The 44,223-nt window shown below is 68.7% G+C and carries 25 protein-coding genes; 12 read left to right on the forward strand and 13 right to left on the reverse strand.

Going from position 1 to position 44,223, the window contains the following annotated elements; all coding sequences use genetic code 11:
- Positions 1–34: 34 nt before the first annotated feature.
- The 5 genes from mdoH to ABDW61_RS11775 form a co-directional block, all read right to left on the reverse strand.
- Complete coding sequence (mdoH, locus tag ABDW61_RS11755) at positions 35–2,209, reverse strand: glucans biosynthesis glucosyltransferase MdoH (protein WP_343638815.1); 2,175 nt, start codon at positions 2,207–2,209, stop codon at positions 35–37.
- An 11-nt stretch (positions 2,210–2,220) separates the two neighbouring features.
- Positions 2,221–3,717, reverse strand: coding sequence for a glucan biosynthesis protein G (locus ABDW61_RS11760; RefSeq protein ID WP_343638817.1), 1,497 nt, complete (start codon positions 3,715–3,717; stop codon positions 2,221–2,223).
- A 257-nt stretch (positions 3,718–3,974) separates the two neighbouring features.
- Complete coding sequence (locus ABDW61_RS11765) at positions 3,975–5,336, reverse strand: sigma 54-interacting transcriptional regulator (protein ID WP_343638818.1); 1,362 nt, start codon at positions 5,334–5,336, stop codon at positions 3,975–3,977.
- Between the two features lie 76 nt (positions 5,337–5,412).
- Positions 5,413–6,009, reverse strand: a complete 597-nt coding sequence (locus ABDW61_RS11770) for a hypothetical protein (RefSeq protein WP_343638819.1) — start codon at positions 6,007–6,009, stop codon at positions 5,413–5,415.
- Positions 5,967–7,424, reverse strand: coding sequence for a HAMP domain-containing sensor histidine kinase (locus ABDW61_RS11775; RefSeq protein WP_343638821.1), 1,458 nt, complete (start codon positions 7,422–7,424; stop codon positions 5,967–5,969). The genes ABDW61_RS11770 and ABDW61_RS11775 overlap by 43 nt, the downstream gene beginning before the upstream one ends.
- Positions 7,425–7,637: 213 nt before the next feature.
- On the opposite strand from ABDW61_RS11775, the gene ABDW61_RS11780 reads away from it, so the two are divergent.
- Positions 7,638–8,843 (forward strand): CaiB/BaiF CoA-transferase family protein, encoded by a 1,206-nt coding sequence (locus ABDW61_RS11780; RefSeq protein WP_343638822.1) that lies wholly within the window; start codon positions 7,638–7,640, stop codon positions 8,841–8,843.
- A gap of 45 nt (positions 8,844–8,888) precedes the next feature.
- Here the strand turns inward: ABDW61_RS11780 and ABDW61_RS11785 are convergent, their stop codons facing one another.
- The 6 genes from ABDW61_RS11785 to urtA all read right to left on the reverse strand — a co-directional run bounded on the left by ABDW61_RS11785 (position 8,889) and on the right by urtA (position 30,787).
- A complete protein-coding gene (locus ABDW61_RS11785) occupies positions 8,889–24,752 on the reverse strand; it encodes a C80 family cysteine peptidase (protein ID WP_343638824.1) in 15,864 nt (5,287 codons plus the stop codon).
- 112 nt (positions 24,753–24,864) lie between these two features.
- The gene (gene urtE / locus ABDW61_RS11790; protein ID WP_343638868.1) at positions 24,865–25,569 is read right to left on the reverse strand and encodes an urea ABC transporter ATP-binding subunit UrtE; all 705 of its coding nucleotides are present in this window, start codon (positions 25,567–25,569) and stop codon (positions 24,865–24,867) included.
- Positions 25,570–25,609: 40 nt separating this feature from the next.
- Positions 25,610–26,446 (reverse strand): urea ABC transporter ATP-binding protein UrtD, encoded by an 837-nt coding sequence (gene urtD / locus ABDW61_RS11795; protein WP_343638826.1) that lies wholly within the window; start codon positions 26,444–26,446, stop codon positions 25,610–25,612.
- Positions 26,443–27,579, reverse strand: a complete 1,137-nt coding sequence (gene urtC, locus ABDW61_RS11800; RefSeq protein WP_343638827.1) for an urea ABC transporter permease subunit UrtC — start codon at positions 27,577–27,579, stop codon at positions 26,443–26,445. The genes urtD and urtC overlap by 4 nt, the downstream gene beginning before the upstream one ends.
- 84 nt (positions 27,580–27,663) lie before the next feature.
- Positions 27,664–29,271 carry an urea ABC transporter permease subunit UrtB gene (urtB, locus tag ABDW61_RS11805; RefSeq protein WP_343638829.1) on the reverse strand — a complete coding sequence of 536 codons (1,608 nt, stop codon included), beginning with the start codon at positions 29,269–29,271 and terminating at the stop codon, positions 27,664–27,666.
- A gap of 226 nt (positions 29,272–29,497) precedes the next feature.
- Entirely contained in the window at positions 29,498–30,787 is a 1,290-nt protein-coding gene (gene urtA / locus ABDW61_RS11810) for an urea ABC transporter substrate-binding protein (protein ID WP_343638830.1), read from the reverse strand.
- A gap of 282 nt (positions 30,788–31,069) precedes the next feature.
- Here urtA and ABDW61_RS11815 point away from each other — a divergent pair, with 282 nt between their 5' ends.
- From ABDW61_RS11815 to ABDW61_RS11825, 3 genes are all read left to right on the forward strand, one after another.
- Entirely contained in the window at positions 31,070–32,098 is a 1,029-nt protein-coding gene (locus ABDW61_RS11815) for a hypothetical protein (RefSeq protein ID WP_343638831.1), read from the forward strand.
- A gap of 141 nt (positions 32,099–32,239) precedes the next feature.
- Positions 32,240–32,584, forward strand: a complete 345-nt coding sequence (locus ABDW61_RS11820) for a hypothetical protein (protein ID WP_343638832.1) — start codon at positions 32,240–32,242, stop codon at positions 32,582–32,584.
- Between the two features lie 2 nt (positions 32,585–32,586).
- Complete coding sequence (locus ABDW61_RS11825) at positions 32,587–33,369, forward strand: hypothetical protein (protein WP_343638833.1); 783 nt, start codon at positions 32,587–32,589, stop codon at positions 33,367–33,369.
- A gap of 14 nt (positions 33,370–33,383) precedes the next feature.
- Here the strand turns inward: ABDW61_RS11825 and ABDW61_RS11830 are convergent, their stop codons facing one another.
- Positions 33,384–34,412, reverse strand: coding sequence for a response regulator (locus tag ABDW61_RS11830; RefSeq protein ID WP_343638835.1), 1,029 nt, complete (start codon positions 34,410–34,412; stop codon positions 33,384–33,386).
- Between the two features lie 23 nt (positions 34,413–34,435).
- A complete protein-coding gene (locus tag ABDW61_RS11835; protein ID WP_343638837.1) occupies positions 34,436–37,498 on the reverse strand; it encodes an ATP-binding protein in 3,063 nt (1,020 codons plus the stop codon).
- A 108-nt stretch (positions 37,499–37,606) separates the two neighbouring features.
- On the opposite strand from ABDW61_RS11835, the gene ABDW61_RS11840 reads away from it, so the two are divergent.
- The 8 genes from ABDW61_RS11840 to ABDW61_RS11875 all read left to right on the forward strand — a co-directional run bounded on the left by ABDW61_RS11840 (position 37,607) and on the right by ABDW61_RS11875 (position 44,085).
- Positions 37,607–37,909, forward strand: coding sequence for an urease subunit gamma (locus ABDW61_RS11840; protein WP_067283776.1), 303 nt, complete (start codon positions 37,607–37,609; stop codon positions 37,907–37,909).
- Between the two features lie 9 nt (positions 37,910–37,918).
- Positions 37,919–38,509: a HupE/UreJ family protein gene (locus ABDW61_RS11845; protein WP_343638838.1), complete on the forward strand. Its 591-nt coding sequence runs from the start codon at positions 37,919–37,921 to the stop codon at positions 38,507–38,509.
- On the forward strand, positions 38,506–38,823 hold the full coding sequence (locus ABDW61_RS11850; protein WP_343638840.1) for an urease subunit beta: 318 nt from the start codon (positions 38,506–38,508) through the stop codon (positions 38,821–38,823). Before ABDW61_RS11845 ends, ABDW61_RS11850 begins: the two co-directional genes overlap by 4 nt.
- Positions 38,823–40,541, forward strand: coding sequence for an urease subunit alpha (gene ureC, locus ABDW61_RS11855; RefSeq protein ID WP_343638841.1), 1,719 nt, complete (start codon positions 38,823–38,825; stop codon positions 40,539–40,541). The genes ABDW61_RS11850 and ureC overlap by 1 nt, the downstream gene beginning before the upstream one ends.
- Positions 40,542–41,195 carry an urease accessory protein UreE gene (gene ureE, locus ABDW61_RS11860; RefSeq protein ID WP_343638842.1) on the forward strand — a complete coding sequence of 218 codons (654 nt, stop codon included), beginning with the start codon at positions 40,542–40,544 and terminating at the stop codon, positions 41,193–41,195. It begins immediately after the preceding gene.
- A complete protein-coding gene (locus ABDW61_RS11865) occupies positions 41,179–41,880 on the forward strand; it encodes an urease accessory UreF family protein (RefSeq protein WP_343638843.1) in 702 nt (233 codons plus the stop codon). The genes ureE and ABDW61_RS11865 overlap by 17 nt, the downstream gene beginning before the upstream one ends.
- Entirely contained in the window at positions 41,877–42,542 is a 666-nt protein-coding gene (gene ureG / locus ABDW61_RS11870; protein ID WP_343638844.1) for an urease accessory protein UreG, read from the forward strand. The genes ABDW61_RS11865 and ureG overlap by 4 nt, the downstream gene beginning before the upstream one ends.
- 73 nt (positions 42,543–42,615) lie before the next feature.
- On the forward strand, positions 42,616–44,085 hold the full coding sequence (locus tag ABDW61_RS11875; protein WP_343638845.1) for a hypothetical protein: 1,470 nt from the start codon (positions 42,616–42,618) through the stop codon (positions 44,083–44,085).
- The last annotated feature ends 138 nt before the right edge of the window (positions 44,086–44,223 follow it).

Raw genomic sequence — 44,223 nt, forward strand, 5'->3', positions numbered from 1 at the left:
CGCCCTCGCCCCTTCGGGCGAGGGGCGCGAGCGCTCAAGCCGCCAGCCGCAGTGCCGGACGCGCGTCCTGCGCGGCCGGTTGCTGCGGACGGGCCAGCATCAGCAGGTGGTCCGGCTCGCTCAGGAAGCGCATGCGCTCGGCGTTGGACAGACCATCGAGCGCGCCCGGCTGCGCCGCCAGCTGACGCAGCCGGCGGCCGCGCACCTGCGCGCGCACGCCGTGGCCCAGGTCGCGGCGGCCCATGGCCTCGGCCGCGAGCGCCGTCAGACGGCGGCTGGCCAGCAGCTCGCTGAAGCCGGGGAGGCGGCGCTCCTGGCGGCCATAGGCCCAGGCATTGCTCAGCACCGTCGGCGTCTGGCTTTCTTCGGGAATCACCAGCAGCCCGGCGCGGCGCATCTTCTCGCCCAGCCGCGAGCGGCTCGACAGCACCGTGATCGGCGCGGCCAGCAGCAGCGGCAGCGCGATCGGCGCGACCCAGATCAGCGTCGACGGGCTCAGCGCGCCGATCACCGCGGCCAGCACCGCCGTCACCGCACTGATCCGGCCATAGGCGGCGAAAGCCTCGCGCCAGGACACGTCCTCGGCGGCCCGCGGCGGCGACTTCCAATCCAGCGAGATCCCCGTCAGCGCGACCACGCAGAAGATCGAGTGCGCCACCATCCGCAGCGGCGCCTGCAGCAGCGACATGCCGGCCTCGGTGGCGCAGGACGCCACCAGCTTCAGCGAGCCGCCATACTGCGACTGCTCCCCGCGCAGGATCAGCGCGGCCACCGACAGCAGACGCGGCAGCACCAGCATGCCGATCGTGCCCAGCCACAGCGCGGCCACGCCCGGCGCCAGCGAGCCGTCTTCCATGAACGGGCGGAAGCTTTCGCTGCCGCCGACATTCCACAGCAGCACGCCCAGGCCCACGTACAGCAGCCACAGCGGCGCGGCCAGGTAGGACAGCGCCCCGGTGACCAGCATCGCGCGGTGCACGCCGTGCAGGCCCGGCTCGGCGATCAGGCCGGCGTTCTGGATGTTGCCCTGGCACCAGCGGCGGTCGCGCTGCAGTTCGGCCAGCAGGTGCGGCGGCTGCTGTTCATACGAGCCCGGCAGGTCCGCCACCAGCCACACCTGGTAGCCGGCGCGGCGCATCAGCGCGGCCTCGACGAAGTCGTGCGACATGATCTCCTTGCCGCGCAGCGGCGCCAGCGCGCAGTGCTTCATGAAGGGCTCGACGCGGATGATCGCGTTGTGGCCCCAGTAATGCGCCTCGCCCAGCTGCCAGAACTGCATGCCGGCGGCGAACAGGCGCCCCGTCACGCGGCTCGCGAACTGCTGCGCGCGGGCATGCGGCGTGTCGTGGCCGCAGACCTGGTTGGCGGCCTGCAGGATGCCGGCGCGCGGATGCTTTTCCATCAGGCGCACCAGGCCCAGCAGGCAGTCGCCGCTCATGACGCTGTCGGCGTCCAGCACCACCATGTAGCGGTAGTTGCGGCCCCAGCGGCGGCAGAAGTCGGCGACGTTGCCCGCCTTCTTCTTCACGCGGCGCTGGCGCCAGCGGTAGTGGATGCGGCCCCGGCCGGCGAATTGCGCGCGCAGCTCGGCCCAGGCGGCCAGCTCTTGCGTGCGGCATTCCGGATCGGAGCTGTCGGACAGGATGTAGACGTCGAACAGCCGCAGCGCGCCGGCCGCCGCGAGCGACTCGCAGCTGGCGCGCAGGCCGGCGAAGACGGTGGTGACGTCCTCGTTGCAGATCGGCATGACCAGCGCGGTGCGGGCGTCCGCGCCCAGCGGCTCGTTGCCGGCGTCCTTGATGGAGATGGCGTGGCGGTCGCCGCGCAGCATCACCCAGAAGCCCATCACTGCGGTGACGCAGCCGGCGCTGACCCAGGCGAACAGCAGCGCGAACAGCGCCAGGTGCACGCATTGCAGCGCGAAGGCCCAGGGGTTGTCGGCCCAGCCGTTGTGGGTCTGCCAGAGCACGCCGGTGGCCAGCGCGGTGGCCGCGGCGATCGAGAGCTTGAGCGCATTGCGGCGGTTGCGGGCCGCGGTCTCCCAGGGCTGGGGCGGCTCGGCGGCGGGCAGCGCCTCGATGGGCGGGGTGCGCAGGCCCCAGGGGCGGGGCACCATCGCGCCGCGCTTGATGGCCGGGGCGCTGGGACCCACCGGGCCCGGCGTGGACGCGGCCGGGTGCAGGGGGCTGGCGTGGAAGGATTCGGTCATGTCGGGCTCCTTCACTGGGGAGGAAGAATCAGGCTCCAGGTCTCGGTCAGGACCTGCTGCTTCGTCTGGAGGAAGCCGCGCAGCTCGGTCGACTGCCCGGGGCGGAGTTGCTTGATGCGCACGGCCATGCGCCAGCCGCCGGTCACCGGATTCGGATAGGCGTTGACCTCGGTGATCTCGCCGTTGGCGTTGGTGCTGGCGACGGCCTTGACGTCGGTGCCGGGCTGCAGCGCGGCGAGGGAGGGACCCTCGAAATCGACGATGAACTGCTGCTCGTTCTTGTCCAGCTTGGCGTAGCTGTAGCCGGTGCGGGTCTGCACCGCCCAGGCGCCGGGCGGGCGCTGTTGCTGCTCGCCCTGCAGGTGCAGGCGGTACGAGTAGTCCAGCGGCTGGCCTGGCGCCGGCTGCTTCGCCGGGACCCAGTAGGCGACGATGTTGTCGTGGGTCTCGTCGGGCGTGTGCAGCGACATCAGTTCAACCCGGCCCGGCCCCCAGTCGCTGGTGGGCTCGACCCAGGCGGAGGGCCGCATCTCGTAGCGCGCTTCGGTGTCCTCGTAGCTCGAGAAGCGGCGGTCGCGCTGCATCAGGCCGAAGCCCTTCACGCCCGGCAGCGTGAACGAGGTCGTCAGTGTGCCATTCGGATTGATCAGCGGACGCCAGATCCATTCGCCGCTGCTGCTGGCCACCATCAGGCCGTCGCTGTCATGGACCTCGGGCCGGAAGTCGCCCTTCTGCGGCTGGTTCTCGCCGAACAGGTACATCGAGGTCAGCGGCGCCAGCGCCAGCGTCGCCACCGGCGCGCGCAGGAACAGCCGCGCGCGGGTCTCGACCACGGTCTCGGCGCCGGGCTTGATGACGAAGGTGTAGGCGCCGGACGCGCGCTGCGAGTCCATCAGCGCATGCACCGTCAGCGTGGTGGCCTTGGGATCGGGGCGCTCGATCCAGAACTCGCTGAAGCGCGGGAATTCCTCGCCCTTGCCGCCGACCGTGTCGATCGCCAGGCCGCGGGCCGACAGCCCGTAATGCTGGTTGCCGCCCAGCACGCGGAAGTAGCTCGCGCCCAGGAAGACGGCCAGCTCGTCCTTGTATTTGTCGTTGTTGAGGTGGTAGTGCGCGCGGAAGCCCGCGAAGCCGACATCGCCCCACTTCTGCGGCGACAGCTGGCTGTTCTTGCCGTAGTCGAAGTCCTCGCGCTTGAAGGGGACAGGCCTTGCCTGGCCGCCGACGATCTCGTTGATGCGCACGGCCTGGGTCTGGTAGTGGCCCAGGTGGAAGAACATCAGCTCGAAGGGGAGCTGCTGGTCGCGCCACAGCGCGCGGGCCGGCTTGAACCGGATGTCGCGCATCTGGTCGTAGTTGAGGTTTTTCAACTCGGCCGGCAGCGTGTCCGGCGGCGCGGCATAGGGCTTGGCGGCGAGCGCCTTGGCGCGCTCGGCGACCTCGTCGAAGCCGAAGGCGTGCGCCGACGCCGCCGCGGCCAGCAGCGCCGCGCCGGTGGCCAGGGCCATGAACGATCCGATCCACCGACGCTGGTCGGCCGTGCGGCGAACGCTGGTCGCCGGGAATCGAGCCTGGAGGGAGGGGGTGTGAATAGTTCGCATGTGACCGGACCTTTTGCAAGGCCCGTGCCATATGCGATTTCCCAGTCAAATCAAGGACTTGCGGACTTTGTGCGCTGCCGCACAGCGTCATTTCTGTCGCCGGGCGGCGACGCGTCTGGCGCCATTTGCTGCAAGTCCTTGATTCGCAAGGACTTTTCTTGTCGCTAATCGGCGACAGGCCCCTCGGAGCGGAACATCGACGGCTCCAGTCCGTTGCGCTGCAGCAAGCGGTAGAACTCGGTCCGGTTGCGGTCGGCAAGGCGCGCGGCATCGGCCACGTTGCCGTCGGTGAGCTTGAGCAGACCCACCAGATAGTCGCGCTCGAAGCGCTGTCGCGCTTCCGCGTAAGGAAGTACTTCGACGCTGGGCGAGCGCAGCGCGCGCTGCACCAGCGCCAGGGGAATCAGCGGCGAGGTGGCCAGCGCGCTGACCTGTTCGACGACGTTGTGCAGCTGACGGACGTTGCCGGGCCAGGTGGCCATCGACAGCGCCTTGAGCGCGTCCGGCGCGAAGCCGTTCAGGCGCTTGTCGTACTTGAGCGCGAGCCGCTGCAGGAAGTGCTGCGCCATCAGCGGGATGTCCTCGCGGCGCTCGGCCAGGCTGGGCAGGGTCAGGCTGACGACGTTGAGGCGGTAGTAGAGGTCCTCGCGGAACTGGCCCTGGGCGAGCGCGGCCTCCAGGTCGCGGTGGGTGGCGGAGAGGATGCGCACGTCGACCGGCACCGCCTCGCTGGCGCCGACGGGGCGCACCTGGTGCTCCTGCAGCACGCGCAGCAGCTTGACCTGCAGCGGCAGCGGCATGTCGCCGATCTCGTCGAGCAGCAGCGTGCCGCCGTCGGCGGCCTGGAACAGGCCGCGGTGATTCGCCAGCGCGCCGGTGAAGGCGCCCTTGACGTGGCCGAACAGTTCGGACTCGAGCAGCGGCTCCGGGATGGCGCCGCAGTTGACCGCGACGAAGGGCCGGCCGGCGCGCGGGCTGGCGGCGTGGATGGCGCGGGCCAGCAGCTCCTTGCCGGTGCCGCTCTCGCCGCGGATCAGCACGGGGGCCTGCGAGGCCGCGACCAGGCGCGCCTCGGCCAGCACCTCGGCCATCACGTTGGAGCGGCTGACGATGGACTCGCGCCAGGCCTGGTCGGTGCTGTCGTCCTGGCGCGCGGCGGTGAGGGTCAGGGCTTGCGCGATGGTCTCGAGCAGCGCGCGGCCGTCGAAGGGCTTGGTCAGGTAGGTGTAGACGCCCTGGGCGGTGGCGGCGACGGCGTCGGGGATGGTGCCGTGCGCGGTCAGCAGGATCACCGGCAGCGCGGGATGGCGCTCGCGGATCACGTTGAACAGCGCCAGGCCGTCCATGCCGGGCAATTGGACGTCGCTGAGCACCAGCGCGGGGCGCTGCACGTCCAGCTGCGCCAGCGCCGCTTCGGCGCTGGCGACGGCGGTGACCTCGTAGCCGGCGGCCTCCAGCCGCATCGAGAGCAGCTTCAGCAGGTCGGCATCGTCGTCGACGATGAGAAGCCGCGTACCACTGCTCATGTGAGCCCCTCGTCCACGTGCCGTGGCCGGTCCCCCGGGGGGACGTGAGCTTGCTTGGGGCGGCCCTGCGCGGCGCTCATGGCTTATCCAAAGCCGAACGCGGTCCACCGAGGCTGCGTTCAATCGCCTTCAGCGCCTCGAGCTTGCGGTTGGCGTCGTCGAGGCGGCGCTGCAGGTCGTCGCGGGCCTGGCGGGTCTTGTCGAGTTCGGTCTCCATGCGGCGCTGCTCGGCGACGCGGTCGACCAGCAACTGCGCCATCGGGCGCCATTCATTGGCCTCGGGCCGGGTGTCGCGCAGCACCTGGTCGAGCAGGGTCTGGGCGCGGAAGGTCTCGCCGTTGTTGTGGCTGAACATGAGCGCCAGCGCCAGCTGCACGGCGTTGCCGGGGGGCAGGGCGGCGTCGTCGCGCGGCGCGACCTCCTGGGCCAGCTCGAGCGGGCTGAGCTGCCGGATGCGGTCGTTGGCGTTCAGGATGATGCGGGCGGCGTTGTCGGTCGGGGCGACGACGGGCACCTGCACCGGCACTTCGACGCGGACCTCCTTGACGATGACCTTGGGGGGCTGCTGGGCGCAGCCGGTGGCGAGAAGGACCGCGAGCAGGGCGGCGTGAGTCCGGGCCGGGATCGGGATCAGGCGTCGGCGGACTTCGGGGACCGGGGCGTGTGGGCGCATGGCAGCGTGACTCTGAAATGGGCGCCCTGGGTGGCGGGCAGCAGGTCGATGTGACCGCCGTGGGCGGCGATGTATTCCTTGACGATGGACAGGCCGATGCCGGTGCCCTTGAGGGCGTCGTCGGGCTGGCGTTCGCCGCGATAGAAGGGCTCGAAGATGCGGGCCTGGTCCGCCGGCGCGACGCCCGGGCCGTCGTCGCGCAGGTCGATGATGAGCTGGCCGTCCTGGCGCGCGAGCGTGATGTCCACGCGGCCACCGGGCGGGGCGAAGCGTATCGCATTGGAGAGCAGGTTGCCGAACGCGGCCGCGATCTTGGCCGGGTCGACGTCGGCCTCGAGCGGTCCGCCGGACAGGTTGACCTGCAAGCCGCGTGCCTGCCACTGCAGGCGCTGGTGATCGATCGTGCCCTGGATCAGGGACATCAGCTCGGTGCGGCGCGGCTTGAGGTCGCGGGCCTCGAAGGCGGCGGCGTTGAAGCGCAGCAGGTCCTCGATCTGGCGCTGCAGCACGGCGGTGTTGTCGCGCAGGATGCGGGCGACCTCCTTCTGCTTGCCGTTGAGGGGGCCGGCGACTTCGTCCTCGAGCAGCGCGGTGCCCTCGCGCAGCGCGGCCAGCGGGGTCTTGAGCTCATGCGAGACATGGCGCAGGAAGCGCGCCTTGTCGGCGTCGAGTTCGGCCAGCCGCAGCCGCAGCCAGTCCAGGCGCTGGCCGATGGAGCGCAGGTCGGCGGGGCCGGGGATCTCGATGCGGTCGTCCAGGCGGTTCTCGCCCAGGCCGGCGATGGCGCGCTCCAGGCGCCGCAGCGGCCGGGTGAGGAAGATGCCGAAGACCAGCGACAGCAGCGCGGCGAGCGCGATCGCGCCCAGCACCTGCTGGCCGAGCAGCACGCGGCCGTTCTCGAGCTTGTCCTGCAGCACGCGGTTGCTGGTTTCGGCATGGCGGCGGACCTCCTCGGCGAGCGTGCCGGTCTGGGCGCCGAGCTCGCGGAAGCGGGCGAGCAGGTCGGTCTCGCGTTTGCGCGCGGCCAGGGGGTTGGGCGCGCGCGGCGTGTCCATCAGCGCGCGGACTTCGGCGAGCTTGCGCTTCCAGGCGTCCAGCGGCGGGGCGGCCAGGCCCTGCGCGCGCAGCTGGCCGATCAGGTGCTCGGCGTCGTCGGCGTCCTCTTCGAAGCGCTGGCGCAGCGCGTGGTCCTCGAGCACGGCGTACTGGCGCGCGGCGCGCTCCATGCTGACGCCGCGGTCGCCGAGCTGCTGGACTTCGCTGCTCATGCGGGCGGCGCGCACGACGGCCTCGCGGCTTTGCACGGTCAGGCGCTCGAGCGTCAGCAGCCCGCCCAGCGAGGCGGCCGCGAGCAGGCCGGCGATCGACAGGAAGCCGATCAGCAGCATCTGGCGGAAGGAGATGCGGTTCAACATCGGGCGGCATGTTAGCCGCGGCGGCGCTCGCTCCTCTTACCTCTTCGCCCGCTTGCGGGAGAGGGCGGGAGGGCCAGCTGCGGTGGAAGTGCCGATCCTCGCGGGTGAACCCTCCCCGGCTTTCGCGAACGGTGAAAGCAGTCCCCGCCACTCCCGCATTCCGTTTTCGCGCCGGGCTTCCCAGAATCCGTCCTCGACAAGGAGACATTCACCATGGAAGCTGCGCAAGGGCTGCAGGCGTTGCAAGGACTGCGCGTCGTCGAGATGGGCCAGCTGATCGCCGGGCCGTTCGCCGGCAAGACGCTGGGCGACTTCGGCGCGGACGTGATCAAGATCGAGGCTCCCGGCAGCGGTGACCCGCTGCGCAACTGGCGGATGATCCAGGACGGCACCTCGGTGTGGTGGCAGGTCCAGTCGCGCAACAAGCGCTCGATCGCGCTGGACCTGCGCCAGCAGGAGGGCCAGGACATCGCCCGCGCGCTGATCGCCGAAGCCGACGTGCTGGTCGAGAACTTCCGTCCCGGCACGCTCGAGGGCTGGGGCATGTCCTACGAAGAACTGTCCAAGGCGAATCCCGGCCTGATCATGCTGCGCATCAGCGGCTACGGCCAGACCGGCCCGTACCGCGACCTGCCCGGCTTCGGCATGATCGGCGAGGCCATGGGCGGCCTGCGCCACCTCACCGGCGAGCCCGGCCGCGTGCCGGTGCGCTGCGGCATCTCGATCGGCGACACCCTCGCCGCGCTGCACGGCACCATCGGCGTGCTGACCGCGCTCTATCACCGCGAGGTCAACGGCGGCCGCGGCCAGGTCATCGACGTGGCGCTGACGGAGGCCGTGCTCAACGTGATGGAGAGCCTGATCCCCGAGTACAGCGCCTTCGGCGCCGTGCGCGGCCCCGCGGGCTCGGCGCTGCCGGGCATCGCGCCGTCCAACGCCTATCCCTGCGCCGACGGCGTCGTGCTGATCGCGGGCAATGGCGATTCGATCTTCAAGCGCCTGATGCAGGTGATCGGCCGCGACGACCTCGCCAGCGATGCGTCACTCGCCGACAACGCCGGCCGCGTCGCCCGCGTCGACGAGATCGATGCCGCCATCGGCGCCTGGTCCGCGGCGCGCAGCGTCGAGCAGGTGCTCGCGCGGCTGGCCGAGGCCAGCGTGCCGGCGGGCCGCGTCTACACCGCCAAGGACATCGTCGAGGACCCGCACTTCCGTGCCCGCGACATGATCCTGCGGCAGCAGACCCGCGACGGGCATGAGCTCGACGTGCCCGGCATCGTCCCCAAGCTGATGGGCACGCCGGGCGCGGTGCGCCGCGCCGCGCCACGGCTGGGCGGCGACACCGACGAGGTGCTGCGCGAGATCGGCCTCACCGCCGCGCAGATCGCCGCACTGCGCGAGCGCAAGATCGTTTCCTGAGGTCCGCGATAACCGCCTTCCGCTCAACGCCGTGCGCCGCGCTCCTCAGGGCGTGGTGGCCAGCAACGGTGGCGAAGGCGGCCGCACCGGTGGCGCGAAGCTGGAGATGCCCGCGCTGCCGGCGTCCGGCTGGCCGGCGATCCCCTGCTTGAGCAGCTCGGCTGCCCGCTGGATTGAGCCGGCTTCCGTGACAGGTTCGGCAGGAGCCTCGGCGGCCGCGGGCTCGCTCACGAACCCGGGGCCGGCCTGGGGCTCGTTCACGGAGTGGGACTCGGTCTCGGTCTCTGCGCCGCCGGTGCTGAAGCTGACGTCCAGCAGCTTCAGCTGCTGGGCCCGCTCCAGCGCCGGACGCAACCCGGCGAGCAGGGCGCGCACGCGCACCGCTTCGGTTGAGGCGCCTTGCGGTTCTTGAAGATCGAGGCGCATGCCCGTGACGGAGGCGCGCAGCGCCTCCAGCTTCAGGTACAGCGGGTCCATGGCTTGCGCCACTTCGTCGCTGCCGTGACCCTTCTTGAGGAGCTCGGCTTCAAGCGTGTCGTAGAAGCGCTTGACGACCCTCAGCATGACGTAGGCGGCCCCGTCCGGCTTGGACACCTTCGCCCCGCCTTCGCCCGGGATCAGGCTGACGGATGGGCCAAGTCGCACTGGCACCCAATCACTCGATTCAATGGATGACGAATCGTCGTGAACGAAGGCGCTGTGATTTCCGTAGGCAAGGGCATTGGTCAGTGCATTGGGCCCGAAGATCCAATGCGCGCTCGCCATCCTGACGAGCGAGCGGGAGATGGTGCGCACCGAAAATGGGTTGGTGGCGAACTCCCTCAGCCATCCAATGACCTGCTCGCGGAACGTGAACAGGAAGTCGTCGTGGAGCAGCGGGGACCCCGTGGAATCCCATAGTTGAGCGCTCAGGATGGAGACTCGCAGCGTGCCGGGCAGGCGTGCGTCGTCCCCGGCCTCAAGACTTTGCTGGATGTCCTCTGCGCTTGTCAGGCCTCGCCCGGCCAGACGCTCGATCTGCTCGATCCCTGCCGAGATGGCGGGGTTGTGGACCATCTTCACAACGGCGTCCAGTGGCAGATCGCCAAACAGATCGCGCAGTTGAATGACCCGTTCGACCTGTTTCAGCGTCGTGATGCCGCCGAAGAACAGCGCCTCGGCTTCATCCCAGCCGATTCCGGCATTCCTTAGGCGTTTGATCGGCTGGCCCGCTCGTCCTTCGGCATAGGCGACTGTCAGCGGCGTTCCAGCGGGTGCGATGTACAAGGTTTTGCCGTTCACCTGACGCGTCGTCCAGGGCTTCGCCGCAGAGGCGGGAGGAATCGTTGAGGACAAGACGGCGTCCAGCAATCCGAGAGCCATTTCCTGCTGCAGCAAGGGAAGCTTTTGTTCGATGTCGCGGTTCAGGACGACCGATTGCCGCGTGGTGTCCTGCGTGGGTTTGACGTGGATGTCGTACCCGTAGGCCGCTGCGGCAAGCACCGCCAACTGGAAGCGCGTCGTGGACATGTTGGCCAGGTCGAGGCCGTGTCTGCCGTCCTCGCCCAGTTGAGCGTCCCTGGCGTCCAGGATGCGCCGCGCGAGGTCCAGGACCATTCGGATCTCTGCGCCGACAACCGGATCATTCGCTGGTCCCTCCTTCGGGACCAGGGCGAGCTGGTCCTGCAACCAGGCTGGCACCCACGCCGAGGCATCGACCTGGGTGATGCTCGCGGGGAGTGGCGCCAGTTTCCCCTTCATTCCGCCAAAGGCGGGGGTCAGCCAGTTGCCCTGACGCATCGTCGCGTTGATGACGTCGTCGGCGATCTTTTCGATCAGGTCCTTGTCTCTGACCTTTTCCGCAGGGTCCCACGCATCGGTCAACCACGAAGCCACCTGCGCCCACAGCGAGGGAGGCACCGGCGTCCAGGTCCGATAGAACTCGACCCTGTTGTCGACGAGCTGCACGAGGTGGTGACCCGAACGATGGCGGACGGCGTCAAGGTACTCCTGGTGACGCCATCGGTCCGCCATGTTGACGCGGATGAAGTCAAGCAGGTCGAGATTCGTCTTGTCGAGGCGCGGATGGGTCTGGACATCGTGCGCGATCAGGTCCCATGGCAACCCGCCATGGCGGCGCAGCTCGCCCGCACGCGCGATCTGCTCATCGGATTGAATGCCGCGCAAGGCCAGCGACCGGGATTCCTCGCCGGTGAAGCCGGCCTTCTGCAAGCGGTCGATCAGCGTGCCGGCGCCGGCTTCCGCCGTGGTGAATCGAACTTCGTCGAACCAGACATACGGAAAGTTGCCGCTGACGCCGACGATCTCGTATTCGGAGTAGGGGACGCCGTTCGTGCTGATCGCAATTGACTTGGTGTAAGCACCATTGGCCGTCTCAAATGTCTCGGAAACGTCGACCCGCGTCTTGTCCTTCCGAATGGCCTGCACCTTCCAGCGCGCGACCGGTACGGACGCCGGCCCGGCTCTCCGCGCGGCTTCCAGCCATTGCGTCATCGGAGCGTCCGTGCTGACGCTCAGCTCCAGGGACGCCAGGGCGACCGGGTGTAGGAACTTGAAGCTGATCGATTTGTCCGGAGTCACGGACGGCTGTAGACCTTGAGTGGCGGCGGGCCGCCAGGAGGAAACCTCCTCCGGCAAAGTGTCCCCCGCGAGACCGTGGCCATCGACGAGGTTCTCAGGAAGGGAGCGCTTCTCCCATGCGCCTGGGACCGTGACGGGCTCATGGCTCAGCAGCCCTTGTTGCCAGAGGGCCACGACAGCGGGAAGGGGGAAGTTCCCTCCCTGCTCTGTATTCGCATTCTTGACGTCAGCAATGGGCGAGCTGTTCTCTACGCTGCTGTAGTAACTGTTGTTGGCCTTCTTCTTTGCTCGTTCGGCGTAGTACTCCGCACGTTTCCTATTGCGTTCCTCGATATGTGGGCGGGGAGCTCCCGGCGACTGCCCGTCTGAATTGAGCACCTGACCAGGCTCGATGTCGTAATCGATTCCGGGCTGGCGTGTCTCGTGCTTCAGTGCGAACTCGGCGCCCGTCTCATCGAGCTTCATGTAGAGCTTGGACACGTACTGGTGATTCGTCGTGTCCGGGCTCTTGAATGTCGGTGCCTCAACGGTGATCCACGCCGACCGATCCCCTTCTTCGTAGGATTGTCGGTTGGCGTTGCTCAGTACGATGTCCTGCGCCAAGATCCCCGCGTTCCACAGGCGCGCCAGGACGGTGTACTCGTACACCCCCGCCAGATGCATATCGGCGATCCAGGCGTCATCCTTGATACCAAGGACCATCATGGTTCGCGCCAGACGTTCCGCTGCCGGTGCCGAACGTCCTTTCAACTGCAGGACCGCGACCAGCATGGCGGATGACGTGCCCTTGGAAGGAGCCTGTTTGCCATCCAGGAGGTTGATGAACTCGGTCAGCCGCTTGGTGGCTTCTCGCCAGTCTGACAGTCCGATGCCGCCGAGATGATCTGCAGCCCAGGACTCATAAGCTTGGAGCTCGGTCATCGACAAGGCTCGGCGCAAGACCTGCTCGTTGTAGGCCCAAGGCATGTGCCGCCATCCAGATTCCTGAGAATCTCTCTCCATCACGAAATCCAAGGTCCGCGATGCGAGGTGGCGCAGCAGCGCCGCCTGACCAGGAGACACCTTGATGTCACTTGCAGCAAAGCTGTCGATGAATGAAGCCGGCAATTGCCAACTGCCACCGTCCGCGACGATGGCGAGCAACTCGTGGATTCGCTGCAACTGCTGAAAGGTTCTGCTGCGAATGCCCAGGGTGATTTCCATCGGCATTCCTCTCATGCGCAGGTAGCCGTTCACGTCCCTTGTCGTGTAGGCGTCATCGCCGCTCTGTCTGCCGTTCTTGAGGTCGGCGGCGATTCGATTCGCTCCTTCGCTGACCGGCTTGGCGGGTGGCGTCACGGCATCGCCGGACTCATGACTCACGAGTTCCCAAGCTTCGGGTGCACGGTGATAGTCCGGCAGCGTAACGACGGACGGCCTGTCCCCCGAGATCTGTGCTTCCAGCGCGTGACCATGCGAGCGGAAGGCGCGTTGCCGGCCCATCCAGACCTTTCGCGCCTTGGCCGTGAGGTCCCAGGGCGCAGCGGGCTTGGACATGACGATATGTGAGCCCGGTGCGGTGGCAAGAATGTCTCCCTCGTCGGTGGACGGCAGATGCACCATGCAGCCGTTCTCAAAGACTGGAAGCGCGAAGCGCTGACCATCGACTTCCACCGACAGGCGGCGCGCCTGAGGTGCCGTGGCATCGCCGAGGATCGTGATCTTGCCGCCCGAGAGTTCGAGCACGAGATCGGCGTCCGAGCCCGACAGACCTATTCCATCCAGGAATTCCTTCTTGCTGATGCCCTCCAGTTTGAGCACGTCCAGCGCCCCGTCTCTCGCAAGGCTGTTGATCACAAGCGATTGCCCGGCCCTGATCAGATAGACGTCCGCCCCCTTTCCGCCCGAGAGGACCGACCCATCGACAAGATTCCGCGCGTCGATCTGATCGTCCTTGTCGGAACCTTGGCCAGGATCCTGCTTCGCCACATCCTGTGTGGAGGGGGGATCGGAAGGCGCATCCTTGGCGTCAGTGCTCGCGATCTGGAAGGGAGGCTCGGAACGAATGGGCCCTTCAGCTGGATCATCATGTCCGGGCATGACGAGGATGACGGGTTTCCGTTCCTTGTCGTTCGCCCACACCCTCGGCTCATCAGGTGCGTCCTTTGTCGAGGCAAGCCTATGTCCGGATAAACGCAACCGCAGCGGCGTGAAGGCCTCTGCGGCGTCCGCGGGCGCAGTCTCGACGATGAGCACGTCGTTGCCATCGACGACATGACGAAGGCGATCGACCGGAATGTCGAGCGAGATCTCGATGGGCGTTGACATCACCGGATCGACGCGGAACTCACCGGATCCCGAGGACAGGTGATACCGGACATACGCCCGGCCTGCCGACAATGTCCGCCGCGAGTTGGGGGTGGCCTTGCCGTGCATGACATGCTTGTCCAGCAGAAGGGAAGTCACGCTTGCGTCCTTGATCACCGAAGGTGTGATCAGAATGACGGCGGTTCCTACCGCATCGACGAGAGTGAGCGGATTTGTAGGTGTCGTGACGCCTTCGGTTGCCGGAGCGACTCGGTCGAAGTAGCGCTCCAGCGTCAAGGAGTCCTTGTCGACGCTGAGGATCAGGTGCTGGCCTTGTCGGCGATAGCTGACGGCCTCGTGCAGTACATCGAGACTCAGCAGCAGCTTGGACGAGGCGTCGCCGACATCGACGACGGCGCCGCTGATCCCACGCAGCCAGATGGCCATATCGGTCGAGGTGCTGAAGATCCGATTGCCGTTGCGAATCGTGTAGGTGTTGTTTCCGCCATGGCCTCGGATCTCCGCGGACTTGGACAGGATGTCGAATTGCTCGTCATCCTCGTGACCGAGAACTTTGACGTTGCCGGCATTGCGGATACTGATCCGATGCATCCCATAGGCGAGCGAGTCTCCAAGTCCTGGCAATTGGATCAGATGGGTGTGCTCCCGGCCGTCCCGGGTCTTGTCGCCCGTGATCGCCACGTCAGAACCGTCCGCATCGATCTGGACTTCGTCCTTGGCAGGGTTTCCTTGACCTCGTTCGGGGTGACCCCACAGTGTGATCGAGTCAGGCTTTGTTACTTGAAAAATGTCTTCGTGGATGCTCCCGTAGAGGGCGTTGTTGCTCAGGCGTCCCCCTTGAAACAACTGTCGCTTTGGCTCGCGGAGGCCAAACACGAAGCCGAACTCCCCTTGAGGGGGTGTGTCAAGCGCGAGCCACGCGGTCGCAGAAGACGAGTCGGCGGAGGGGCGCCTGTATTCAGGGAAGGACCTTGCAACGGACCTCTTGGCCTGCATGACGAAGTTGTAGTACTGCGTCGTCGTGACGTCGCGAAAGACGGTGCTTTTGACGGGAGTCTCGACGTCAGGAACAAAGAACCTGCCAAAGCCCTGCTTTGCGAGACGCTTCATCTCGAAATGCATGGCGTCCTTGAACTGTTCCGTGAGATTCCTTGAGAGTGCCTCCTGCGCGGTAACGGCTGCCTTCGCCACCTCGGCTCTCGCCGCCGCCTTCGTCTGAAGACCAATGGACTTCGCATAGAGGGCCTCAACCTGCTCCCAAAAGGTGGTCGATTCGTGGAAGTAGTCGCCGTACTCACCATGCCACAGCAATGTCCCCGCCAGCAGGCCGGCGGAGATCAGGATCACCGCGAAGGGCCCCGACGCGGCGCCCATGAAGGCTGCCGCGCTGGCGAGGGCGGTCTTGGCGGCGAGGGCCGCCCCCGCCAGAAACACCTTGATTCCGATGACGGTGCCTGCAACGGCCATCCCGACAGCGGCCCCGGTCATCACGGTGTTGGCGATGAGACTCTTGAAAGCGTAGCTGTCCGTGCTCTGCCCGCTCTTGACGAAGGCGTCCCATTCCGCGATGCACGCGGCCAAGCCGACGCCGGCCATCAAGACATTGCCGACGCCACCTGCCAGGCCGGCGCTCAGTCCGCGGAGCAGCTTGAAGCGTGCGACGACGCTGAGCGTGCTCAGCTTCTTGCCCAGCAGCATGAACAAGGGAGACGCCACGACGCTGCTCAACTGGATCGTGGTGAGTCCGACTGCAGCAGAGGTCATTTCCCGCCCATGCGTCAGCAACTGGAAGATGCCCATCACGGTGTCGATGAGGTCGACCGTTCCGTCCATCTGTCTCATCAGCTTGGGCGGCGGCTTGGGTTGATTTCGACTCCTGTGCATGAAGGTCCGCACGTCATCCGATGCCGACTTCCAAAGCGATCGATACACCCCCTTGGGCAGCTTGCGCAGCGCCCGGTCCGCGTAGGCCAGCTTCACGCCCGGCTCGCCATCCATGAGCACTTTCAGGCGCTCACTATCGAGCGTCACGCCCTGTCCATCGACCTTCACCAGCCCGATCTCCCGAAGACTGGCCAGCGCATTGGTCTTGTTCACGCCCTGGATCTTCTCGAAGTCGATGTCCAGGTCCTCGCCTTGCGCCGCCCGCCGGCCGATCTCCGCGATCGTTTTCTCGACCGGATCCAGGGCCGCCTGACCAGGTGAGGAGGGGGCCATCTTCAGCAGGTCATCGGCCTCGATGCCCGCGCGCGCCATCCACGCCTCGAATCCCGCGCGCGTCGTCTCGTCGAGCTTGCTGAAGATCTCCCCGAACAGGCTCGACGGCCTGGCGTCCTCGCCCCGCAGCGCCTTGAGCATGCCGGCATCGTTGGACTTGGCGTCCTCTGCCGCCGCGGCCGTCAACCGGGCCGTGAGGGCCTCGACCGCCTCGGGCGCTTCGCCGATGAACACGGAGCCTGCGCCGTCATGCGTCTTGCGCTGCGCCAGCCACTGGCCCAGCGCGCGAGCCCGCGCCGCGACGCCGGCGTCGACCTTCTCCGGCACCAGCTTCGCCCATTGCTCGAAGAGCTCCGGATCGATCTTGAGCCCCAGCGCCGGATCGCTCGGATCGTCGGCGATCGATCGCAGCAGGTCGCCGGTGATGGGCTTCCCATCGATCTCCCCGCCCAGCGACGCCAGGAACTCGGCCGGCACGTCGTGGCCGGCCAGGCGCACGGCGTGACTCGAGAGCGAATCGGCCGGGGAATCCGGATCGGGCAGCGCCGGCAACGGCCTTGCGTCGTCGACCTTCACATCGGCCGGCGTCTGCAACTGCTCGATCCGCTGCTTGCGGCGGGGCAGCAGCGTCGACAGCAGGTCGCCGCGATGCACCAGGCTGCCATCCGGATACTTCTGCCACCCCGACGTCCCCTCAGGCGCGGTATCGGCCAGATAGACCGGCGCGGGCAAGATCCCCTTGCGAGCCAGTTGCACCGCCGCACCGTGGACGACGTCCAGCACACGCAGCACCGCATGCTCGAGGCCGCCGGCCTCGATGGACCGGGCGATCTTCGTCACCGCGTCCGCATCGATGGTGAACGGCCGGCCGCTCAGCGCCGCCTGCACCAGCGCCAGCGTCTGGCGAGCCAGCGCCCCCCGGACCGGGTTCCGCGCGGCCTGCCCCGGCAGCGCCTCCATCGCGCGCACCGCGGACTCCATGCCGCACAGCAGGGCCACGTCGGCGAGCGGCATGTCGGCGGCCTTCAGATGCTTCCACAGCAGCTTGCCGGGAAGCCGGACCTTGTCGATCAGCCCCATGGGGAGATCGCTCCAGGTCACGCGCGCGACCATCGGGCCGCGCTCGCCATACAGACGGGAAAGGGTCAGAGTGGCTTCGCGCAGTTTGGCCGGATCGCGCGACCACAGGCCATCCGCGAGCGACCTGGCGGCGCTGGCCAGCAGGTCCGCGTCCACCTCGACCTGGTCGCCGTACATCGACGCCAGGCGCTGCTTGACGGCCTCGAACACCTCATCGGGTGCCTGTCCCTCGAGCGTCGCAATGCCGGCCCTGGCCTGCGTCTCCTCCAGCGCGGCCCACAGCTCGGAGAGCTTGCCGGCCTGACCCGGCCGGAGATGGCCGGCCTCTTCCCGAGAGACCGCCTTGAGGGCGGTCAGCCCGTATCCATCGGCGTCCGCGAGCGGGTACCTGTCGAGCAGGACCGCAGGCGAGGGATCTCCGCGGCCGCTGGAGCTCGCGCCATCGGCAGGCAGCAGGGCGTCCAGACCGTCGTCCGCCGTCGTCGCCTCGGCAGACGCGTCGTCCGTGCGAAGCCGCTCGATCGTTTCCTTTCGGTCGGACAGCAAGGTCGGGAGCAGATCGCCCCGATGAACCAGGATGCCGTCCTCATGGAGCTCCCATCCCGCGCCCGATCGTTTCGTGTCCCGGGTCAGGTAGATCGGCGCCGCCATCACACCGTGTTCCGAGCGCTGTTTCACCGTGCCGTGCACGGCTTCCAGCACGTCGAGTCCGGCGCGTCCCGCCGGCGTGTCTCTGGACAGCTGGTCGAGGCTCTCCAATTCGACCACGTACGGCCGGCCGCTCAACTCCGCCTTCAGCAGCGCCAGTGTCTGACGGCCCAGCGCCGGCCGGGTCGCGGCCGGCCCCATGTCGGGCGACAGCCGCTCCAGGACCGGCAAGCCGGCCTCCAGCCCCTGCATCAGGGCGCCTTCGGTCCGTGAGATCAACAAGCTGTCCGGTTGCTGCGCGATCAAGTCCTTGGGCAGGTTCGTGTCGCCGACCAGTCCCATGGCGCGCTCCAGCGCCAGGGGCCATTGCCAGCTGCGCTCGCTCCGCCCGAGAGGGATCCGGTCGAGCGCTCGCAGGCTCTCCTGGAATTTGCGCGGGTGCTGGCGCCAGAGACCCTCGGCGATCAGGCGCGAGGCCTCGCCCAGGACGCTCGCGTGCTCATCGCCGATGCCCGGATACAGCGTCTTCAGGCGCGTGTGCACGGCGTCCACGAGCTCCGCGGGGGCCGGATCCGTCAGCGGATTGATGCCGGCCTTGACCAGGGTCTTCCCGAGAGCGAGCACGGTGTTGCGCAGCCGGCCGGGCGGGTACTTGTCTTCAACGGTGATCGCTCCCGAGACCTTGTCGCGTTTGAAGATCACGGTCACGTTCGGCGCGTGTATCCGGCGCGGCGCGGTACGGTGCCGTTGTGTGTGGCGAAATGCTCTCGATCTGGTTCTGGTCCAGAGCACATGCCTGAATGTCGTGACCTCGCCCGAGTCGGTGACCAGTCCTTCGTCATGGGCGGTCTGCAGGAAGGGCCTGCCGAAGCTCTTGCCTGCGAAGCCCGATTCCAACTCGCATCCCGACAGCACGACCTTGTCCACGAGTTGGGGGATGCCATATGTGCGCAGGGCATCCTTTGCCATGCTGGCCAGACTCTTCGCGTCGTAGCCTTCCTGCACCGTCATACCGCCACCATTCCACAGCCGTCGTCCATGGCCATGAATGGTCAGCTTGATCTCGGTGCCCGGGCCAATGCGCTTCTCCAGGCCGGCGCCGTGAACGACGCGCGAGGCCCCTTCCTGGTCCAATTGGATCCAGATGCTCTTGTCCGGGTTCTTCGCGACCCACGCTTCAGTGATCTCCTGGATGGCCCCATCGCCGCCGATCTGGAGGTTGATGAGCACACGGTCCAGCGGGTCGGTCGTCGATGCCGCCGTCGCCATCGATCTGCTGGGCTTGGACCAGTTCTTCAACGGCAGGTAGGTCACGCTCGCCCAACTGGCCTTGGAGTCGTTGGAGGTTTGAAGGATGGCGTCCAAATGAAACCTCCATGCGCCGGAGGAGGTCCGTTCGGCCAACACGACGTCTCCTGCCTCGATCTGGCCTGCATCGAGGCGCAGCTCGTGGGGAAGTTCGCGCATGCCCCGGAAGTGGGAGACGCAGAATTCCTCGAGGAATCGCAGGCTGGCGTCCTGTTGCCGCAGCGCCGCCTCGCCGTCATCCGGCTTCCATGGCTGGAATCTGACCGTCTTGCTGAAGGACTCCTGGCCTTGGATCGTCGTGAGCGTGAGCGTCCCGGCCGCGCGGTCCAGTGTCTGGACGAAGTTCTCGCCCTCGAACTCGAGAAACTTCCAGGGCCCGCTGTCGTCAAGGTCGGGCGCAGGCGCAAGCGAGGGGCGCCCCGGCACGTCGGTCAGTACGTCGTCCTGGCTGGGGATGGTCCATCCATCCCACCCCCAGGTGATCACGGGGGGGGCGAGCGCCGCGCCATCGGCCATCTGGCGCAGGTCCGGATAGAGCTTCCAGAACGCAGCCAGCCGGGCCTGGTCGGCCGGGTCCGCGGAAGCGGCCAATGCCCGGATGAAGTCCGCGTTGATCTTCAGCGGGTTTCTCATCAACACGGATCGCAGGACCTCCTCGATCTGATGGGAGAGTTGCCCCTTCATGCCCGGGCTGACGATGTCGTCGGTGATCGTCCCATCCGCCTTCATGGCCGCGATGCGCCGGTTGATCGCGCGTATCCCTTCGAGCAGCAAGACGTTGGCGCGGCCCACCATGCGCTCGGTGTCGGGCGCGCTCAGCATGTGGCGGGAGCGATCACTGGCGCTCGCTCCCGGGCGCGCGCCGATGGCATACAGATCGCGCCATGTGGACCCTAGCGCCTGGGCGATCTTCGTGAGCGAGAGCTCGATGAGCAGGGGCTCGCCCCCCCACATGCCGTCCGCCAGATGCTTCGCGGCGATGTCCAGGGCCTCGGCGTCCTTTGCATCATCGGCGCTCATCTGCGCCTCGAACGCTTGCCTGGCCGCCGTGATGAGGTCGTCGGGGACGGGCGAGGGGGAAACTTGCGAGGACTCGGACGCCCAGGACCGCGCCCATCGCAACAACAGCGGCGACAAAGGGCCGTAGCCGAAGAAGTCGGGCTCGAAACTGTCGGGTTGTCTCACAAACCGGTTGCTGCCGTCCGGAAGGCCATCCCAGTCGGTGGCCAGGACACGCGGCGGCGCGGCCCATTGGTCGCCCGCCCGCTTGGCGATCACGAAGCGGCCGAGCTTGAGTTCGTCCCCTTCATAGGTCAGCACGTCGGGCATGAACTTGTGCGGCGAATCGGCCGGCTCATGCAGGAAGTTGGCGACGATGAAGTCGTCCATCGCCTGGATCGCCTTGTTCTGTTCGCCGCGCTCGTTCGACAGGGGATCGGCGTCGGATGGCATGAACTTCAGCAGCGAGTCGCTCCGCGCCCCACCCGGCTCGGCGGGCCAGACGATCTTGATCGTCCCCGCTTTGCGGTCGAGGTTCTGCGTCGCGCCCGGCATGAATCTGGCGAGGCTGAGCAGCGGACTGGCGTCGTTGAACCTGGTGTCCAGCGGTGTGCCCAGCCGCTCGATCGTCTCGCGATGCCTGGGCCGCAGTTCCGGAAGGAGATCGCCGCGATGGAGTTGGAGGCCCTCCTCGTGCGTCTCCCATTTGGGGTCTGGGCGCCTTGCGTTGCTGGACAGGTAGATCGGCGCCTCCATCAACTGCCTGCGATGCAGTTGCATCGCCGTGCCGTGCGTGATCGCGAGGACGCTCAGCGCCGCATGGTCGTGCGGGCTGTGGGATCCGGCCATGCGTTCCACGGCATCCACATCGACGGCGAACGGCCTGCCAGTCAACGCCGCTTGCACGAGCGCCAAGGTCTGACGGGCTCGCGCCAGATCGTCCGGACCCGAGCCGGCGCCGGCCGGCAGCTTGTGCATGGCCCCGACCGCTTCCTCCGCGCTGTCCACCAACGCCGCTTCGGCGATCGGCATGTCGAGCTCAGCGGGATACTTCTTCCGCTCCTCGAGCGGCAGCCGTGCCTTGCCGATCAACCCCATCGGCAGATCGCGCCACGTGGTGAACGCCACGAGGTCGCCTGCTGGGCGGTAGTGCCGGACGAGTGCATTGAACGCCTCGCCAAGCTCCGCGGGCGCGTTGCGCCACACTGCGTTCGCGATCGATGCGGCGATGCGCCCCAAGTCGCCATTCAGCTTGAGCGTGGTGTCGTAGGACGTGAGAACTTTCATCACCGCGTCGATGACCCCACCGGGTGCTGCGGCCGCGCGCGCCTTGATGCCGCACCGCTCCAGCGTCGTCTTCAGCGTCGACACCAGTTCTGACAGCGCACCCGCCCGGCCGGGACGGGGACTTGGCAACTGCGAGCGAGGGCCTATCGCGACCGTGGCCAACCGGTTGACATCGGCGAGGCCCGGCTCTTCGAGCGGGGCCGAAACGGTCGGCCTGCGAGTGGCGGCGTCCTTGCCGGAGTCCGCGCCTTGCGTGCGAGGCCTCGAAGGCGCCTCCTTTTCGCCGCTCATCCAAGCCGTCGGACGCTTCGCGGACTGTTCCGCGAGCTCTTCCGCAGACCCGGTCGCGTCAGCCGCATTGTCGGGATGCTTGCGCTTCTGCGCGCCCGTCGGCTGCTGTGGATCGGACGTCTGCGGCGCCGGGCCCTCGCCGGAAAGCCATTCGGCGCTGCGGCGATGCGCTTCGGAGACCGTCAGAGCGCGGGGTATCAGTCCCTCCGCGACGAGCTGTGAATGCACCTGGCGAATCGTTTCCAGTCCGTCAGTCTGCCCGGTGGTCGATGGCCCCCGCCATTGCCCGTCCGCCAACGCGCTGTCCTCGACCACGAAGGGCGTCGACAGGATTCCGGACTGGAAGAACATCGCATGCGCGAAGGCCATCAAGACCCGGTCCGGCTGGCGAAGGCGATATTTCAGATGGAGCTGTGCAGTCACCGTCCGCATCGCGGCGATGAAGGCGGCATCCGCCAGCGCCAGCGGCTTTGCATAGGTGGGGGCCGGGGATCCCGGTGTCTGCCCTGGCCGATACCAGCCGGGCAGGTCGCCACGCACCGTCACGACCGGGAGCATCAGGCCGCGTCTGGCCAAGTCGAAGCCCTGGGAGATATTCGTGTAGGCGTCGAACAGTTTCTTTGGATCGCTGTTTCCCAGCCCCGCGAGCAGTTGGCTTGCCGCCGCCGTGAGCAGCCTTTGGATCTGCCCGACCAGTGCCGGGGTCAGTCTGGCCTCGACTGCCCGCTGAGCCGCACGCCGGGCCTGCTCGGGCGAGGCCGTTGCCGGCGTGTCGACGTCCCATGCCAAGAGTTGCCAGAGTGTCGCCAACACGAACGGATCTCGCAGGCGGACCGGTGACTGGTCCAGGCTTGATGCGAACGAAGGGCGGCTCAGGTGAAGCGCTTCGGCGAGTCGCTTGATGCGGTCCTGAGCAGACCGGAGCTGCAGGAGGGCGGTGACTTGATTGGACGCCCTCTCGAAGATCGGCCGATTCATGGGATCCCGCCGTTGCCGTGGCGCGCGCCACCATTGGGGATGCTTGTCCCGGCGCTCGACAGCACTCGTCTCACTGTTGAACGTATGGACGAAGGTCGTGTGGGGGTGGTGGTACTCGAAGTCGTTCCCGCGCATCAGCCGGGTGAACCGCCCTCCCGCCGCGGAGATCGCAACCCCAGCGGCGAAGGCCGTCATTTCCGCGTCCTGCGAGATCAGGTCCGCGTGGCGGGCCGCGGCGTGGAACTCGTCAGGGAAGTTGCGGCTCAGGACCGGTGAATCGAGGTGGCAGGAGAACAGGGTCACTCTCCTGGCCCGGCGCCCGGGAAGCACCGTGTCGAGCGCCTCCCGTACCCTGGACGCCAGCGCGACCGCCGAGTAGTCCTGCAGTGTCATCTCGTCGGTCGAGTCGATGCGTGCACCATGGCCGAGGATCTCCAGCTTGACTTCTGTGTCACTGGTGACCTGCGTCAGCAGCCCACGCCCCGCAACGATCGTCACCGGCCCACTTTCCGGGACCTGGATCCAGACCGTTTCATCGAGACGATTTTCCTGAAGACCCCTGGCGGTCGTCGTCGAGGAATCGTCCGATCCCATCTGGAGGAGGAGACGTATCCTCGCCAGCGGCCCCTGGACCCTGGGCTCCACCGCGGTGGTGGTCTCGGTGAAGCGACGTGATCCTGGCGACCGGATGGTCAGGACGTTCAGTGCGACGTTCACCGCGCTGCTCGAGTAAACCCAGCGGTCCCCTTGTTGCGTCGCCACGCGCCAGCTGCCCACCACGATGTCTCCATCGCGCAGACCGATCGTCGGTGGCAAGCTGTTGTACGCAAGGTCCACGCGGGTGATGAAATGCGCGAGGAGAAAGTCGTCGAGCAGCCGGATCTGGCGGTTCTGGTCCTGAATCTGCGCCTGTGTCGCGTTGTCGGGGACGGGGTCGAACGACACCGTCATCCGCGCCCCCTTGCTGCCATCCCGCCACGTCAGCACGACGGAACCGAGCCTCCGATCGAGCACTTGCGTCACACGCGGCAGCAAGTCCGCGATGTGTTGCAGCGGCGCTGTCTCGACGACCTGCAGATCCCTCGGATCCTCCGCCGAGGGGCGCTTCCCGGCGGCGGGAGGCCGCGCGGCAGGCAGATCGACATGGTCGATTTTGTTGCGGCCGGCGCGCCAGTCCGCATGGCGGTCCTTGGCCTGCGAGGAGGACTGGATGGGCGGCAGCAGTCCTCGGCTCGAGAGCCGCGAATGCACGGAGGTGATCACTTCAAGAACAGAGTGGTCGATCTGACGCGAAGGATCGGACTTCGCTTCCTTCGTCATCAACGCGTCCACGTCCATGACGAAGGGAATCGACAGGATCACCGATTCGAAGAGCTGTTGATGAGCCAGCGCCAGACGGGCCGGAAGGTCGTCGCCGAACTGGGTGGCGATCTGATTCACGGCGTCCGACATCGCGGCCAGGAAGGCGGCATCCGCCCTGCGCAGCGGTTTGTCGTAGCTCAGGCCGCCGGTCTTGCGCGGATCATTGCGCAGGCCGGCGTACCAGCCGGGGAGATCGCCACGGATCCTCACGACGTCGTTCGCATCAAGCGTGGAGAACAGGGCGTGGGTGTCGCGATAGACCGCGTACATCTCCTGGGCGTCGAGGCGTTCCATCGCCGAGGTCAAGCGCCTTCCCAGCGCGTCGATCTCGCGTTCAATGTCGTCGTAAGCGACGCCGTCCGGCTTGTTGAAGATGTCCTTGAGCGCCTCCCGCGCCGAACCTGTCGCCTGCGCGGGTGTGCTGGCCTCCAAGGCCTTGTCGCTCTTCGCACGCGCCAGGAGGTACCAGAGCGTGGCCGTCGCCGGTTCGTCCGAGACCATGCCGTCGCTCAGCAGGTGGGCCGGCACGCCGTCGAGCAGATCGTCGATCCAGCTGCTGGAAAGGTCTTCCAGGGTCTGCTCGAACGAACCGGTCGCCAGATCGAGCGCGTCGTCTGGCGACTGGGGCCTCACCTCATCGGACAACGCTTGCGCGAGCAGTCTGACGCGGCCTTGAGAGGGCAGTGCGTTGATGCCGTCAGCGTCGCCCTCGGCGCCCTTGACGAAGTTCGGCTGGCCCTGACGATCGCGCCGCTGCTCCGGCGCCGTCCACGTCCATGCGGTATTTGACGGCGGTTGAACTTGAGCTTGAGCGGGAGGCTGCTGCGTTGCGAGGGGAATCTGGTGGGGCACGGGATGCACTCGGGAACGGGTTGTCGGAAGCCCCATGAGTGGTGAACTTCCGGCAATGACCCCGTGCGACACCCTTTGAATGCGCGTGTCTCCTTTCCCGTTTTTCCGCCGCTCAGATCGCGACCAGCCCCCGGACGTGCGCCGACTGCATGTCGCGGTGGTCCCCGCGCGCGATGACGCTGCCGCGCTCGAGCACGAGGTAGTCATCGGCCAACTCCGCGGCGAAATCGAAGTACTGCTCGCACAGCAGCACCGCGACCGGATGGCCGTCCAGTCCCTCGTCGGCGAGCCGCCGGATCACCCGGCCGATGTCCTTGATGATGCTGGGCTGGATGCCCTCGGTCGGCTCGTCCAGGATCAGCAGGCTCGGCGATGCCGCCAGCGCCCGCGCGATCGCGAGCTGCTGCTGCTGGCCGCCCGACAGGTCGCCGCCGCGGCGCCCCAGCATCTGCCGCAGCACCGGGAAGAGCTCGTACAGCGACTCCGGCACCGGCGTGCGCCCCGGCTTGCCGGCCAGGCCCATGCGCAGGTTCTCCTCGACGGTCAGCCGCGCGAAGATCTCGCGCCCCTGCGGCACGTAGCCGATGCCGGCGCGCGCGCGCTGATAGGGCGTTGCGCGGCTGATGTCGGCGCCCGCCAGTGTCACGCGGCCCGAGCGGATCGGCACCAGCCCCATCAGGCTCTTGAGCAGGCTGGTCTTGCCCACGCCGTTGCGGCCCAGCAGCACGGTCACGCGGCCCGGCGCGGCGCTCACCGACACGCCGCGCAGGATGTGCGAGCCGCCGTAGTACTGGTGCAGCTCGACCGCCTCCAGCATCGGCGCGGCGGCGGGGACCGTGGCGGCCCCGGGTGGAAGTTCAACGTCCAAGGTACACCTCGATCACGCGTTCATCGGCCTGCACCTGCGCCAGCGTGCCCTCGGCCAGCACCGCGCCCTCGGCCAGCACGGTGACCTTCTCGGCGATGCGGCCGACGAAGCTCATGTCATGCTCGACCACCACCAGGCTGTGCCGGCCCTTCAGCGTCAGGAAAAGCTCGGCGGTGCGCTCGGTCTCCTGGTCGGTCATGCCGGCGACCGGCTCGTCCAGCAGCAGCAGCTTCGGGTCCTGCACCAGCAGCATGCCGATCTCCAGCCACTGCTTCTGGCCGTGGCTCAGCAGCCCGGCGGCGCGATTCATCCGGTCCTGCAGGCGGATCAGCGTCAGCACCTCCGCCAGCCGGTCGCGCTGCGCGCCGGTGAGCGTGCCCCACAGCGAGGCCCGCAACGCGCGCGAGCCCTGCAGCGCGAGCTCCAGGTTCTCGTAGACGCTGAGCGCCTCGAACACCGTCGGGCGCTGGAACTTGCGGCCGATGCCGAGCTGGGCGATCTCGGCCTCGCCATGGCGCAGGAGATCGATGGTGCCGCCGAAGTAGACGGTGCCGCGATCGGGCCGCGTCTTGCCGGTGATGATGTCCATCATCGTGGTCTTGCCCGCGCCGTTCGGGCCGATGATGCAGCGCAGCTCGCCAGGCGCGATGTCGATCGACAGGCCGTTGATCGCGCGAAAGCCGTCGAAGCTGACGTGCACGTCCTCCAGGTACAGGATGCGGCCGTGCGCCAGATCCAGCTGTCCGGGCGTGACCACGCGGCCGTAACCCGGGCCGCTCGCGGCGCGCAGGCGCTCGCCGCCCTGGTCGAGCAGATCGGGGCTCATGCCTGCTCCTGCGCGTCGAGGGCGGCGCCGCGGCGGCCGAGCTTGCGCTTGAGCAGGCCCGCGATGCCGTCGGGCATGAACAGCGTGACCGCGACGAACAGCGCGCCCAGCAGGTAGAGCCAGTACTCGGGCGCGAACTGGGTCAGCCAGCTCTTCGCGCCGTTGACCGCGAAGGCGCCGGCGATCGGCCCCGCGAGCGTGCCGCGGCCGCCGACGGCGGCCCAGACTGCGATCTCGATGGAGCTGGCGACGCTCATCTCGCCAGGGTTGATGATGCCGACCTGCGGCACGTACAGCGCGCCGGCCAGACCGCAGATCAGCGCCGACAGCACCCAGGCCGCGAGCTTGTAGGGCAGCGGCGGATAGCCGCAGAACATCAGCCGAGATTCGGCGTCGCGCACCGCGCTGAGCACGCGGCCGAAGCGGGCGCGGGTCAGCCAGCGCAGGCCCAGGTAGCAGCCGGTCAGCGCGAGCGCGCTCAGCACGAACAGCGCCATGCGCATGCCCGGCGTCGTGATCGGCAGGCCCAGCAGGCGCTTGAAGTCGGTGAAGCCGTTGTTGCCGCCGAAGCCGGTCTCGTTGCGGAAGAACAGCAGCATCGCGGCATAGGTCATCGCCTGCGTGATGATCGAGAAGTACACGCCCTTGATGCGCGAGCGGAACGCGAAGTAGCCGAACAGGAAGGCCACGCTGCCGGGCACCAGCAGCACCAGCAGCAGCGTCGCCAGGAAGCTGTCGCTCAGCGCCCAGTGCCAGGGCAGTTCCTTCCAGTCGAGGAAGACCATGAAGTCGGGCAGCGCGCTGCGGTACTGGCCATCGGTGCCGATCTGGCGCATCAGGTACATGCCCATCGTGTAGCCGCCGAGCGCGAAGTACAGCCCGTGACCCAGCGACAGGATGCCGGCGAAGCCCCAGATCAGGTCCATCGCCAGCGCGCACATCGCGTAGCAGCAGAACTTGCCGAGCAGGCTGATCCAGTAGCCGTCCAGGTGCAGCGGGCTGCCGGCCGGCACCAGCAGGTTGAGCGCCGGGATGACGGCGCAGGCGACGGCCAGCGCGGCCAGCACCGCGAGCCAGCCGGCGCGGCCGAGCAGGGGAGGGCGCGCGGGGAGCTGCAGCGCCTGAGGCCGCAAAAGAGGCTGCAAAAGCGGCGGCGAAGGAGGCTGCGAAGGGGGCTGCGCAGGAGACATGGCGAGAACCTCGGGATCGGCGCGCATTCAGGATTCCTGGGCGCGGCCCTTGACCGCGAACAGGCCCTGGGGCCGCTTCTGGATGAAGACGATGATGAACAGCAGCACGGCGATCTTGGCGAGCACCGCGCCGACGACGCCCTCCAGCGCCTTGTTGGCCAGGCCCAGGCCGAGCGCCGCGAGCACGGTGCCGGCGAGCTGGCCGACGCCGCCGAGCACCACGACCATGAAGGCATCGACGATGTAGCTCTGGCCGAGGTCGGGCCCGACGTTGCCGACCTGGCTGAGCGCGCAGCCGGCCAAGCCGGCCAGGCCCGAGCCGAGCGCGAAGGCGTAGGTGTCGACGCGGGCGGTGGGGACGCCCATGCAGGCGGCGATCGGGCGGTTCTGCGTGACGGCGCGCACGAACAGGCCCAGCCGCGTGCGCGCGATCAGCAACGACATGCCGCCCAGCACGGCGAGCGCGAAGACGATGATCGCGAGCCGGTTGGCGGGCAGCGCCAGGCCCGGCAGCAGCGCGATCGAGCCACCCATCCACGAGGGACTTTCGACGGCCACGTTCTGCGCGCCGAAGAGCGATCGCACCGCCTGCATCAGCACCAGGCTCAGGCCCCAGGTGGCGAGCAGGGTCTCGAGCGGCCGGCCGTAGAGCCAGCGGATCACGGTGCGCTCCAGCGCGGCGCCGACCAGCGCGGAGGCGAGGAAGGCGGCGGGAATGGCCACCAGCAGATAGGCGTCGAACCAGCCCGGCAGCCACTGGCGGAAGGCGACCTGGACGAGGTAGGTCGCGTAGGCGCCGATCATCATCAACTCGCCATGGGCCATGTTGATGACGCCCATCAGGCCGTAGGTGATGGCCAGGCCGAGCGCGACCAGCAGCAAGATGCTGCCCAGGCTGATGCCGGTGAACAGCGCGCCCAGGCGTTCGCCCCAGGCGAGCGTGTCCTCGACCGCGCGCAGCGAGCGCTGCAGCGCGCGCTTCACGGCCGGGTCCTGTTCATCGGCCAGGCGCTGGTTCAGGAGCAGGCGGGTTTCGGGGCTGTGCGATTCGCCGAGCTGGCGCGCTGCGTCGAGCCGCCTGGCCGCGTCGGGGCTGGCGGCGAGCGCGGCGGCGCGGGCAAGCTTGAGCGCGTCAAGGACGGCGCGGTCCTGCTCCTTGGCGATGGCGGCGTCGAGCAGCGCGACGCGGGCGTCATCGCCGCCGCTGTCGAGCAGCGCCTTCGCGGCGGCGAGCCGCTCGGCCTTGTCCGCGCTGGACAGACGCAGCGCGGCGAGCGCGCCGTCGAGCTCGCCGCGCAGGCGGTTGTTGAGCATCACGTCCTCGAGCGAGGACTGCGTGTCCGGCGCCAGCGTCACCGCGGCGCCAGTCGCGGCATCGACGAAGCCGGCTTCGGTGGTGATGAGCACGCGATGGCCGGCATCGAGCTTGAGACGCTCGTCGGCCATGGCCTGCAGCAACGCGGCGGTGCGCGCGTCCGGCGCGGCGGCGAGCCGGCCGAGCGCGGCGATGCGATCGTCGGTCTCGCCCTGTGCGACGGACAGCGCCTGCTGCTGCGTCAGCGCATGGGCCGCCGGGGCGCACACCAGGATGACCGCTGGCAGGCATGCGGCCAGCCAGCGAAGGATCAAGTTCATCGGGTGCTCCGATCAATGGACTGCGCGGACCGGGATAGTCGCCAACCCTCGCCACGAACTCCCTCGCCCCCCGCGAGGGGGGAGAGGGCAGGGGAGAGGGGGGCGTCGAAGGGGCAGCAGCGCCGTGGCACGAGCCCCCTCTCCCCTCCCTCTCCCCGCTGGGGCGAGGGGGAACACGGGGCGGGATCTGCGCCCACCGCGCCCACCGCGCGCTGCGCGCGGGCTCTTACTTCTTCGCCGGCTCGTCCGGCTTGCCCTCATTCCCCGCGATGTACGGGCTCCACGGCTTGGCCTTGACCGGCGCGGGCGTCTTCCACACGACGTTGAACTGTCCGTCGGCACGGATCTCGCCGATGAACACCGACTTGTGCAGGTGATGGTTCTTCTCGTCCATCGTCGACGTGATGCCCGACGGCGCGCTGAAGGTCTGCCCGCCCATCGCCGCGATGACCTTGTCAACGTCGGTGGACTTCGCCTTCTCCACCGCCTGCTTCCACATGTTGATGCCGATGTACGTCGCCTCCATCGGATCATTGGTCAGCGGCTTGTCCTTGTGGCCCGGGATGCCCTTGGCCTTCGCATACGCCGACCACTTCTTGATGAACGCGTCGTTGGTCGGGTTCTTGATCGACATGAAGTAATTCCACGCCGCCAGATGCCCCACGAGCGGCTTGGTGTCGACGCCGCGCAGTTCCTCCTCGCCGACCGAGAACGCCACCACCGGCACGTCCTTGGCCTTCAGGCCGGCGTTGCCCAGCTCCTTGTAGAACGGCACGTTGGAGTCGCCGTTGATCGTCGACACCACCGCCGTCTTCCCGCCGGCCGAGAACTTCTTGATGTCGGCCACGATGGTCTGGTAGTCGCTGTGGCCGAAGGGCGTGTACTTCTCGTCGATGTCGCTGTCCTTGACGCCCTTGCTCTTCAGATAGGCGCGCAGGATCTTGTTGGTGGTGCGCGGGTAGACGTAGTCGGTGCCCAGCAGCACCCAGCGCTTGGCGCCGCCGCCGTCCTTGGACATCAGGTAGTCGACGGCCGGAATCGCCTGCTGATTGGGCGCGGCGCCGGTGTAGAAGACGTTCTTGCTGAGCTCCTCGCCCTCGTACTGCACCGGGTAGAAGAGCAGGCCGTTGAGCTCCTCGACCACCGGCAGCACCGACTTGCGCGACACCGAGGTCCAGCAGCCGAAGATCACCGCGACCTTGTCCTGGGTCAGCAACTGGCGCGTCTTCTCGGCGAAGAGCGGCCAGTTGGACGCCGGGTCGACGACCACCGGCTCGAGCTTCTTGCCGAGCACGCCGCCCTTGGCGTTGATCTCGTCGATCGCCATCAGCACGGTGTCCTTGAGCACCGTCTCGGAGATCGCCATCGTGCCGGAGAGGCTGTGCAGCACGCCGACCTTGATGGTGTCGGCGGCGAAGGCGGGCAGCGCGGCCAGGTTCAGGCCGGCCAGCGCGCCGGCCGCGGCCAGCGTCTTGAGGGCCAGGCGGCGCGGGGATTTCTTCGAGTGCGAGGACATGGGGGAGCTCCGGTGGATGAAGGGGACTTCAGCGGACTTCGCAGGACTTCGGGAAGTGACCGGATGCTAGGAACGCGCCGCCGCGGGGGATATACGGCGGATGGCGTATGCGGCCGCCCGCGGCGGCCGGGCGGTGACTCGCCGTAACACCTTGAAGGGACGTTCGTCCACCGCCTGATCTTGTTCGCCGTTGAGGCAACATGCGACACCCTGTCCGCCGAGGCCGATCGGCGGGACGGGATCGAGAAAAAGCCCAACGAGATGAACGCAGGAGGTTCCGCGATGACGATTTCAACCTTGATGCCGGCCTGGCGGCCGGACACCGCGCCGGCGCGGATGCCGCGGATGCTGAAGGCGGCGCTGATGCTGCTGCTCGCGCTGATGGCGCTGATGACCGGCTCCCGAGCCTTCGCGCGCGATGACGGCGAGTGGATGATCGAGCGGGCGAGCTACGGCACGCCGCTGCGCAACATCGATGTGACGGACACCCTGCGCCAGCTGGCGCGCCGTGACGACCGTGTGCGTGTGACCAACGCGCTGTTCGACAACAAGGACCCGGCCTATGGCCAGGAGAAGAGGCTGCGCATCGAGGCTCGCAACCGGGCCGGCGAGACCCGGACCTTCGAATTCCGCGAGGGCAGCGTCATCGACGGCAATGATTTCGTCGGCTGGCGCGACGGGACCTGGGGCCGGGGTGACGGCAACGGGTATGGCAACGGGTATGGCGACGGCCGGGACGACGGCACGTACGTCATCCTGGGCGCCCGCTACGGCGTGCAAGGCGCTCACATCGACGTGACGAAGGAGTTGCGCCGGATCGCCCGGAGCGACGCCCGGGTGCGTGTGACCAACAGCCTCTTCGATGACGATCCCGCGGTGGGCCGCGCCAAGACGCTGCGAATCTTCGTTCGCAACCGCAGCACGGGCGAGGAGCGCTACCTCGACTACCGCGAGGGCTCGTGGATCGACGGCAATCAGTTCGTGGGCTGGGGCCGGGGTGACTGGGGCCAGAGCGGCTGGAACGGCGGCTGGGATGGCCGGCCGGGCGGTGGCGACGACTACGGTCCGCCGAGCGAGCGCGTGACGATCGTGCGGGCCACTTACGGCAGCGGTGGCCGCTACGTGGACGTGACGCAGCGCCTGCGCAACATCAGCCGGGGCGGCCGCCTCGACGTGCGGGTCGACAACGACCTGGCGGACAGCGATCCGGCCTATGGCGAGCCCAAGGTCCTGACCGTCTACTACGTGATCGGCCGCGGCCGCGAGCAGACGGCCGTGGTCCGCGAGGGCGACCGGCTGCGCCTGCCCTGACGGCGGAGGCGATCGACGATCGCCTGTCGATGAAGGACGAAGCAACGAAGGCCCCGCAAGGGGCCTTCGTTGCTTCCGCGCCGTGGTCTCATGAAGTGTGGCAGAGTGCATCTTTTGAGTGCAGATTGCTGCGGAGGTGCGATGAGTTCGAATTCGATCAGGATCAGCAATCAGCTGTTCCGGGACGCCCAGGAGACCGGCGAGTACGTGGCCCGTTCCGCAGCGCAGCAGGTCGAGTTCTGGGCGCGCATCGGCCAGGCGCTGGAGAACTCCGGCGTCCGCTCGCAGCTGCTGCTGGAGCTCTTGCGGGGGGACCACGGCACGCAGGCCATGGCGCGTATCGAGGACGACCTGCGAGCCGCCAAACGGATCGAGCAAGCGCGGGACATCGAGGCGATCAAGTCCGGAGCGTCCAAGCCCTCGGAGTCGATCTTGTTCACCGAGGAGCGGGCCAAGAATGCGAAGGCCCTGGACTCACCGTACTGACCATGACGACGCGCCCGCGACTGCCCGACGAAGAAGCTGCTCTCGAGGGGCGTTTGCTCGATCGGGTGCTCACCAGCCTGCCGGCTGGCGTCATCCTGGTGGGTGGTCAGGCCCTGGGCTTCTGGATGAAGCGCTACGGGATATCGGCGCAAGGCGCGGCGATCACTGCTGACGCTGACGTGATCGGTGATGTCGCGGATGCCCACGAGCTGGCCAGGCGTCTGGGCGGACGCGTGGAGTTGCCCAGGAAGACGGCGCGGACCTCTCTGGTCGCCCAGGTCAGGATCCCGGCCCCGGCCAGGAAGGAGGGCAATGTCGACATCCTCCATCTGCTGTTCGCCACGGGCGGGTTGGAGAAATGCGGGGTGTTCACTCGGCGGGTCATTGCCGGATGCCTGAGCTTCGAGATCGCCGAGGGACAGGTCCTGCGGGTGATGAGCCCTTTCGACGTGCTGGAGTCGCGCGTTCACAACCTCGCGGGGCTCCGGGACAGCAAGGGCTCGCACGTTGAAACCCAGGCGCGTTGGGCCGTGCAGGTCGCCAAGGCGGCTCTGTTCTCGCAGGCGTGCGGCAACGCCGAGTTCGCAGCCCGCCTCGGGACGGCGATTCAACGGGTCTTCCAGCTCGCCAAGAGCTCCGCTGGGCGCCGGGCCCATCGCCAATACGGCATCGACATCCTCGAGGCCATCGATGCCGACCTGCTCGAAGCCATGGTGCCCGCCTGCGCGGCCCAGTTGGATCCGGTCCGGCGGCTTCAGGAGGAGCGGGCGACCGGCGGCGCGTGAGCGCCGCCGGCGCCTCACACCTCCCACTGCGGGTGCATTTCCCTGACCCGCGTGAGCGCCATCGCGGCGGCCGCGGTGCGGGTCTCGACGCCGAGCTTGGCGTGCACGCGCTCCAGGTGCTTCTTCACCGTCGCCGGGCTGGCGCCCAGGATCTCGCCGATGTCGCGGTTGATCTTCCCCTTGACCACCCAGTAGAGCACCTCCGCCTCGCGCCCGGTCAGGCTGAACGCCAGCCCCAGCGAGCGGATCACCGCGACGTCCGACACCTCACGCATCACGATCAGCCAGTCGCCGCCGGGCGCGCCGCCCAGTCCCGGCTCGACGTCCGCGCCGATGCAGTGATGCAGCCGGAAGCTCAGGCGCCGCGCGCCGAGCTCGGCGCACAGCCGCGGCGGCTCCGGCGGCGGCGGGCCGTCGCCCGCGCCGGCCGGCGCCATCTCCGCCAGGCACTTGCGCAGCCACGCGAGCACCGGCGCCGGCGTCTGCGGCGCCACCGTGCCGTAGTAGAGCTGCAGCAGCTCGCGCGCCAGCGGCGTCTGCCACAGCAGCCGGCCCGACGAAGACCGCACCGCGATGCTCGCGTAGCCGAAGGCGTCCAGCGCCTGCCGCGTCTGCCGCGCCTGCCGCGCGCCCTGCAGATGCACCTGCATCCGCGCCAGCACCGCGCGCGGATCGAGCGGCTTGGTGACGTAGTCGACACCCCCGGCCTGCAGCGCGGCCACCAGATGCTCCGTCTCCGTCAGCCCGGTCATGAACACGATCGGGATGTGCGCCGTCGACGGATCGGCCTTGAGCCGCCGCGCGACCTCGAAACCATCCATGCCCGGCATCATCGCGTCCAGCAGCACGATGTCGGGCCGCGCCTGCGCCGCGCAGGCCAGCGCCGCCTCGCCGCTGGTCGCCGCCAGCACCGTGTAGCCGTGCTCGTCCAGCGCGTCATGCAGCAGCGACAGGTTGTCGGGCACGTCGTCCACGAGCAGCACGCGGTCGCCAGCCTGGCGGTCCAGCAGCGCAGCCACGGAGGAGGGGAGCGGAGGGTTCATCGTCGGTCGTCCATTGCCACCGCTCACGCGGGATCGCCGCCACGCGCCAGGCCGCGCAGCATCGCCTCGAATTGGAACTGCAGCGCCATCGGACGCTGCGCCTCGCAGAACCCGCGCCACGCGGGATCGGCGGCCTCGATCTCGTCGAGCTGCCGCAGCACGCCGCGGTAGTAGCCCAGTTGCAGCGCCTCGCGCAATCCGGCGAGCCGCTCCGGCGGCGGCACGTCGATGGGCTCGGCGCGGGCAGGACGATCCGTCCGTTCGGTCGGCGCGGCGGCCCCGGTCGTGGCCGTCGAGACCGTCGAGATCGTTGAGACGGGCCACTCGCCATGCAGCTCCGGCAGGAACAGCCGCACGCGGAAGGTCGAGCCGCGTCCCGCTTCGCTCTCCACCGACATCTCGCCGCCCATCAGCTCGGTCAGCATCTTCGCGATCGTCAGACCCAGTCCCGCGCCGGGCGCGCCCGCGGTGGCGCCCACCCCGCGGGCGAAGGGCTCGAAGATCCGGGTCAGTTCCTCGGCCACCATGCCCGGCCCGGTGTCGCTGACTTCCAGCGTCGCCATCTCGCGGCCGTGCCGCGCGCGCAGCGTCACCTCGCCCGTGGTGGTGAACTTGATCGCGTTGCCCAGCAGGTTGATCAGGATCTGGCGCACCCGCTGTCCGTCCGCGCGGACCCATTCGGGCAGCGTTCCCTGCGTCTCGAAGCGGAAGCGCAGCCCCTTCGCCGCCGCCTGCGGCTCGACCAGATCGGACAGCTCCCGCAGCAGCTCGGCCAATCGCAGCGGCGCCGGCGTCAGGCTGAAGCGGCCCGCCTCGATGCGCGCGATGTCCAGCGTGCCGTCGATCAGCTGGATCAGATGCTCGCCCCCGCGCCGGATGACCTGCACGGCGTGGCGCCGCTGCGCGGGCATCGACGCATCGGCGGCCATCAGCTGCGCGTAGCCGAGGATGCTGTTCAGCGGCGTGCGCAGCTCGTGGCTGATCGTGGTGATGTAGCGGCTCTTGGCCTGATTGGCCGCCTCCGCCGCGGCGCGCGCGCGCTCGGCCTGCTGGCGCGCTTCCTGCAGCGCCAGGTCGGTGCGGCGGTGGGAGTCGATCTCATGCATCAGCGCCTGCGTCTGGCGCCGGGACTCCTCGCGCGCGACCTCGCGGCTCTGACGCGCCAGCACCAGCCACCACGCCACGGTGCCGGCCACCAGCAGCAGCACGAAGAAGGCCTTCAGCAGCCCCGACTGCATGGCCTCCCGCGCGGCGGCGTCGATCCAGGGCAGTTGCCGCAGGTGCCGCCACTGCTGGTGGTGGAGCAGACCGAAGAGCGCCGCGAGCAGCGGCGTGATCACGGCCATCAAGAGCAGGTAGTGGCCCAGGCCCGCGTCGAGGTAGGGCCAGCTGCGCCGCGGCAGCACCCGCCGCAGCGCCGCGGACCACTGCGCCGCCAGACTGGCCCCCGGCTTGCACAGGTCGCCGCAGCGCGCGTCCAGCGTGCAGCACAGCGAGCAGATCGGCCCGCGGTAGGCCGGGCAATGGGCCATGTCCGGGCCTTCGTAGTCGCGCTCGCAGATGACGCAGCGCCGCGTCCCGCCAGCGGCCGCCGCGCGGATCTCTTCGGCCGGCCGGGCGAGGTAGTAGCGCCCCTTCGTCGCCCACGCGATCAGCGGCGCGGCGGTCAGCGCCGTCACCATGGCGATCGCTGCCGACCAGGCCTGTGCCAGCGTCCCCATCAGGCCCAGATGGGCAGCCACTGACAGCACCGAAGCCAGCGCCATCGCGCCGACGCCGACGGGGTTCACATCGTGCAGATGCGCGCGCTTGAACTCGATGCCCGGCGGCGAGAGCCCCAGCGGCTTGTTGATCACCAGGTCCGCGACGACGGTCATGATCCAGGCGATCGCGACATTGGCGTAGAGGCCCAGCACATGGCCGAGCGCCTCGAACACGTTCATCGACATCAGCATGAAGGCGATCAGCGTGTTGAACACCACCCACACGACGCGGCCCGGATGGCTGTGCGTGAGCCGCGAGAAGAAGTTGCTCCACGCCAGCGAGCCCGCATAGGCGTTGGTGACGTTGATCTTCAGCTGCGAGACGACCACGAACAGCGCCGTCGCCGCCACCGCCCAGCCGTAGCGCGGGAACACGTACTCGTAGGCGGCCAGGTACATCTGGTTGGGGTCGACGGCGCGCTCGGGCGGCACCGCGTGGCTGACCGCCAGCCAGGCGAGCAGCGCGCCGCCCAGCATCTTCAGCACGCCCAGCACGATCCAGCCCGGCCCGCCGGCCAGCACCGCGGCCCACCAGCCCAGCCGGTTGCGGGCGGTCTGGCGCGGCATGAAGCGCAGGTAGTCGGCCTGCTCCCCCATCTGCGTGATCAGCGCGACGCCGACCGTCAGCGCCGCACCGAAGGCGTGCAGGTCGAAGGCCGCCGTGCCCGATTGCGACCCAACTTGGGTCGTGACGCCGTCGAACGCACCAGGATGACGCCAGCCCACCCAGGCGAAGGGCAGCACCAGCAGCGCCAGCCACAGCGGCTGCGTCCACAGCTGCAGCCGGCTGATGGCGGAGATCCCGTGCGTGACCAGCGGGATCACCGCCAGCGCGCAGATCAGGTAGCCCCACTGCGGCGGGATGTCCAGCGCCAGGTCCAGCGCGTAGGCCATCACCGCAGCCTCGAGCGCGAAGAAGATGAAGGTGAAGCTGGCGTAGATCAGCGAGGTCAGCGTCGAGCCGATGTAGCCGAAGCCCGCGCCGCGCGTCAGCAGGTCCATGTCCACGCCGTGCCGGGCCGCGTAGACGCTGATCGGCAGGCCGGCCAGGAAGATGATCAACCCGGTGGCCAGGATCGCCAGCGCCGCATTGGTCCAGCCGTACTGCAGCAGCAGCGTCGCGCCCACCGCCTCCAGGATCAGGAAGGACGCCGCGCCGAAGGCGGTGTTGGCCACGCGCCAGGGCGACCAGCGCCGGAAGCGCTGCGGCGTGTAGCGCAGCGCGTAGTCCTCCAGCGTCTCGCGCGCCACCCAGGCGTTGTAGTCCCGCCGCAGCGCGATGACATGCTGCGGGGCGTCGCGGGCGGGGAGCGGGGCGTCCATGGTCGGGATGAGGCTCCGATTGCATGAACCGTGCCCGCACCGGCATGGGGCTTGCTAGAGCCTGGGCAGCAACCAAGAATGGCGCATCGATCGCCACTGCCGCCCGTCATGGAACTCACGCCCAGAGAGAAAGACAAGCTGCTGATCTTCACCGCCGCGCTGCTCGCCGAGCGGCGCAAGGCCCGCGGGTTGAAGCTCAACTATCCGGAAGCCGTCGCCTTCCTCAGCGCCGCCGTGATGGAGGGCGCCCGCGACGGCAAGACCGTCGCGCAGATGATGAAGGAGGGCCGCGAGCTGCTGACCCGCGACGACGTCATGGACGGCGTGCCCGAAATGATCCCCGACATCCAGGTCGAGGCCACCTTCCCCGACGGCACCAAGCTGGTCACCGTCCATCAACCGATTCCCTGAGGAGCTCCGATGAGCCGACGCCTGATCCGACGCATCCTGGCCGCGACGGCCTTCGCCGCGCTGCCCGCCCAGGCCTTCGCCCATGCCGGCGACGCCGCCCACGAGCATGGGCTGGCGGCCGGCTTCCTGCATCCGTTCACCGGCCTGGATCACCTGGCCGCGATGCTCGCCGTCGGCCTGTGGAGCGCGCTCACGCAGACCGGCCGCCGCATGCTGGCCGCGCCGCTGGCCTTCGCCGCTCTGCTGCTGGCGGGCGCCTTGATCGGCACCGCGGGCGTGTCGCTGCCTGGCGTGGAGCCGGCGGTCGCCGCCTCGGTGCTGGTGCTCGGTCTCATCGCCGCGGCGCGCTGGCACCTTGGCGCGAGCGCCTCGGCCGCGCTGGTGGGCGCCTTTGCCGTCTTCCACGGCCTGGCCCATGGCGCGGAGCTGCAGGCCGGGGCCGCGCTCGCCGGCATGGTCGCCGCGACGGCGCTGCTGCATGCGCTCGGGCTCGCCCTTGGGCTGAAGCTGCGCGCGCTGGCGCCGGTCTGGTCGCGCGCGGCCGGCGGCGCCATCGCGCTGCTCGGACTGGGCCTGCTGACCCGGCTGGTGATCGCATGAACGCGCGCCTCATCCCGGGCGAGCTGCTGGTCGACGAGGGCGAGCTCGCCCTCAATCCCGGCCGCCGCACTGCGACGCTGACCGTCGTCAATGGCGCGGACCGGCCCATCCAGGTCGGCTCGCACTATCACTTCGCCGAGACCAATGGCGCGCTCGTCTTCGACCGCGAGGCGGCGCGCGGCATGCGGCTGAACATCGCGTCCGGCACCGCCGTGCGCTTCGAGCCCGGCCAGCAGCGCACCGTCGAGCTGGTCGACATCGCCGGCCACCGCGAGATCTGGGGATTCCGCGGCCTGGTGCAGGGAGCGCTCTGATGGCCCGCATCGGCAAGCGTGCCTACGCCGAGATGTTCGGTCCCACCGCCGGCGACCGGCTGCGGCTGGCCGACACCGCCCTGGTGATCGAGGTCGAGCAGGACCTGACCCTGCGCGCCGGCGGTTACGGCGAGGAGGTCAAGTTCGGCGGCGGCAAGACCATCCGCGACGGCATGGCCCAGTCCCAGCGCACCCGCGCGCAGGGCGCCGTCGACACGGTGCTGACCAACGCGCTGATCCTGGACCACTGGGGCATCGTCAAGGCCGACATCGGGCTCAAGGACCACCGCATCGTCGCCATCGGCAAGGCCGGCAATCCGGACACGCAGCCGGGGGTGGACATCGTCATCGGCCCCGGCACCGAGGTCATCGCCTGCGAGGGCGCGATCGTCACCGCCGGCGCGATCGACTCCCACATCCACTTCATCTGCCCGCAGCAGATCGAAGAGGCGCTGGCCAGCGGCGTGACAACGATGCTGGGCGGCGGCACCGGCCCGGCCACCGGCACCTTCGCCACCACCTGCACGCCGGGGCCGTGGCACATCGAGCGCATGCTGCAGGCGGCCGACGCCTTCCCGATGAACCTGGGCTTCCTCGGCAAGGGCAATGCGAGCCGGCCCGAGGGCCTGCTCGAACAGATCAAGGCCGGCGCGATCGGGCTGAAGCTGCACGAGGACTGGGGCACGACGCCGGCGGCGATCTCGAACTGCCTGGACGTGGCTGAGGCCACCGACACGCAGGTCGCGATCCACACCGACACGCTCAACGAAAGCGGCTTCGTCGAGGACACGGTGGCCGCCTTCAAGGGCCGCACCATCCACACCTTCCACACGGAAGGGGCGGGCGGCGGCCATGCGCCGGACATCCTCAAGGTGGTCGGCGAGCCCAACGTGCTGCCGAGTTCCACCAACCCGACGCGGCCCTACACGATCAACACGCTCGACGAGCACGTCGACATGCTGATGGTGTGTCATCACCTGGACCCGGCGATCGCCGAGGACCTGGCCTTCGCCGAAAGCCGCATCCGCAAGGAGACCATCGCGGCCGAGGACATCCTGCATGACCTCGGCGCGATCAGCATGTTCAGCTCCGACTCGCAGGCGATGGGCCGCGTGGGCGAGGTGATCCTGCGCTGCTGGCAGACCGCGCACAAGATGAAGCAGCAGCGCGGGCAACTGCCTGGCGATTCGGATCGCCACGACAACGGGCGCGTGAAGCGCTACGTCGCCAAGCTCGCGATCAATCCGGCGATCGCGCATGGCGTCTCGCACGAGGTCGGCAGCATCGAGGTCGGCAAGTGGGCCGACCTGGTGATCTGGAAGCCGGCGTTCTTCGGCGTGAAGCCGTCGCTGATCCTCAAGGGCGGCGTGATCGCGATGGCCGCGATGGGCGACCCGAACGCCTCGATCCCGACGCCGCAGCCGGTGCACTACCGGCCGATGTTCGGCAGCTTCGGCGGGTCGCTGGCGCGGGCCTCGCTGAGCTTCGTGTCGCAGGCCGCGATCGCGGGCGGCGTGGCCGGGCGCTATGGACTCGCCAAGACGGCGGTGGCGGTGAAGGGCATCCGCGGCGTGGGCAAGAAGGACATGGTCCACAATGCCTACGCCCCGCGGATGGAGGTCGATCCCCAGACCTACGCGGTGCGCGCCGACGGCCTGCTGCTGCACTGCGAGCCCGCCGCGGTGCTCCCGATGGCGCAGCGCTACTTCCTGTTCTGAATGATCCAAGTCTCCAAACTGCTGGCGCAGGGCGCCGGTCTGGCGCCGGTGCTGCTCAAGCGCGCGGCCACCGTCACGCTCGACTGGGACACGCGCCAGAAGAGCCGCTTCCAGGCCACCGACAGCCTGGGCCGTGAGCTCGGCGTGTTCCTGCCGCGCGGCACCGCGGCGCGCGGCGGCGACGTGCTGGTGGCGGAGGACGGCTCGCTGGTGCGCGTGCTCGCCGCGCCGCAGCCGCTGCTGCGCATCACGGCCTGCACGGCGCATGGCTCGCCGTTCGACCTGGTCCGCGCGGCGTATCACCTGGGCAACCGCCACGTGCCGATCGAGCTGAAGCCTGACCATCTGAAGATCGAGCCCGACCACGTGTTGGCCGATCTGCTGCGCGCGATGCACCTGATCGTGAGCGAGGTCGAGGAAGGCTTCGAACCCGAGGGCGGCGCCTACGCGGCCGGCGGGCATGGGCCCTCGCACGGTCATGGGCATTCGCACGGTCATGGGCACGATCACCCCCATGAACACGGCCATGCGCACGATCATGGCCATGATCACGGGCACGACGGCGCGCAGAAGCATGCCGGCCGCAAGACGATCGCGATCCAGGCGGCCGCGGCGCCGCACGTGCACGGCCCGGGCTGTGGCCACGATCACTGATCCCGTGGCGCCGCTGCTGCGGCTGCTGTGGCTCGCGTCACCCGCACTGCCGATCGGCGCGTTCTCCTATTCGGAAGGGCTGGAATCGGCGGTCGAGCACGGCCTGGTGCGCGATGACGCGAGCGCCGCGGATTGGCTGGAGCAGCAGTTGGGCTTGCTCGCACGCGGCGACCTCGCGGCGATCGCTCACGGCATTGCCGCCTGGCGCGCGAATGACGAGACCGCGCTGCGCGAACTCGCGCTGTGGCTGCGCGTCACGCGCGACGGCGCCGAGGCCCGGTTGCAGAGCGAGCAGATGGGCCAGTCACTGCTGGTGTGGCTGCGCACGCAACCGATGGCGACGCCGGCCCAGCTCGCGCTGCTGGCCGAGTGCTGCGGCGGCCACGCGCCGCCGCATGCGTTCGTGATGGCGCTCGCGCTGGCGGGGATCGACGTTCCCATCGAGCAGGCGCTGCAAGCCCAGGTCTTCGGCTGGGCCGAGAACCAGGTCCAGGCCGCGCTCAAGGCGGTGCCGCTGGGCCAGACCGCGGGCCAGCGCGTGCTGACGCGGCTGGCCGCCCGCATTCCCGCCGCGGTGGCCGAGGCCCTCGCGACGCCGCCCGCCCGGCGGCAGCTCTTCGCGCCGAGGCTGTCCATCCTCGCCGCGCGCCACGAAACCCAATACTCGAGACTGTTCCGATCATGAGCACCACCACCACCGCTTCCCCGCTGCATCACATCCCCGGCCGCACCAAGCGTCTGCCGCCGCTGCGCGTGGGCATCGGCGGTCCGGTCGGGTCGGGCAAGACGACCTTGCTGGAGATGCTGTGCAAGGCGATGCGCGACAAGTGGGACCTGGTCGCGATCACCAACGACATCTACACGAAGGAAGACCAGCGGCTGCTGACGGTCAGCGGCGCGCTGCCGCCGGAGCGCATCCTCGGCGTCGAGACCGGTGGCTGCCCGCACACGGCGATCCGCGAGGACGCGTCGATCAACCTCGAGGCGATCGACCGGATGCTGGTGCAGTTTCCCGATGCGGATGTCGTGTTCATCGAGTCCGGCGGCGACAACCTGGCCGCGACCTTCAGCCCGGAGTTGAGCGACCTGACGATCTACGTCATCGACGTGGCCGCCGGCGAGAAGATCCCGCGCAAGGGCGGGCCCGGCATCACGAAGAGCGATCTGTTCGTGATCAACAAAACCGACCTCGCGCCGCACGTCGGCGCGAATCTCGAGATCATGGAAGCCGACACCAAACGGATGCGTCCGACGCGGCCCTTCGTGATGACCAACCTCAAGACGCTGAGCGGACTGGACGAGGTGGTCCGCTTCATCGAGCGGCAGGGGATGCTCGGCAGCGCCTGAGCCCGGCCGCGTCCGGCGACCACGCCCGCAGGAGGGAAGAACCCGCGGGGGCGGTGACGCGGACTGAGCGGCGATGCAGCCCTTCGTCCTTCCGATCCACGGCCCGCGGCCGGGTGTCGCCGACTCGATGTCGTCGATGTCGCCGGCGGCATCGGCCGCGTCGATCACCTCATCGGAGTCGCCGTTGTCGGCGATGTCGTCCGTCTCCGACGCGCCGTTGATCGAGGCGTCGGTCCAGGCCATCGGCAGCGAGGGACGCGAGCAGGCGGCCCGGCTGGCGCGGCAGCTCGTCGACGGGATCGATCTGCGCGTGGCGCCGGGCTCGATGGCGGCCGGCATCGATCGCTTCGCCATCGAGGGCGACGCCGCGCAGTTGCCTGAGGCGCTGCGGGCGGCCACGCTTCGGGCGCTGGATGCCGAGCCGTCGCCGCTGTGCCCGAGCAGCCGCTTGCGCGCGCTGATCGCCGCGATCGGCCGGGCACTGGTCAATGCGGCGCATTGCGGTGCGCGCAATTTCGCCTCGGTGGCCTTGCCGACGATGGCGCGGCAGGCGGTGGGACGGACGATCGACATGGCACTCGAGCACAGCGTGTCGGAGGCGGCGCGCACGCTGCTGTCCTGCGCGTGCCTGGCGGTGCCGGTCGTTGGTCAGGCCGTGCTGCTGATCCGCGATGAAGCGCGCGGCGAGGCCACCCGCTATTCGCGCGCCACGCGGGTGGTGCTGATGGCGCTGCCCGCCGGCGCTGGGTTGTTCGGCGCCGCCACGGGCACGCTGCTGAACGCGGGCATGCGCTTCTCCGAAGTGGTGCTGTATCCGCTGCTGCGCGACAGCGTGCAGGCGCGCTGGCCGATGCTGACGTCACCGGACAGCGGGCCGACGCGGACGTCGCTCGCCCTCACGGGCCTGGGCTATGCGATCAATCAGTTGGCGGTGAGCCGCGCGTTCGCGGCGGCGCCGGACATGGATGCCTCGGCCCAGGTGCTGCTGCCGGGCGGCCTCGCGCTGCGCGGGCTGGCGAACTGGGGCGGGGAGGCGCTCGATCTGTGGACACTGCTGATGCTCCATCACCTGTGCCGGCATGGGACGGGGACGCAGCCGGCGATGCGCATCGGGCAGGGCAGCCTGCGTCAGGCGCTGCGCACGCCGGAACACTGGGCCACGATGTTGTCGCGCGGCAGTTTCGTGTCGAGCTTCAACCAGCTCTACGACTCGCTGCTGGACGATCGGACCCTCGCGCGATGGCTCAGGCCCGCGGTGGGGGCGGCCGCCGCGCCGCGGGCGGCAGACTGGCTGACGGAGCTCATCGCCGGCGCGTTGACCGCGCCGTCGTACCTGTTCTGGACCGATCCGCTGCATGCGCGCGGGATTGAGCTGCAGACGCTGGAGGCGCAGCGGCGAGGGGTCGCGCCACCGCGGCAGTTCGCGGGGAATGCGAGGGAACCCGCGGTCGCGGGCGGCATCGGCGTCGAGCTCACGGCCTATCGCGCGCGGCGTGACACCGAGCCGGCGGACGAGGCCGATGGCCATCCGCATCGCGAGTAACTACCGCAGCTGTCTTACTCCCTCGCCCGCTTGCGGGAGAGCAACCGTGTCAAGCGCTCTCGATTTGCCTCCATGGTTGACCGGACTTGAGGATGGCGTTGAGGATGATCAGCAGCTTGCGCATGCACGCGGTCATGG

Origin of the sequence: Roseateles sp. (assembly GCF_039595595.1) — a bacterium.
In the GTDB taxonomy this organism is placed as follows: domain Bacteria; phylum Pseudomonadota; class Gammaproteobacteria; order Burkholderiales; family Burkholderiaceae_C; genus Roseateles.

Excerpts from the sequence above, each read along its gene's own strand:
- ABDW61_RS11830 (WP_343638835.1), bottom strand. The coding sequence starts at position 34,412 with ATGAACCCTCCGCTCCCCTCCTCCGTGGCTGCGCTGCTGGACCGCCAG.
- urtB (WP_343638829.1), bottom strand. The coding sequence starts at position 29,271 with ATGAACTTGATCCTTCGCTGGCTGGCCGCATGCCTGCCAGCGGTCATC.
- ABDW61_RS11875 (WP_343638845.1), top strand. The coding sequence starts at position 42,616 with ATGCAGCCCTTCGTCCTTCCGATCCACGGCCCGCGGCCGGGTGTCGCC.
- urtD (WP_343638826.1), bottom strand. The coding sequence starts at position 26,446 with ATGAGCCCCGATCTGCTCGACCAGGGCGGCGAGCGCCTGCGCGCCGCG.
- mdoH (WP_343638815.1), bottom strand. The coding sequence starts at position 2,209 with ATGACCGAATCCTTCCACGCCAGCCCCCTGCACCCGGCCGCGTCCACG.
- ABDW61_RS11815 (WP_343638831.1), top strand. The coding sequence starts at position 31,070 with ATGACGATTTCAACCTTGATGCCGGCCTGGCGGCCGGACACCGCGCCG.
- ABDW61_RS11845 (WP_343638838.1), top strand. The coding sequence starts at position 37,919 with ATGAGCCGACGCCTGATCCGACGCATCCTGGCCGCGACGGCCTTCGCC.
- ureC (WP_343638841.1), top strand. The coding sequence starts at position 38,823 with ATGGCCCGCATCGGCAAGCGTGCCTACGCCGAGATGTTCGGTCCCACC.
- ABDW61_RS11850 (WP_343638840.1), top strand. The coding sequence starts at position 38,506 with ATGAACGCGCGCCTCATCCCGGGCGAGCTGCTGGTCGACGAGGGCGAG.
- ABDW61_RS11780 (WP_343638822.1), top strand. The coding sequence starts at position 7,638 with ATGGAAGCTGCGCAAGGGCTGCAGGCGTTGCAAGGACTGCGCGTCGTC.
- ureE (WP_343638842.1), top strand. The coding sequence starts at position 40,542 with ATGATCCAAGTCTCCAAACTGCTGGCGCAGGGCGCCGGTCTGGCGCCG.
- ABDW61_RS11760 (WP_343638817.1), bottom strand. The coding sequence starts at position 3,717 with ATGGCCCTGGCCACCGGCGCGGCGCTGCTGGCCGCGGCGGCGTCGGCG.
- ABDW61_RS11765 (WP_343638818.1), bottom strand. The coding sequence starts at position 5,336 with ATGAGCAGTGGTACGCGGCTTCTCATCGTCGACGACGATGCCGACCTG.
- urtA (WP_343638830.1), bottom strand. The coding sequence starts at position 30,787 with ATGTCCTCGCACTCGAAGAAATCCCCGCGCCGCCTGGCCCTCAAGACG.
- ureG (WP_343638844.1), top strand. The coding sequence starts at position 41,877 with ATGAGCACCACCACCACCGCTTCCCCGCTGCATCACATCCCCGGCCGC.
- ABDW61_RS11835 (WP_343638837.1), bottom strand. The coding sequence starts at position 37,498 with ATGGACGCCCCGCTCCCCGCCCGCGACGCCCCGCAGCATGTCATCGCG.
- ABDW61_RS11825 (WP_343638833.1), top strand. The coding sequence starts at position 32,587 with ATGACGACGCGCCCGCGACTGCCCGACGAAGAAGCTGCTCTCGAGGGG.
- ABDW61_RS11770 (WP_343638819.1), bottom strand. The coding sequence starts at position 6,009 with ATGCGCCCACACGCCCCGGTCCCCGAAGTCCGCCGACGCCTGATCCCG.
- ABDW61_RS11840 (WP_067283776.1), top strand. The coding sequence starts at position 37,607 with ATGGAACTCACGCCCAGAGAGAAAGACAAGCTGCTGATCTTCACCGCC.
- ABDW61_RS11775 (WP_343638821.1), bottom strand. The coding sequence starts at position 7,424 with ATGTTGAACCGCATCTCCTTCCGCCAGATGCTGCTGATCGGCTTCCTG.
- ABDW61_RS11820 (WP_343638832.1), top strand. The coding sequence starts at position 32,240 with ATGAGTTCGAATTCGATCAGGATCAGCAATCAGCTGTTCCGGGACGCC.
- urtE (WP_343638868.1), bottom strand. The coding sequence starts at position 25,569 with ATGCTGGAGGCGGTCGAGCTGCACCAGTACTACGGCGGCTCGCACATC.